Source organism: Sporosarcina sp. USHLN248 (genome assembly GCF_037144575.1).
In the GTDB taxonomy this organism is placed as follows: Bacteria; Bacillota; Bacilli; order Bacillales_A; family Planococcaceae; genus Sporosarcina; species Sporosarcina contaminans.
This window is the reverse complement of record NZ_JBBCZC010000009.1, coordinates 1-57,671: the sequence shown is the minus strand read 5'-3', so window position 1 is coordinate 57,671 and position 57,671 is coordinate 1. Positions and strand designations below refer to the sequence as shown.

Here is a 57,671-nt window from a genome sequence, read left to right as displayed (position 1 = left end):
ATAGAGCATTCCATATTCCTTCCCAAATCCAAAGCATCCCGATGCTGGCATAACTGGATTTTTTAACTGCAATCCAGGCAGATCTACTGATAAACGATTCATATTGATACAACCCCCGCTTCAAATACAGGACCATCTGAGCAAACTTTTACGTAAGGCTTACTAACATTGTCCGAAGTTTCACAAACGCATGCAAAACAAGCTCCAATTCCGCAGCCCATCCGCTGTTCAAAAGATAGAAATCCCTTCTTGCCCGAGTAGGTAGCTTGCACAGCTTTTAACATCGGCATTGGTCCGCAGCTATAATAAGTTGCAAACTCCTCTTCGATCTGACCCATTACATCTGTTACGAATCCCGTCGTTCCTTGAGAGCCATCAACAGTTGCAATATACGTCTCACCTAAGAGTGAAAATTCCTTTTCGTAGAACACCGCCTCAGACGACTGAAATCCTAAGATGTGGATGCATCGAACGCCTTTTTTATTTAGTTGTTTCGATAGCTCATAAAGTGGCGGGACGCCGATTCCTCCTCCGATTAAAACAGCTGTTTCTCCAGAAGCCGTTTCTGTAACAGGAAAACCGTTCCCTAACGGCCCTAATACATCCATCTCATCGCCCGCCCGTTTTTCAGAAAGAATCGTTGTCCCCCGGCCTTCAGCCCGATAGATGATCGTCATTTGTTTTTCTGCTTGATCATATGCAGCGATTGAAATTGGGCGTCTTAATAAAGGTTCAAAGGAATCCGTCACTCGAATGTGGACAAATTGGCCGGGGGACGTAATTTCCCCGACCAAGTCGCCTTTCAATTTCATCTCATAAATCTTATCCGATAGCTTCCTCTGTGATTGCACGATCATACGATCTTTCATCATGAGTGGATCACCTGCTGTTTCGGCATTTCTTCCGTTTGGAATGTCATGGATTCAATGACGCGCAACATTGCATCCGCAGTGTCGACTGATGTTAAGCATGGAATGCCATTTTCGACAGATTCACGTCGAATCCTGAAACCGTCCCTTTCAGGCTGTTTACCTTTCGTCAACGTGTTAATGACGAGCTGAGCATCCCCTTTTTGAATGACATCAATCAAAGTCGGGCCGTGTGAACCGATTTTCCCAACCGTTTTCACTTGTATCGAAGCTTCCTCTAAAACTTTAGCGGTGCCTTCCGTCGCTAAAATACGGTAACCGATATTCGTAAAACGTTTTGCGAGACCGACGATTTCTTCCTTGTCTTTATCGGAAACCGTCATGAGCACAGAGCCATATTCCTTTATTTCCGTTCCTGCAGCGACAAGCCCTTTGTACAAGGCTTTCTCAAGAGTGATATCTTTCCCCATAACTTCACCTGTCGATTTCATTTCAGGCCCTAACGTTATATCGACTCTTCGTAATTTCGCGAATGAGAAGACCGGCACTTTAACGTAAACACCAGCTGGTGCTTCCGCCAAACCTGTTTCATAGCCTTGCTCAATGATTGATTGCCCTAATATAGCTTTCGTAGCGATATTCGCCATCGGCAAGTTCGTAATTTTACTCATGAACGGTACCGTACGGCTTGAACGAGGGTTTACTTCAATGACATACACTTGACCTTCTGAAATGACAAACTGAATGTTGAGCAAGCCTTTTATGCGCAAGCCTAACGCCAGTCGCTTCGTATAATCGACAATCGTTTCGACCATCGAAGCGGACAGATTTTGCGGAGGATATACTGCGATTGAGTCGCCTGAGTGAACGCCCGCACGTTCGATATGCTCCATAATGCCAGGGATGAGCACATTTTCACCGTCACAAATGCCATCAACTTCGATTTCTGTACCTGTTAAGTATCGGTCGATTAATACGGGATGCTCTGGGCTTGCTTCTACTGCATTTTCCATGTAATGAAGAAGCTCTTCTTCACGGTAGACGATTTCCATCGCTCTTCCACCTAATACATAGGATGGTCTCACTAAAACCGGATAGCCGATTTCATTTGCAATGGCAACTGCTTCGGGCACTGAAACCGCCGTTTTACCTAAAGGCTGTGGAATGCCGATTTCATGCAATGCACGCTCGAACTTATCCCGATTTTCCGCCCGATCAATATCTTCAAGTGTTGTTCCTAAAATTTTGACTCCACGCTCTTTTAATCCCGCAGCCAAGTTGATCGCTGTTTGTCCGCCAAATTGAACGATGACGCCTTCCGGCTGCTCCAAGTCGATAATATGCATTACATCTTCCAACGTAAGCGGCTCGAAATATAGTTTATCGGAAATAGAGAAGTCGGTTGATACTGTTTCAGGGTTGTTATTTATGATGATTGCTTCATAGCCAGCCTGTTGAATCGCCCATACTGAGTGGACGGTCGCATAGTCGAACTCAACGCCCTGGCCGATACGAATTGGGCCTGAGCCTAAAACTACGACGCTTTTCTTATCTGTTTTCAACGATTCATTTTCTTCTTCATAGGTTCCATAAAAATATGGTGTTTCGGAATCATATTCGCCCGCACATGTATCGACCTTTTTATATACCGGTATTATGCCATTTTCTTTGCGGAATTCGTAAATTTCACTTTCATTCGCATCCCACAGTTGGGCAATCGTCACATCAGCGAAGCCCATTCGTTTCGCCTCATAAAGTTTTTCTGCATCGAATGGATGCTTCTTTAATATTGCTTCGAATTGAACGATTTTCTCAAATTTGCGAAGGAAAAATAGATCAATTTGACTCCATTCGTGAATTGTTTGAATGGAGACTCCTCGTCGCAAGGCTTCTCCGATGAAAAACAGCCTCTCATCTCCTGCGCGCTTTATCCGTTTTTCGATCCAATCATCGGCCAAATTCTCTGCATGTTTTAGCGACAGTCCAAACTGGCCAGTTTCCAATGAACGAACAGCTTTTAAAATTGATTCTTCGAAAGTGCGGCCGATCGCCATTACTTCTCCTGTTGCTTTCATTTGCGTTCCTAAGTTCCGTTTCGCAGACTCGAATTTATCGAAAGGCCAACGCGGAATTTTTGTGACGACATAGTCGATCGTCGGTTCAAAGCAAGCGTACGTCGTTCCAGTAACTGGATTCATCATTTCATCCAATGTCAATCCGACGGCAATTTTTGCTGCTAACTTCGCAATCGGGTAGCCTGTCGCCTTAGATGCCAAAGCGGAAGAACGGCTGACACGTGGATTTACCTCAATGATGTAATATTTGAAGCTATGTGGATCAAGTGCCAATTGAACGTTGCATCCTCCCTCGATTTTCAAGGCACGAATAATTTTCAACGATACATTTCGAAGCATTTGATGCTCCCGATCCGTTAATGTTTGGCATGGCGCAGTAACGATCGAGTCTCCAGTATGGATGCCAACTGCATCTACGTTCTCCATATTGCAAACGACGATAGCATTATCAGCAGAGTCGCGCATTACTTCATATTCAATTTCTTTGTAACCGGCTATTGATTTTTCAAGCAAACATTGTGTAACTGGGCTATATTTCAATCCACTCGCAACGATTTCTTCAAGGTCGCGTTCATCATAGCAAATCCCTCCGCCCGTTCCTCCTAATGTGAAAGCGGGACGAACGATAACCGGGTAGCCGATTTGTTCAACGAACGCTTTCGCTTCATCCAAATTATGAATGATGTCACTTTCCGGCACAGGTTCGTTCAATTCATTCATTAACGATCTGAACAAATCACGGTCTTCTGCTTGATGGATTGCATCTAATTTTGTTCCTAAAATTTCAATGCCCAATTCGTCTAAAATGCCTGATTCCTGCAATTCGATTGCCATATTCAGTCCGGTTTGCCCTCCTAAAGTCGGGAGAAGCGCGTCTGGACGTTCTTTTCTTATAATGCGGCTGACGAATTCTAACGTGATTGGTTCGATATATACTTTGTCTGCAATTTCTGTATCGGTCATAATTGTTGCAGGGTTTGAATTGATGAGAATAACGCGATATCCTTCCTCTTTCAATGAAAGGCATGCTTGTGTCCCTGCATAGTCGAATTCGGCAGCTTGCCCGATGACAATCGGCCCAGAGCCGATTACTAAAATGGTTTCGATGTCTTGTCTTTTAGGCATTTGTATGCTCCTCTCCATTTGCGTTCATTAGTTGTGCAAAACGGTCGAATAAGTGATTGGCATCTGTCGGTCCAGGGGATGCTTCTGGATGGAATTGCACCGAAAATGCCGCATATTGCTTGCTTCGTATTCCTTCGATAGAGTGATCATTCAACGCTCTATGTGTCACTTCAAGCCCTGTTCCTTCCAATGACTCTTCATCTAGAGCAAAGCCATGGCTTTGGGAAGTGAGCTCGGTGCGGCCAGTTTGCAAGTCTTTTACCGGATAATTTCCTCCATTATGCCCGATGCGCATTTTTTTCACCTTCGCGCCGAATGACAGCGCAAGTAATTGATGCCCTAACCCGATCCCAAAAAGCGGAACTTTGCCGATTAATTCACGAATAGTTTCAGCTGCCCCTTCCACGTGTTCAGGGTTGCCCGGCCCATTCGACAGCAAAATGCCATCCGGCACTAATGATAAAATTTCTTCAGTTGAAGTATTGTAAGGAACAACGATCACGTCATAGTCACGTTTGTTTAATTCACGTAGAAGCCCGTGCTTCAACCCATAGTCAATAACGACTACACGTTTTCCGCGACCTGGACTTGGATAAGGCTTTTTAGTAGAGACAAGTGCCACTTGGTCTATAGGTAATTCGTATTCTTTTAACTCCATAAGAGTGTGTTCTACAGACAAATCTTCACCTGCCGCTGTCAGCTTCCCTTTCAACGGGCCCTTTTCCCGTAGAATCCTAGCCAACTTACGTGTATCAATTCCTTCAATGCCTGGTATTCCTTTCAATTTCAATAGCTCGCTTAAAGTCATCGCACTGCGAAAATTAGACGGTTCTTCGCTCGCTTCCCGGACTACAATACCGTTAATGGATAGCTCGATTGACTCGTAGTCATCTCGGTTAATGCCATAATTGCCAATCAAAGGATATGTCATAACAACGATTTGACCGAAGCCAGAAGGGTTTGAAATTGTTTCCTGATACCCGGTCATCCCTGTCGTGAAAACCGTCTCTCCTAACGATGCCCGTTCAGAACCAAATGCTTTCCCTTCAAATATCGTTCCGTCTTCCAATACAAGATATCTTTTCATAGTTGACCATCCTCCCAGACGATATTGCCGCCGTAAATTGTAATAACCGGCCATCCGACACATACCGCTCCGTCAAATGGCGTATTTTTTCCTTTCGAAACGAACGTTTTCCGATCGATTTCGCGTTCTAACTTCAAATCGATAAGCGTTAAATCAGCCTGTGCTCCAACTTCTATTTTTCCGTAAGGCAAGCCGAATACTTCAGCAGGCTTGATCGTCATCCAATCGATCAACTGTTTCAGCGTCCATTTCCCTTCTTTTACAAAGCTTGTGTAGAGAAGAGGAAATGCTGTTTCAAATCCAGTGATGCCAAATGGTGCTTTTTCAAAACCCGCCGCCTTTTCTTCTGCTGTATGCGGAGCGTGATCTGTTGCGATAAAATCGATTGTCCCGTCTGCCAGTCCTTCTCTCAATGCCTCTCGATCTTCTACCGAACGCAGCGGAGGGTTCATTTTCCAATCAGCATCATTCCTTGGGATATCCTCCTCGCTTAATATCAAATGATGTGGACTCACTTCAGCCGTCACATGGATGCCTGCTTTTTTCGCATCTCGAATGACCCGAACAGATTCTTTCGTGCTTACATGACATACGTGATAATGAGCACCTGCAGCCTCTGCCAGTAAAATATCGCGGGCAATATGAACAGATTCCGCGATGGAAGGGATGCCTGGCAAACAAAGCTCTTTGTTTCGCTTCCCATCATGCATAACTCCGCCATAGATCAGTGTATTATCCTCGCAATGGGCAACGATCGGCATATCGATCTCCGCAGCATCTTTCATTGCTTCGAACATCATACCCGCGGATTGTACTCCGACTCCGTCATCTGTAAATGCGAATGCGCCCTGTTCTTTTAACTCCGATAAGTTCGTCCTTTCCTTTCCAGCCTCCCTGATCGTGATCGATGCATATGGTAGTACGCGGATATGGGCATTTTTTTCAATTAATTCATTAATACGTGCCAAATTTTCTTTCGTATCCGGTACTGGTCGGGTATTCGGCATAGCACAAATTGTTGTATAGCCGCCTTTCGCAGCTGACAGTGTACCAGTTTCAATCGTTTCCTTATGCTCACCGCCCGGCTCCCGTAAATGAACATGCACATCAATAAAACCCGGTGATAAAAAGAGACCTTCCCCTTCAATCACTTCCTTTATGTCACTCTCTAAACCTATGCCAATTTCAGCGATCTTTCCATCCACTATCCGGACATCAGCAGTGATCAATTCACCTGCTTCATTCAACATTTGAACTTCTTTTATCAATTTATCCATGTTATAGCCTCCCGTTCAAAATTGTGTAAAGCACTGCCGCTCGTATGTAAACTCCGTTTTCCACTTGTTTAAAAATCCTTGAACGGTTACATTCGATCAATGAATCCGCAATTTCAACCCCCCGGTTCACCGGAGCCGGATGCATGATGATCGCATCCTTTTTCATTTTCGCTTCTCGTTCAATCGTTAGCCCGTATAACTCGTGATAACGTTCACTCGTGTAAGTTGCTTTCGAATCATGCCGTTCATGCTGTACTCTTAGAAGCATGACGACATCACTCTCTTCGACTACATCATCCCAATTGGATATAGCTTCGAATTCTCCCGCCCATTCAGGTGGACAAAGAAACTTGACATTTGCACCTAACTTGTTCAACGCTTCTGCATTCGAACGTGCTACTCGGCTATGATCGACATCTCCTGCGATTAGAACATTCAAACCTTGGAAAGTGCCAAACTCTTCCCGAATGGTAAATAAGTCTAATAATGATTGTGTTGGATGCTGCCCAGATCCATCACCAGCGTTGATAATAGAGAGCGAGGTTCGATCACATAGCCGTTCATAATAACCGTCTTCCGGATGCCGGATGACGACCGCATCAAGACCGATTGCTTCAAGAGTTTTAATCGTGTCATATAGCGTTTCTCCTTTTAATGTACTTGAGAAACCGGCTTCAAACGGAATGACCTCCAAGCCTAATTTACGCTCCGCCATTTCAAAACTTGTTTTTGTTCTTGTACTAGGCTCGAAGAACAAATTGCTTACCGCTATATTTTGTGAAAGCTTTTGAATGCCATCTTTTTTAAACTGAGAGGTAAGGTTTAAAAACTCAGTAATCTCTTTTTCAGTTATTTGTTTCATTGATAAAAGATTTTTCATGCTGCCGGGTCTCCTCCTAAAAAATAACGGGCCTTTTCCTCATCGGAAAGGCCCGTTATGTATGACAAAGTAAACCATCGTCATAGATGGCTATTTGCCGAACGAACCTTTCCTTGCATCTCTGTACAATATTAAAAGGTTTTTCTATTCAGTTGCGTCTGATAATGTCTCGTCTGTCCTCCCTGGCAGCAACAGATTCAACAGCACACCTACAATTGCCGCGAGTGCCATGCCGCCAACTTGGAAGGTTTCACTTATATGGATCACTGCTCCGCCAATTCCGATAACAAGGATGACCGACGCGATAATCAAATTGCGTTGGTTGCCAAAATCCACTTTATGGTCAACTAACATCCGCAATCCTGATGAAGCAATGATTCCGAACAGTAAAATTGAAATGCCGCCTAAAACTGCTTGTGGAATCGTCTCGATGACCGCCATTAGTTTGCCTATGAAAGCAAACGCGATCGCGAATACGGCCGCACCGATTATGACGTAAACACTATAGACTCTAGTAATCGCCATTACTCCGATATTTTCTCCATATGTCGTTTTCGGAGGACCTCCTAACAGTCCGCTAATTAAAGTACCTAATCCGTCTCCTAACAACGAACGGTTTAGTCCCGGATCTTTAATGAAATCCTTCTCAACAACTTTCCCTAAAACTAACTGATGTCCGATATGCTCTGATATTGTAACGATTGAGATCGGCACCATAATTGCCAATAATGTCGGTGTGATAACAAAATCGTAATCGATACCGGGAATGAGGAACGCCGGCATTTGAATCCAATCCGCTTCCTTTACAGGTGAGAAATCGATAATCCCTATGAAGGCAGAGTAAATGTAACCGACAATAATTCCGATCAGAACCGGCATTAGACTGACGACTCCCCTGAAAAACATAATACAAATAATCGCTGCTGCCAATGTGACAATCGCTGCGGAGAAGTGCAGCAAATTGTACACGTCTTCGCCGCCTACTGAAACCGTACTCGCCATGTTTACAGCCGTCGGCGCGACTGCAAGTCCAATCACCATGATGACCGGTCCGACTACTACAGGCGGGAGTAATTTCATGATCCAATTTGATCCTGTTGTGAAAATCAGCAAGGAAACGAGTGCATATACGAGAGCTACGAACATGCTTCCAATCATTGCGCTTCCGATGCCGCCAGTTGCGGTCGCCACTTGAATCGGCGCTATGAATGCGAATGAGGAGCCAAGGTATGCCGGAACTTTAAATCTTGTAACCGCTACGAATACGATTGTTGCCAGTCCGCTCGTTAACAAAGCGATTGCCGGGCTCAATCCAACCAATGTAGGTACTAATATTGTCGCCCCGAACATTGCGAACATATGCTGTAAGCTCAGTGCCACCCATCTTGGAAATGCCGGTTTTTCATGTACATCCAATACTTTATTGTTCATTTCCCATGTACCCCCGATAGGTGTTATTATTTTTCGTGTATTTTTACGCTATCATCGCCGTCTTGTTCTACGACGTTTACCACTACTTTTTCTTCGCTTGACGTCGGGATATTTTTGCCGACAAAATCGGGTCTGATCGGCAGCTCTCTATGCCCTCTATCAACTAATACTGCCAACTGGATAGAAGCTGGTCTTCCTAAATCCATGACTGCATCCATTGCTGCCCGAACAGTTCTTCCGGTGTATAAAACATCATCTACTAAGATAACTTTTTTCTCTTTTACATCATGTCGAATATCTACTTGGTGAACGAATGGCTCTTGGTTTTCATGACGAATTTGTAAATCGTCACGATAGAGAGTAATATCTAATTCACCCATTAAAATCGGTTTTCCTTCGATTTGTTCGATTTTTTGGGACAGTCTTTTTGCGATTACTGCTCCTCGCGTTTTTATACCGACTAAAATACAGTCATCGATTCCTTTGTTCCGTTCAATGATTTCATGGGCAATGCGAGTGATCGCTCTCGAAATCGCCTGCTCGTCCAAAATATTAGCTTTTTCAGCCATTATGATTGCCTCCTTATACATCTATTAATATTTTTTGCAAGGTTTTTCGGACTATGCACTCCGTTTCACCGTAGCAGGACGCAAAAAAACCTCCTGCCATTCGGCGGGAGGGTATACGTGCAGAAAAAAGCATACAGGTAAATTGCGCGCAGCAATTCTACTGTACATTCCGTGCAACCTTCCCAGCCTCTCTGGACTGACTTTAAAGGTATCGCTATTTGATTCTTTGCCTATTATATAGGCGTTAAATTCATATGTCAATCATTTATTTGTGCGCAATCTCTCCAGCACTTGCAAATAATCATGAGGCAAAGGCGCTGTGAACTCCATATAATCCCCTGTTTTTGGGTGAATGAAGCCAATTGTGCCAGCATGTAAAAGCTGTCCGCCAAAGTCGATCGTTTTCTTCGGTCCATATTTTGGATCACCCGCCAATGGATGGCCGATATATTTCATATGGACACGTATCTGATGTGTCCGGCCTGTTTCCAACCTGCACTCGACTAATGTAAAATCTCCAAACCGTTCCAATACATTAAAGTGGGTGACTGCATGTTTTCCGTTATCGACAACCGCCATGCTTTGACGGTCTTTTTGGTCCCTGCCGATCGGAGCGTCAATTGTCCCTTGGTCATGTGGTATATGGCCATGAACAATTGCAGTATAAACACGGGTTACCGATTTATCGACTAATTGATCGACTAATGAGACATGGGCTTGGTCATTTTTAGCAACCATCAACAACCCAGACGTGTCTTTGTCAATTCGATGGACGATGCCTGGACGCAAGACGCCATTAATGCCCGATAAGTCATTACAATGATGCATGAGTCCATTCACCAATGTGCCAGTCAAATGACCTGGTGCCGGATGGACGACCATGCCGCGAGGTTTATTGACGACGATGACATCAGAATCTTCATAAACAATATCTAATTGAAGATCTTCAGCTATGACATCCAATTCTTCAGCTTCAGGAACATTGACAACTATTTGATCGTCCTTTTTCACTTTATAGTTTTGCTTGACGGCTTTATCATTAACAAGAACTGCGCCGTCTTTTACCCATTGCTGAATTTGAGTGCGAGACCAATCCGGATTGACCGTCGACAAAACCTTGTCAATTCGAGAGTTTTGCAGGTCTTCGTTGATTTCTATTTCAAACGGTTCCATTATGCCACCTTTTTCTTCTTCTTTTTTTCATCTAACACGACATGGATAATAATAAGCGCGACTCCAACTGTCAATGCGGCATCAGCCACATTAAAGATCGGGAAATCATAATCGACAACTGGGATGAGTACGTCAATAAAATCGACAACTTCTTTTCTAAACAACCGATCGATAAAATTGCCGATCGCTCCCCCTAACAAAAACATGAGACTAACACCTAATAACGGGCTTCCTTTCGCTTCCTTATGGAAGAAATAAATGATTCCAGCAACGACAAGCACCGTCACTACGTAGAAAAGCCACATTTGCCCTTCAAGCATCCCCCAGGCAGCACCTTTGTTTCGATGCGATAAAAGGGCCAAATAAGGATCTACAATCGGTATTCTTTCGCCTAAGTTCATATTATGAACAACGAGCCATTTCGTTAATTGATCTAATAAAATTAATAGTAATGCCAAACCATAATAAATGAACAATCCAAAAACCCCCGTCCGACAATATCTGTTTCATTTTACCACAAATCGAAGCAGATTATGATTGATAACTTGAGGGGGAAATAAAAAAGCTGTTCACCCATGGAATTCACCAATGGATGAACAACCTTAACGGTATTATGAATAGTATTTTTCTACAACGTCTGCACAGCGGCTGCAAAGTGTCGGATGTGTTTCACTGGAACCGACTGTTTCGGAAATTGTCCAGCAACGGTCGCATTTTTCGCCATCAGCTTTTTCAACTGCAACGCTTACCGTATCTAACTTCAATGCGTCTTCTGGCAAGTCGCTTTCTTTTCCTTCTTCGAATTTGGAAACGATGAAGAATTGTGCATAGTCAACATCATCTGAAGCAAAAACATCTTTTAGTTGCTCTGGAAGAGCGACAGTCACTTTCGCCTCTAATGACTTGCCAATTACTTTCGCATTACGCGCTTCTTCTAACGCTTTCAATACATCATCTCGAATAAGCATTAACGTGCCAAAACGCTCACGAAGCGATTTTGTATCGCCCAGCTCGACCGGATCAGGCATATCCGTCAATTGAATACTTTCTTCTTCAACGTTCTCCAAATAGCCCCATAATTCGTCCGTCGTATGCGGTAGGATCGGCGTCAATAATTTAAGTAATGCCATTAACGAATCATACATAACTGTCTGCATTGCACGGCGATGTGGGTGATCCGCTCCTTCAATATAAACAACATCTTTCGCAATATCAAGATAGAACGAACTTAAATCACCAGTACAGAACGTATTGACAGCATGGTACACATCAGAGAACTGATAGTGGTCATATGCTGAACGTACATCTTTGATTAAATCTTGTAATTTAATGAAAACATATTGATCGATCGGACGAAGATCTTCGAATGCAACACGATCTGTTTCCGGGTTAAAATCAGCAACATTGCCGTGCAAGAAACGAAGTGTGTTCCGGATTTTGCGGTACACTTCGGAAACTTGTTTGAAATTCGAATCAGACACGCGGACATCCGCAGTATAGTCGACAGATGATACCCATAGCCGCAAAATGTCTGCACCCAATTGGTTCATGATTTTAGAAGGAAGAATGACGTTCCCTAACGACTTACTCATCTTGCGTCCTTCTCCGTCCAATGTAAATCCGTGGCTTAGCAATCCTTTATACGGTGCAATTCCATTAATTGCAACACTTGTTGTAATAGAAGAGTTGAACCAGCCGCGATATTGGTCAGACCCTTCCAAGTAAAGATCAGCAGGATAATTCAGGTCATCCCGCTCCACTAATACGCCTTGATGAGTCGAACCGGAGTCGAACCAGACGTCCATAATGTCTGTCTCTTTCGTAAAGACTCCATTCGGGCTTCCTTCATGTTCAAAACCTTCTGGTAAAAGATCTTTGGCATCTCGTTCAAACCAAATATTTGATCCGTGTTCACGGAACAATTGCGCAACATGTGCGATTGTTTCATCAGTGATAATCGCTTCTCCATTTTCAGCATAAAAGACCGGAATCGGAACGCCCCAAACACGTTGACGGGAAATGCACCAGTCGCCGCGGTCGCGAACCATATTGTACAATCGTGTTTCGCCCCATGATGGAGTGAACTTCGTGTTCCGGATCGCTTCAAGCAGTTCTGTTCTGAACGACTCGATAGAAGCGAACCATTGAGCAGTCGCACGGAAAATAACAGGCTTTTTCGTGCGCCAGTCATGCGGATAGGAGTGAGTGATGAATGAAAGCTTCAGCAATGCGCCTTCTTCTTCCAACTTTTTCGTTACTTCTTTATTCGCATCTTCGTAGAATAAACCTTCAAACATCGGTGCTTCATCCGTCATGACACCGCGATCATTGATCGGCGATAATGCATCGATGCCATATTGCTTCGACACGTAAAAGTCGTCTTCCCCATGGCCAGGCGCTGTATGGACGCAGCCTGTTCCAGCTTCCGCTGTGACGTGCTCTCCTAACATGACGAGTGAATCACGGTCGTATAGTGGATGTTTTGCGATAACGCGTTCCAATTCTGCCCCTTTTAACTCGCGGATCACTTTGTAGTCATCCCAACCAATTTCATTCGCGACGTGTTCCAATAAATCTTTTGCTAATAAGAATTTTTGGCCATCGACTTCAACAATCGCATATGTGAATTCCGGATGAACAGAAATGCCAAGGTTAGCAGGAATCGTCCACGGCGTTGTCGTCCAAATGATGATCCTTACATCTTCTTCTACGACTCCTAAGCCGTCTTTAATTGGAAATGCTACATAGATGGATGGGGACTTTTTATCTTTATATTCAATTTCCGCTTCTGCCAATGCGGATTCACTTGACGGAGACCAGTATACCGGCTTTAATCCTTTATAGATGTACCCCTTTTTCGCCATCTCGCCAAACACTTGAATTTGTCTTGACTCGAATTCCGGTTTCAAAGTGATATAAGGATTTTCCCAATCTCCGCGCACGCCGATCCGCTTAAATGCCGCGCGTTGATTATCGATTTGCCCATAGGCGTATTCTTCACACATTTTACGGAACTCAGCTACCGTCAATTCTTTACGGTTTACCCCTTTATTGACAAGTGCCTGCTCGATTGGCAAACCATGTGTATCCCAGCCTGGAACATACGGCGCATGAAAGCCCGACATCGATTTATAGCGGACAATCATATCTTTCAGCACTTTATTTAACGCATGGCCCATATGAAGATCTCCATTTGCGTACGGTGGTCCGTCATGCAAAACGAAAAATGGACGTCCTTTTGTCCGCTCTTGTACCTTTGCATAAATATCCATTTCATCCCATTTTGCTTGCATTTCAGGTTCCTTGTTCGGCAAATTGCCGCGCATCGGAAAATCCGTTTTCGGCATAAGCAACGTATCTTTGTAATCCATAGTCTTTTCCTCCTTTTATTTCAGTACAACTTGTTAAGCACTCAACGGGATCATTGAAAAACGACTTCAATAGACAAATAAAAAATCCCCGCCCCCCAAAAAAGGGACGAGGATTATTACTCGCGTTACCACCCTAGTTGCAACAAAAAACATATTCGTTGCCTCTCGAACACCATAACGGGGTGTTTCCGGGATTGCTTTTGGCAATCCAGCTCCAGAGTGATTTTCGTCAGCAATCCAATGACCGGGCTTTCACCATCCCCGGCTCGCTATACGTGAATTGAAGAGTACTCTCTCTTTCAATGCCTGTTTTATGTTATATGATCATTATTATATGCGCGTCGAAAATGAAAAGTCAAGCACGCTTATTCAAGATCTGCCGCTGCTTCCAATTGTTCTGTATCCGGTTCGTATTCAAGCAGCTCTTCCCAATCATCAGTCCGAATCATATCAAGTTGAGCTTCGATGAGCATCCGAAATCTGTTTCTAAAAACTTTCGATTGTTTTTTCAAGTCTTCAATTTCCATCGCAATTTTTCTTGCACGCGTCAACGCCTCATTGACGATACGGTCTGCATTTTTTTCGGCTTCTTTTATAATTAGTTTTGACTCTTGTACAGAATTGCGACGGACATCTTCCGCTGCTTCTTGTGCAATAAGAATCGACTTTTGCAATGTCTCTTCAATTGAATTGAAATGGGAAATTTTCTCTTTTGTTTCCTTCAGGTTATTTTTCAAAGCCTTGTTTTCTTCAAGGACGTTTTCATAATCCTTCATGATCTGTTCCAAAAACTCATTCACTTCGTCTTCATCATAACCCCGGAATCCGCGGCTGAATTCTTTATTATGTATATCAAGTGGTGACAATGCCATCGAATGTTTCTCTCCCTTCCTTTATCCAATTCCATTATACATGCCACGCTGAAAGAAAACAGCAGTTTTCAACTGATTATCAGAAAAATCATGACAGTTTTCCTATCATGAGCCGAATCTTGTCTTTTTTTGTCCTCCCTTCGATCGAAACGATTTTAAACCGTCCGCCCCCCCTAACGGAAAGCATGTCCAGTTCATTTAACTCAAAAGATGTCTGCGTACGAACCGCATGATTCACTTTCACTTTTTCATTTTGAATATATGATGCCGCTTTTTGACGAGAACAATTGACAGCTGATGCAACAACTGCATCCAATCGAAGCGAACTAACAATATGTAGCTCTTCAACATATACATCACCACATTCGATCAATCGATCGACGGAATGCACTTCTTCAATGCGCACATTCGACTTGCCGATCGAAGTGAAGTTTGCACGCAAATAATCTTTCATTTCCTCTGCTGCCGCGAATTGCACTACATCGTCTTGTAGCCTAATATCTCCGAACTTAGACCTGTCTATCCCGAGCGACATGAGTGAGCCTAAAACATCTTTATGTTTTAACGTCATGAATTTTGATGGATAATTTACAGAGAAAACCTTCGTTTGGAAGTCTTCTGGTTCCGGCACAAAGTAATCAGGATAAATTAACATCCTTTTACGTTCAGCATCAGCAAATGCACCTGAGCCTGCTATAGAAAGCCTCGCGCTTCTAACAATTGATTCGATAATAAACTGCTGTCGCGGATCTAAAAAGCCTGTTAGCTTGGGAGTATACGAATCCTCCACCTCTCGCACATAGCTGGCCGCCATCTCGATGAAAGGCTGTTCTTCTTTTCTGAAATGCTGCAGTATTGCTTCCATCATGCTGTCTCTCCAATTCAAAATGCCATTCAATTGATAGAAAAAAATCTCACATAAGTGAGATATAAATTAATTTATATACTTCAAAAATCCCTCTTCTGATCAAATATTGCAGAACAAATATTGCAACGATCGGCGAAAGATCAATCATTCCTAAAGGAGGAATGAACTTTCTGAAGAACCCTAAGTATGGTTCGGCGATTTTCCCTAAAAGCTGGCCGAATTTTGTTTCCCTCGATGCAGGAACCCACGACATTAAAATATAAATGATTAACAGTATGGAATAAATGTCAAGGACCTGAACTAAAATATTGTACACCATATTAAGAATAGCTATCATCTTTTAAAGTACACCTCATCCTATGTTCTATCTTTCAAAATAATCCGAGATGGAGCCGGCCACCTCAACATTTTCTGGTACACATAGGAAAATGTCCGTTCCGATCCTCTGGATGTCGCCGCTAAGTGCGTACACCGTTCCGCTTAAAAAGTCGATAATTCGAATGCCTTGGTCTCTTTCAATCCGTTGCAAATTGACGACCACCGCACGTTTATTGAGCAAATGCTCCGAGATGTCTTGTGCTTCCGCATATACTCGAGGTTCGAAAAGAACAACTTTTGACGATTTTTGAATGCTTTGCAAACTAACGACATTTGGTTTTTGCTGCGTTTCCACAATCGGCTGCTGTTTACGCACAGCCGCTTTCTTCGGGTTCTCTTGAACTGCTTGCTGCTGAGCTGCAGGCTGCTCTGTTGTTGCAGCTTCCTCTTCTTCATCTAAATAAAACCATTTTTCGAATCGTTTTTTCATGCTCATACGTCTCCCTCGCTCTCTGTCCCGACTAATGCCGTTCCGATTCTAACATGAGTGGCACCTTCTTCAATTGCAATCACATAATCATTAGACATACCCATCGATAATTGCGTACATGGAGCATGGCCAAATTGCTTAGAGGAGATTTCATCACGCAATTTACGCAATGACCGAAAGACATTACGGATCAAATCCTCATCTTTCGTAAATGGAGCCATTGTCATTAAACCAATGACACGGATTTTATCGTAATTCGACAATTCTTCAATGAATGACAGCAGTTCATCTGGATGAAGGCCGGATTTCGATTCTTCACCAGAAACATTTACTTGCACAAAGCATTGTACGATTTTCTCTGCTCGTTTTTGTATTTCTTTTGCAATGCTCATTCTGTCTAAAGAATGTAAAACGTCAATTTCATTTATAATGTCTTTTACTTTTCTACTTTGAACGTTTCCGATAAAATGCCATTTTACATTGTCATCGCGGATTTCCGATCGCTTTGAAAGTAGGCCATCCGGACGGTTTTCGCCTACATTCTTAATCCCTGCATTTATCGCTTCTTTTGTTCTCTTCGCAGAAACTTGTTTCGTTACAGCTACTATGCTCAGATCTTCTCGTTTCCGGCCAGCTCGTTCACAAGCGGCATGAATATGTTCTTCAATTAGACTTATACGTTGTTGAATCGTATCCAATACCATCACTACTTTTCATATTATATAAAATTGAGAAACCGCATTACCTGTCGCTTCCCGCTTTGACATTGAAAGTGCAAATCGCCAAAAACCATTTGAAAACATAGCTTCGCATTTGTCCACAAAGCCGTTCGGTATAACAGGTCCGCAAAATTGCAGTTTCATAATTATACTTTGCTTTATTGTATCAAGTGATGGATCACTTATCAATTAGAAGTCTTTAATTATCGGACTTCTTTCCCACTAATACAATATCTTTTCCTATTGTCAGCACTTCATGGTATTTAATTTGCTTCATATCTTTCACTTTTGAATCCATAAAAAAGGATCTCTCCGCCCCACCAACATGTATACTTTCTAACTTTCCATTTTTAATGTCTACAGAGGCATCTTGAACGTACCCTAAAAAAGAACCTTTTTTTACTTCAATTACTTCTTTTTTTTGAAACTCCGAAAATCTCATCTCATTTCCCCTTTCCGCTTGTTATGATCAATTCTTTAGCATTCAGTAATAACTTGCAAATCCTACTTTAAGATATGCGAAACTGACGAAAAAAACGCAATGCATATTTTATGCATTGCGCGGGTGCACGTCATCATTTCTTTTCCATATTTTCACGAACAATTTGAATCGCATTTTTTTCAAGCCTTGAAATCTGCGCTTGCGAGATCCCTAATTCCTTAGCGATTTCCGTTTGTGTCTGTCCTAAATAAAAACGTTTTGACAAAATTAATTGTTGGCGATCTGTCATTTTAGATACAGTGTCTTTTACGGAGACATATGTGAGCCAGCGTTCTTCCGAAACCCTCGTATCTTGCAGTTGATCCATTATATAGACAGGATCTCCGCCTTCCCCATTCATTGGCTCGTGGAGTGACATCGGATCTTGGATGGCGTCAAGGGCAAATAATATATCATCTTCCGGAATGCCCGTCACTTCGGCCAAATCCGATATTTTTGGTTCCTTCTGATGTTCATTGACAAATTGTTCCTTAGCGCGGATCGCTTTATAAGCTATATCCCTCAAAGATCTGGACACTCTAATTGCATGGTGGTCTCGTAAATGCCTTTTAATTTCCCCAATGATCATTGGCACCGCATAAGTGGAAAAACGCACATTATGCTTCAAATCGAAATTATCGATTGATTTTAAGAGACCAATACATCCTACTTGAAAAAGGTCGTCCGCTTGTTCCCCCCGATAAGTAAACCTTTGAACAAGACTTAGGACCAATCGCAAGTTCCCGATGACTAACTCTTCCCTTGCCGATTCGTCACCATTTTGAAGCCGGATAAACGTTTCCCTCATCACTTCATTCGACAGTAATGGCAAATTGGACGTATCGATACCGCATATTTCTACTCTTGTACGTATCATTCGCTTTTCCTCCGCATTCTGTAGATGACTGTAGGAAATAGTCTGTCCATGCGTTTTAAGAATATGCGGGAAAACGATTCGCCAATTTCAACCATCAGGCAATCGGGTGATTGAGACGATCACGTAAATCAGAAATAATTTTCTTCTCTAATCGAGAAATATAGGATTGTGAAATGCCCAATAGTTCCGCTACTTCCTTTTGAGTCATTTCGATCTGTCCAGTCAAGCCAAATCGACATTCCATAATATATCGTTCACGCTCATCCAATGTGCTAATCGCTTCAATCATATGTTGCCTTTCCAGTTTTTTCTCTACATCATCAATAATAATATGCTCATCTGTGCCCAATATATCTGAAAGCAATAATTCATTTCCGTCAGCATCAGAATTCAAGGGTTCGTCGAAAGAAATCTCAGACTTCGTGCGATTCGTTTTACGCAAATGCATTAATATTTCATTTTCGATACAACGAGAGGCATATGTAGCCAATTTAATATTTTTATCGCTTTTAAAAGTCTCAATGGCTTTTATAAGCCCGATTGTCCCTATACTGATCAAATCCTCAATATGTGTATTTGTATTATCAAAACGACGGGCAATATAGACGACTAATCTAAGATTTTTTTCAATTAGCGTGTCTCTTGCATCCATATCACCTTCCATGAAAGCACGAATCGCTTTTGCCTCTTCATCTCTCGATAACGGCCGTGGAAGCGACTCATGTCCTCCTATATAATACGTTCCTCCTTTCTTGAAGAAACTTTTTACGACTGCAAACCACTTTTTTAAACTATGCCACATGAACCGTTCCTCCCTCATTCTTTAGTGATTCCAATGCGGATACGTGTAAAATCGCTTCTGCTCCTTCAGGATAGCGCCGATCTTGCTCTGTCAAGACGATATAGCCCGATTGCAGTTTATCGCCACTGTCGATTTTCCAACAATCAAACTTAAAGCCGACTACCCAGGATGACCCAGATACAGTTTGAAGCTTGACTAGCCTCAATTGTTTTTGAGATGTTTCCGGAAAACTTCGCAAATCAGGAATGCCTTTCGGATCGAATGCTTGTAACGGTCCTTTGAGTTCTTCTGGCATATACGGTTCAACTACCCGATAAGATACGAAATGTACTGGATATCCAGTAAGAGGCTCAGTGCAGCTATTCCCTGTATCAATAAAACCCTCTACAGCAAATTCCTGTTGCCAAATCGACAGGGTTGTAGATACACGATACGAGGAAAGATGGCGGGCTTTTCTTACATCAAGCCATTTGACCTTCAAAAATAATAAGGACACATACGCAATGGATGCATAAATGAAAACAGAGAATAGGTCGTCTTGAAACGTCACTTTATTTATAAAGAACGTTAAAAGCCCTCCAGCAAACATAGCACCGATCAATACGATAACTGACGTTTTCTTCCACGTCTCAATTGTTTTTCCGAAAGCAATACCAGTCATCCCGATAAAAGTAAAAAACAAAATAATAAATGACGATGAGAACAAAGTGACCGGTAACGCACCTACAAAAGAAGCGAACAATAATCGTCCGCGGGAAGCCTGTGCATGACAAATCTTATTGGCGAACAATAGGATTGCAAAATTGAAAACCATATTAATGCCCACGATAATTTCCCCATACATCAGGCCGCCCTCCTTGACCAACAGAATAACACTTGGCCAATGAAATGTTTGTCGGAATGAAGATTTATTTTCATAAAAAATTCGACAGAAAATACCGTGAAAAGTAAAAAGCCTTCAAGCTTGTCCGTAATGGACTTGCCTAAAGGCTTAACACTCAATAGTATATATTCAACGTTCAGCAGCTTATCGTCTTTGGCGATTCCGCAAAAATGTCGGAATGTCCAATGCGTCTTCTTGTTGATTGTTCTGCTGCCGAGTCGGTTCCGGTTGCTGGAACTGTGGAGTTTCCTCTCTGCGCGTATGTGTTTGCGGTGCAGATTGTTGAGGTTCTCTTTGACGAATTGAACCAAAATTGGAAGCTTTCGTTGTTTTCCCTTGGCTCAATTGCTCCTCACTAAACCCAGTTGCAATTACTGTTACTAAAATTTCGTCTTTCAAATCATCGTTAATGACGGATCCGAAAATCATATTTACCTCTTCATCCGATGCAGAAGCTACAATATCCGCCGCTTCTTGTACTTCGAAAAGGCTTAAGTTGGAGCCGCCCGTAATATTCATAAGAACACCTTTAGCCCCATCAATCGACGTTTCAAGCAACGGACTGGAAATCGCCTTCTTCGCAGCTTCTGACGCTCGGTTTTCGCCCGTCGACATACCGATCCCCATAAGAGCTGATCCTTTATTGGACATAATTGTCTTGACGTCTGCAAAGTCCAAGTTAATGAGTCCTGGAACTGCGATCAAGTCGGAAATACCTTGTACCCCTTGTCGAAGTACATTGTCCGCTTCCCTGAACGCTTCAAGCATCGGCGTATTTTTATCAACAATTTCTAACAGCTTATCATTCGGAATAACAATTAACGTATCTACAGATTCTTTCATTGCTGCAATGCCGCCGATTGCTTGTGTTGAGCGTTTCCGGCCTTCAAACGTGAATGGACGAGTTACGACACCTACAGTCAATGCACCTAAGTCCTTTGCAACTTGTGCAATTACAGGTGCTGCACCAGTACCCGTGCCGCCTCCCATTCCTGCTGTAACGAAGACCATGTCCGCGCCACGCAAAGCCTCTTCGATTTGCTCTTTACTTTCTTCGGCAGCTTTTTTACCGACTTCCGGATTTGCACCTGCACCTAATCCACGAGTCAACTTTGCACCGATCTGTAATTTCACTTCTGCATTGGATAAATTAAGGGCTTGGGCATCCGTGTTCACTGCAATGAATTCTACACCTTGCACGCCATGCTCAATCATTCTGTTGACCGCGTTATTTCCTCCACCACCAACCCCAATCACCTTAATGACTGCGAGTGAATCAATATTCGTATCAAAATCCAGCATTTTCTCTCCTCCTAATCCCTGTCAGACCATTTTCAATTTGTGTCATTCAAAAAAACCATCAAAGAATCGCTTAGTCCTGCTCATGAAGTTCGGTTTCTTCTCCTTATCCCTAAGGGGAGCTTTCTTTTTCACAGAGGGAGAATACTCCAATTCATCCGGAAGACTCGCAGTTTGTGATTCTGTATCAATACCAAAATACGTATCTTCCATATTAGCATAACGAATGAGGCCAACCGCAGTAGAATACATCGGTTCGCGCACTCCAATATATTCCGGAGTATGAATTCGAACTCTTGTTTTCAATACATAGCGGGATAATTGCAAGATTCCTTCTAACTTCGTTGTACCACCTGTTAAAACTACTCCTCCCGGCAAATCCCGAATACCCATATGGTACAACTCTTCCAATACGAGGTCGAATAATTCTTCTAATCGGACGCCGATAATTTCCGATATGTATCTTTGGCTATATTGGTCTTTAGAATCAGCACCAATGACAGGAACTTCAAATAACTCATCATCCGATGCATCATCGTAAAAAGCATGTCCATACTGATGTTTAATCTTTCTTGCCTGTTCAGTAGGTGTTTTCAATATGATCGATAAATCTTTCGTAATGTGATCGCCACCAACAGGAATAACCGATGTGGAAATGAACCGGTTATCGCCAAATACGGCAATCGTCGTAGAACCTCCGCCAATATCGATGAATGCCGTTCCATGGTTCATCTCATCTTCTGTTAAAGCGAAAGTGCCGGCCGCCAAAGGTTGCAAATATATTTCCCTAATGACGAGTCCTGCACGCTCTACACAGCGCAAGATATTATGAACCAAAGTCTTTGATGTAGTAATCAAAGTGCCGTCCATTTCTAAACGGACTCCGATCATGCCGCGTGGGTCTTTAATTTCATCATAATCGTCAACGATAAATTGTTTTGGAATGATGTTCACAATTTCCTTTTCAGGCGGAACAGACATCACTTGCGCTGATTTTATGACACGATCCAAATCATCGTCTGTTATTTCCCTGTTCTCCGAGTTTACCGCTACAACGCCTTTGACATCTTGCAAATGCACTCCGTTAGCAGGTATTCCTAAAATGACCTCCCGGATTTGCATACCTGTCATCCGTTCAGCCTGATCAACCGCTTTACGAATGGACTGGACAGTCGCATCGATGTCGATGATCGTTCCTTTGCGGATGCCTGCCGATTGAACGTTACCGACCCCGATGACATGGAGGGACCCGCCATCCACTTCGCCGATTAATACTTTGACTGACGAAGATCCTATATCAAGTGAAACGTAAATTGTAGATTGACTCAATTTTGGCACCTCCTATTTCAGCCCTTATCATACATTCTATTGTATTATCGTCCCGTTGTCTAAATATTTTCGCCATCTATCGCTCAATTCCTTTCAATCGGGAAATTTAATCTTAATTAGCAAATACTTTTCACCTTTTTACAGGTAAATCATGAGGATATTAGGAACTTTTCTTCCGCTCTGTCCATTTCATTAAAAGCGTCCTTCGAATGAGTGCTATATTTTGGAACAACCGAACGCCAAATGCAAAGACAGCAGCTAAGTATAAATCAACGCCAAGATTGACTCCTAAAAATGAAAGACCTGCGGCTAATGCTATATTGAAGAAAAATCCCGAAATGAACACTTTATCATCATACACTTGCTGTAAATGTGCCCGAATGCCGCCAAAAAGAGTATCTAAGGCAGCCAACACCGCAATGGATAAGTAGCTGCTATACATTTGCGGAATTTGAATATCGGATAACAGTCCTAATGATACGCCTATTAATAGGCCTAACAAAGGCAACCACATTGTCATTCCCCTTTCGGCAGCTCTTCCAAATATAGATTCTCATACTTTTCAGCCATTCCATGGATCACAACATCTTTGACAGGTTTGCTAATATCTAAAATTAAGTTATCAAGATAAAAATCATCGTGTATTGAAGAAGCTAATAAATAATTATAAAGCTTCTCACTTTCTGAAATGGTTGATGAGACGATTTTTATCTTAAAAGGGGGTGTGGACACGTTTAAGCCGTTTACTGTTGTCCAACCGTTAATTTCACGGATTGAACTCAATATAGAATATCTTTTTCCATCGATTTCCATATCAATACCTTTGAAGCGGTTCACTTCATTGACGAAACGGGTGAGCAAATCCGGTGCAATACTTGTAATCGGAATACCATAAGCAATACTTTCAGGAGAAGGCTTCACATCGATGACAATTCCTGGACCAGTTCTATCGGTAATGCCTGCCCTTTGCCTAAGCTTGTCCACTGTTTCTGACAGTGCTTTTCCTGTATTTTGCTCATTCATTGATTGGTAGGTCGATAATGTACGATCTAACTCCCTAATTTCTGAAAGCAATTCCGAATGGAGTTTCTTTTCCTCAGCCAACTCTTGCCTTATTGCCCAAATATCTCTTGTATCCCGGATTTCAGGTTGTTTCATCGAATTGTATTGGACAGCGACCATAAAACCGATAATGAGGAGGACGATTGTAAATTTATAACTTATCGATTGTTTCATCCTTCCTCCTCCTTATTTCTTCTTGGATACTTTTTTCAGATGGAGAGTGCTGCTTGAAGCTCCACATTACGTCTCTTCACGCAATGCAGGCATTTTGACTTCTTTCAACTGTTCCAAAGAAACAATAATATTATCATGCTCGAGCTCGTCCATCACTCCGCCTTTTAACTTCAACGATTCTGCTAATACATTTGATTCTCCGATCGCTTCTATTACAAAAGGCGCTGGAAATGTTCTCCCGTCAATTTTTATGACAGGGCCGGTACATTTGATGTAAGAGTTTTCGGATATTCTTTGTCCATTGATCGATATTCCTTGTGCTCCAGAAATTTTTAATTCATTAACAACCCGCAAAACATGGCTTTCGTGAACAATATAGTCATTGGGATTCTGCTCAGTCGGATTATAATCCGCATCTGAGAGCGTCACTCGTACCCCTTGTCCAACCGCAGGAACAATGCCCAAAAGGAGCCGTAAATCTTTTGCTTCGCTTACTAATATTGAATGATCCTCTTCCATCGTTGAAAAAGACTTTTCAGCCTCACGTATTTCTTCTTGTTTGGCAAGAATTTCGTCTGCCAATTCCTTATTTCTTTCTTTTTGCTCGATTAAATCGCCACGATACTGTTCCTCTTTTTGGAATCCTTCAGGTAGTGATGCATCGCGATCTACCCCTAACGTTCGGTAAGAAAAAGCGAAAATGAAACCTGCGACTAAAAAAACGAAAGCATATAAAATATGTCTGCTCTTGTTTTGATCATTGTTCATCTTCTTCAACATCCATATCACTTTCCTCTTTTTTACCGTATAATTCGCTAAACGGGGTAAAAAACGTGCCTACTTCCATATCGATAATCCCTTTCTCATATTCATCTAATTGAGAGGTAATCTCGGGATAGTAAGCCATCTTTTCCGCAAACGTTGGAATGACAGCATGCACTTCATATCCATCATCCATATATGCAGTAATCGTATCTGCGTCATCTTCAGAACCCGTATAAATGATTTCCGAAATCAATTGGAAAACCTCTGCATCCATTTTTAACAATTGGGATGTAATCCGCTTTCTTACTTCCTCGTCATCCACCTTGTTCAAAATTGGTACATTCGGGTTTTGAATCGAATCGGGAAACATTTCACCGTTCTCTAAAAGCAATCCGAAATCATCACCATCTTCAATGTAGGCAACCATCTTCCATTCCGAAATGTTGATCTCGACATCACGCATCCATTTTCTAGTGACCTTTACCTCATCGACTCCTGCTATCGCTGACAATTTTTCTTCAACTTCTTGAGCGTCGAATCCCCAGAAAGGACTGTTTTCACCAATTCCGCTTTCCTCCAGATAGAACTGCTGGTCATAAAGGGTTGCCCCTTTTATGTGTATATCCTTCACCTTACTAAGGGGTGACTGAAAATACAAAAGTAGCAGAAGGGCTAACCCGAAGATGAATAACACGAACAAAAACTTCTTATTTGTTTTCCTTCTCCGTTTTTCTCGCATGGACGGAATTCGGTCTTCAATATCTATCACTTTGTCCATGGTATGCCCTCCTGTTAACTTTCACGTAGTCTTTTTATGAAATGCGAAATGCAGTATCGTCCCAGTTGCCATCCAAGTCGTCAGCAAGGAAGATCCTCCATAGCTTATGAACGGCAAAGTTACGCCCGTAACGGGCAGTAGGCCGGACACGACACCAACATTTAGGAACGTTTGAAAAATGATAATGGATGCCATACCTGCAGTCATTAAAAATGACCGAAATTCTTTTGTACGTATTGCAATGCCAAAAGCCGAAACTAACAAAGCTGAAAATAGCAGCAAAACTACTGTCGCACCGATAAATCCGGTCTCCTCCGCAATGATCGAAAAGATGAAATCGTTTTGTGGTTCCGGCAAATATAAATATTTTTGTCGGCTATTTCCATAACCATGCCCAAACAAGCCGCCCGGCGCAATCGCAAACAATGACTGGATACCTTGGAAACCCGCGCCCAATGGATCACTCCATGGATCGATGTATGACTTAATGCGATCTAATCGATAAGGTGCTGCAGCAATTAGCGCAACGAATGCCCCAATGCCAGCAAATCCTATAAGCGAAAAGAAAGTTAAAGGATATCCTGCAAGAAATAAGACGACAAAAGCAGAAACAATCATAATGACCGCCGAGCCAAGATCGGGCTGAAGCATGATTAGCGCAGCAGGCAATAATATGAGCACAAAATGACTCAGCTTGAAAACTTTCTTGCCTTTTGCTTGCTTCATCACGCATGAAAGTTTTCCGATCAAAGCAACTTTCACAAATTCGGCCGGTTGTATGCTAAAGGGACCTAACGCAATCCAACTTTGCGATCCATTCCGTATAGCACCGATGCCCGGAATCATGACCGCTATAAGCAAGACAATCGTTATGTAATAAAAAACGGTCCAAAAGGTCGGATGTGAAGTTAATGGACTTTTCATCATCATAAACGCTATCAAAATCGAGATTGCCATGTAAACGCCTTGCTTAACAATAAAGGGAGATGAATCAGCGTAATGCACTTGCCCCCAATAAGAACCAGCGGAATGGACAAATATCAATCCGACTAATGACAGCGCCACTGCCGAAATAATAAAAGCCCCCTTCAATTTCTGTTCCAGTGAATGCATCCTTCCGTTTGATGTTTAATAATCCTATTTCACAATTTCATTACTTCATCAATAAAAGCATCTCCACGTTGTTCAAAGCTTTTATACTGATCCCAGCTTGCACAAGCAGGAGAAAGGAGGATCGTATCCCCTTCTTCCGATTTTTCATAAGCGACTGCGACCGCATCTCCCATCGTTTGCACTTGAGTGACATCATCTATTCCACAACTGTGTGCAAATTCAGCAAAGCGCTCCGCTGTTTCTCCTATCGCAATAACAGCTTTCACATGCTCCATATAGGGTGCCAATTCTTCAAAAGAATGTCCTCTATCCAATCCTCCAGCGATTAAAAGCACAGGTGTCTGAAAAGAAGAAAGCGCACTTTTCGTAGCAAGCGTATTGGTAGCTTTTGAATCATTGTAAAATGATCTACGCTTCAATTCTTTCACAAACTGCATACGATGGCGAACGCTTGTAAATGAACCAAGCACGTTTTCAATCGCCGTCTTATCGCAATCGACCAAAATGGCGGCAGCTGTCGCAGCTAATACATTTTCTAAATTATGCGCTCCGACTAATTTGATAATTGAACGAGAAACGAAAGGTTCCCCTTGCCAATAAATCATATGGTCATCAGCAGAAATCCCATATGCAGTTCTGCCCTTCAAAGAAAACGGAATTTTCTGTGCTACAGTTTGTTCTGCATACTGCTCTATTTCTGGCTGGTCTGCATTGTAGATGAAAAAGTCCTCTGCAGTTTGGTTCATCGTCACGTTTGCTTTAGACAATGCATAGGACTCCGAAGTTCCATGATAATCTAAATGTGCATCATATAAATTTGTCCAAATCGCAATCTTCGGCCTGAACTGTTCAGTTCCAGCAAGCTGGAATGAAGAAACTTCCATTACAATTAATTGATCAGGTTCCGCTTTTTCAGCAACAGTACAAGCGACAGTTCCTATATTTCCGGCAATAAGCGGTTTTTTTCCTCCGATATTCAGCATGTGAAATAATAGAGTCGTTGTCGTTGTCTTGCCATTTGAACCGGTAATCGCAATGATTGGCGCTTCGCTAATTCTTGAAGCCAACTCCACTTCTGTCCACACAGGAATTTTTTTCAAAATAGCGTTTTTCACTACTTCGTTATGATAAGGAATGCCAGGATTTTTTACAACAAGTTCAAATCCCCGATCCAAAATATCGTTCGGATGACCCCCACAGATGACCGGGATTCCCCTTTCCTTCAAAAGTGCTGCTTCTTCGTTTCCTTCTTCTGGTGATGCATCATTAACGACTACATTTGCCCCCATAGAAGAAAGTAAATTAGCAGCAGCATAACCGCTTTTTGCCAAACCTAACACTAATACATTTTTTCCTGCAAACTCTGTGAGCTCCTTCATTTACATCACCTCCAATAATACAGGGACGATAGCGGCCAATAATGCAATCCCCCAAAAAACAATGACGATTTTCCATTCTGACCATCCCGACAATTCAAAATGGTGATGAATCGGGCTCATTTTGAAAACCCTTTTTCCAGTCAATTTGAAGCTGATTACTTGAATGATGACTGACAAAGTTTCGATAACGAAAACAACACCGATGATAAGTAACAGCAACTCCTGCTTTACCAATACAGATAGCATGGCAAGCGTCCCGCCAAGAGCAAGCGAACCTGTATCTCCCATAAAGACTTTTGCTGGTTTTAAATTGAAGCATAAGAATCCTAACAATGCACCCGACACAACAAACGCGAACATCGCAATATCATATTGCTCATAAATAAGCCCATAAACTCCGAATGCAGCAAAGGCTATCGTAGATGTACCTCCGACAAGACCATCCAATCCATCTGATAAATTAACTGCATTTGAAAATCCAACTAACCAAAAAATTAAAAAGGCTACATAGAAAACACCTAAATCAATCGCAAAGTCTGTGAATGGTATTTGTACAGTTGTATCAAACGGTCCCATTTTCAATAAGAAAAAGGCGATAATAGCTATAATAATTTGCCCAATCAGCTTTTGAATCGAAGTCAATCCAAGATTTCTTTTCATGACGACAATTATGAAATCATCTAAAAAGCCAATTATGCCGAAGCCTGCTAAAACGATCAGTAAAACAATCGTTTGTGTTGTTAATACATCTTCGAATATGTAAGAAAGAGAAAGCATCGTAAGGATTATAGAGCTCAAGAAGATGAGGCCCCCCATTGTAGGGGTGCCTGCTTTCTTCTGATGCGACTCAGGGCCTTCCTCGCGGATGCTTTGCCCAAATTTCATTTTTCTTAGTAGGGGGATAATGAAAAACCCTAAAACTACTGTTACTATAAATGCGACGATAATAGCCGTCGTTGTCGTTCCGAGTGTCATATTATGTTCTCCTTAACTGTTCTGAAACTTTTAGATCAATTGCGCTCGGTATCGTTGTGTCAAGATTTCTATCCGCACGGATTCCATACCTTTTTAATCTATAAGTTCTATCAAAGGACAAACTTGAAATTCACAGCTGTTTGCCCATCATTGATTCTCTCCCTCTTCCGTATAGACGTGTATGACATCGTCTACACTGATAACCGTATCTGGTGCAGGCATTTGATACTTAATGACATCTCCTTCACCGTGCCATTCAATCCGGTACGTATGGAGCTGCCTTGCCACCATCCCTTTCGTCATTCCTGTCAAATCCGGCACTCGATGAGTGATCGGATCTCCCCATCTATATTCTTTTTCAATTTGTCCTTCTCTTTTCGTAATACCTGCCAAAGGAGCAATCTCTTCAATGATTCTGCCAACGATCGGAGCTGCGATAACTCCACCAAATTGGATCGAATTTTTCGGACTATCTACTGCGACGTATACTAACAATTCTGGGTCGTCTGCCGGAGCAAATCCAATAAACGAAACAATATAGTCCCCATCCTTATATGTACCGTCCACAACTTTTTGAGCAGTTCCCGTTTTCCCTCCTACACGTAGACCATCATTGAAAGCATTTCTTCCCGACCCGTTTGCGACGACGGATTCCAGTGCTTCCCTCACTTGCGAAGAAGTCTCTTCACTTATGACGCGTCGCCGCATTTCAGGTTCGAAGGATTGGATCGTTTCACCCTTATCATTCTTTATTTCCTTCACAATATACGGTCTAAATAAATATCCTCCATTAATGGCTGCTGCAACAGCTTGCACTTGCTGTATCGGTGTTACAGAAATACCTTGGCCAAAAGAAGTTGTAGCCTGTTCAACAGGGCCGAATGCTTCTTTTGAAAATAAAATACCTTTTGCTTCTCCAGCAATTCCCGATCCAGTTGATTCGCCAAAACCAAATTTTCGGATATAATCGTCCAGCTTCTCAGCACCTAATCTTTGTCCGATTTCAATAAATCCTGGGTTACAGGAATTCTCTACAACCTCAAGAAATGATTGATGGCCATGTCCTTCCCTTTTCCAGCAACGAAGCCGAGCATTGGCAACCATTGCGTAGCCGGGATCATTAAAATAATCATTATGCAAATCAATTACTTTTTCCTCTAAACCTGCTGCTAATGTAACAATTTTAAATGTGGATCCTGGCTCAAATGTCATCCAAACCGGCAAATTGCGATTATACACTTTAGAATCAATGCTTTGATAATCCGCTGGATGAAATGTTGGCATCGACGCAAGCGAGAGAATTTCTCCCGTTTTTGGATTCATGATAATGCCAAGCGCTTGCGTTGCATCATATTTTTCCATCGCCTGTGATAGCTCGCGCTCCATTATTTTTTGCATTTCAATATCGATTGTCAGTTCAACAGTCGACCCATTTTCACCTGATTGGAAACCGTCATCGACATGAGGCAACGGAATCGTCTTCGCATCGGTATATAATCTAATTTTATCGCCGGTTCCTTTAAGGATTTCATCATAAGCATATTCGATCCCTGCCAATCCTTGATTGTCGTATCCCGTAAATCCGATAAGCCTTGATAATAGTTCACCTTGCGGATAATTCCTCATAAAATCTACGCCAGTATACAATCCTTCGATTTGCAGCTTCGTTATTTCATCCGCTTGCTCTTTCGAAATATTTTTCCCCTCGGGCGCCAACTTTACCATATACCCTTTCTTGCTCATTTTCTCTAACAGTTTCTCCTGCTCAACACCTAAAATTGGAGAAAGGGCGGCGGCTACCTTTTCGGGCTCTTTATTTTGCGAAGGCATATAATATAGAGTGGGAGCCAAGCGATTCCCAACAATCAAATTTCCGTTTCTGTCATGTATCTCTCCACGAACAGCACCGAAAGGAATTTCCCTATCCCAGTTCTCTTCTGCACGCGCTTTCAGCCATTCATGCTTTATAATTTGAACATGAAAGAGCTTTCCAACGACTGCCAAAATGCATATGAGGAAAATAACGAATACTGCACGCAATCTCTTTTTGGATTGCAAATTTACATAGTTACGCAGCAGTCCACACCTTTCGTTTTTCTACCAACCTATGAATACAAAAGGCTCGCTATTCGTCATCCTCCGATTATCGCCTCTTCTTCTTCCTCATTTTCATCCTCTTCCATCACTTTATAGCGTTCCGACGGGACTTGAAGCTGAAGCACGATAGGCTCTGAAGGATTAACAATGGTACCTGCCGATAAACTTTGTTCGGTAACAAAGCCGTCTCCGTTCAATCGAATATCAAGACCTGATAACATTTTAAATGATATCGCCATTTTTTTCGACCACCCGGAAAAATTTGGAAGGACTGTATCGCCTTTAGTTTCTAAAAATACAACAGCTCCTTTATTGAGCTTAATTCCTTTTTGAGGATACTGATGGTCGATATTTCCTCCTTCCCCAATAAGAACTGGATCATATCCCATTTCCATGAGCTCCGACATTGCCTCTCCGGAATCCTTTCCTGTAAAGTCCGGTAATGTAACGGTAGTAACTTCACCAGCGTTTTCTGGGGCGATATTTAAGTATTTCAAACTACTTTCCATAATAGATGTATACAATTCCGCGACAGGATCCGAACCATACTGCCCTAATTTCAGCTTCGGCTGTTGAACAATAACATAGGTCAACAATTGCGGATCTTCAATAGGTGCCATCCCTAAAAATGAGTAAAGATAATTTCCATCGCCTGACAAATATCCACCGCCTGAAGGCTTTGGAATTTCTGCAGTACCAGTCTTCCCTCCGACTGAATAGCCGGATAACGCAAACTTCCTTCCCGTACCCCTTTCAGATGTAACGGTAGATTCAAGAATTTTGCGGACTTCTTTAGCCGTTTCTGCTGATATCGGCGACTTTCTTTCTTCTGGTTGATGGTCCTCAATCACTTCATCAGTATTCGGATCGATAATTTTATCGATCACATATGGCTTCATCATCTTTCCATCATTGGCAATTGCAGTTGCAGCTTGTATCATTTGCACAGGAGTTACGGTAGAACCTTGTCCATAGGATGTTGTCAGCCTTTCACTTGGGTTTACATCCAAAATGATACCGGGCGCTTCATGAGGAAGATCGATGCCCACTCTTTCACCGAATCCAAATCCTTTCAAATACTCGATAAACGTACGATCTCCCATACGTTCTAATAAATAGGCCATAGATACATTGGAAGAGAGTTGGAATCCTTCCAAAAAGCTGATACGTCCCCACCCAGTCTTATTTACATCCCGGATAACCCGGTCATAAATCGTATATTGTCCGGATTGATATTCAGCTAACGGATCCCATTTTCCTTCCTCAATAGCGGCAGCCAAAGTGAACATTTTCATCGTTGATCCAGGTTCAATTGTATTTTCGACGGCATCGTTCAACCAGTTTTCGGTCAGTCCTTCCCTTGTTCCTGGATGGAATGAAGGCCGTTGGCTCATCGCATAAATTTCGCCTGTTTTAGGGTTCGCTACTATGACTAGCATCTTTTTAGGGGAATACTTTTCATTCACTACATTCATTGCATCTTCAACAAAGTTTTGAATCACTTTGTCGATTGTCAGCTGGATCGTTAACCCGTCTTTTGCAGCGACAATATTCTTTTCCGTTTTCGGAAGGACAAATCCCCATCTATCTGTCTTGTAATCTACTTTTCCATTTGTTCCTGTCAGTTCTTCATTATAGGTTTTTTCCAACCCCATTTTACCGACCGTTTTAACATTTCCATTTTCGTCTTCCTCCCTCATCGCAAAACCGATAAGATAAGAGGCGAAATCTCCATTCGGATAAAATCGTTTCTTATCCTCAATGAACTGGATACCCGTAACTCCTTCTTCCTTAGCAGCTTTCTTGATCGCTTCCATCGTTTCATAGCTAATATCCCTGCCTGCTTTTCCGAACTCGATTTGGTAAGTATCTGGCTTCCGCTCTAATGCAGATTGCTGTATTCGGATCATTTCTTCTTTTTCCATTGGAATATATCGGCTAAGCAAATCCGCTGCTTTCTCGAAGTCTACAACATGCCTTGGCTCTTTGGCGCCTTTTTCAGTCGCCTTTTCACTCAAAATAGCGATCAATCGATAGCTCAATGTATCCGAAGCGATCAGCTCACCATCACGGTCAACGATCTTTCCCCGGTCGGCTCTCAATACTGCTTCCTTCGCATATCTTGCCTCCGCCATTGCAGCCATTTGACGTCCTTCCGCTTGACCAGTAATTTGAATGCTCAATAATCTTCCAAACAAAAGAAAAAAGAGCCCTCCGAAAAAAATGAACATCAGAAAGGCTCCCCATTGAAATCGAAACTTCTTTTTCATCGTCCAGGCACGACCTTTACGTTTTTCTCGTTAAGATTCAAGCCGAGCTCCTTCGCTTTATTCCAGATCACTTCGTATGTAGATTTTTCGCTCACTTGGATGGACAGTTCCGTATTCTGTTTTTCAGTCTCATCAATTTTGTTTGTAAGGAGCTGCACTTCCTTATTGGTATCATTAATTTGTGCCTGCGTATGCAAAATCATCGTCGAAAAAACAACAAGGGCCGTTGCAAATAGCGCGAACAAGAATTTTTCCCCTGTGGAAAAGATTTTCCGGGTTCGACGATTCGGCGAATGTTTCTCGGTTGTTTTCGGACTAACAGGTGTTTCAATATCATGAATAGTATCTGTCTGAAACTTTCTTTGTTCCAATGCCATCTAACAACTTCCCCCTTTTATCTTTTCTCTGCAATTCTTAGTTTTGCGGATCTCGATCTCTTATTCTGTTCAATTTCTTCTTCACTAGGCAAAATCGGCTTTCTTGTCACAAGTTTCATCGTCGGCTCCAACTCCGGAGGAATGACAGGCAAATTGGGAGGTAATTCAGGCAATGATGACGCTTCCTTAAAAATCGTTTTGCAAAGTCTGTCCTCTAATGAGTGGAACGTAATTACACAAATGCGCCCTTTTGGGTTAAGCAGCGTCAAGGCATCTTCTATCGATTCCTCTGCCGCACCCAATTCATCATTCACAGCAATCCTGATCGCTTGGAACACTCTTTTAGCAGGATGCCCACCTGTGCGCCGAGCAGCTGCTGGTATACCTTCCTTAATGAGTTCCACAAGCTCCCCTGTTGTTTCAATCGGAGATGCCTTACGTGCTTCTTCGATTCTCCTCGCTATGCTTTTTGAGAATTTCTCTTCTCCGTAGCGGAAGAAAATTCGAACCAAATCTTCATATGACCATTCATTGACTACTTCAAATGCCGATAATGGAGCATCCATATCCATTCGCATATCTAACCTTGCGTCCTGGTGATAGCTGAATCCTCTCTCCGCAGTATCAAGTTGTGGCGAAGATACACCCAAATCATAAAGGATGCCATCGACTGATGAAATGCCAATTCGTTCAAGCTCACCTTTTAAATTTCTGAAATTCGAATGGATGAACGTCACTTTTGATAAATGTTCTTTTAATGTTTCCTTTGCAGCATGGATGGCAGTCATATCTTGATCGAAACAAATTAGCCTGCCGTCGGAAGACAATTGTTTCACAATTTCCAAGCTATGCCCCGCACCACCAAGTGTGCAATCAACGTAAATACCATCTTTTTTTATTGCAAGCCCTTCGACGGCTTCATGCAGTAAAACTGTTGTATGTTGAAAAATTGAAACCGCCTTCTTTCCAAAAGTAAATAAGTGTAATTAAAAATCAAAGTCGATAATATTCTCTGCGATTTCATTGAATGATTGCTCAGATTCATCATAATACGCATCCCAAGAAGTTTTCGACCATATTTCGATCCGACTTGAAACTCCGATGATGACGCAATCTTTTTCCACTTTCGCATAATCAAGGAGCTGTGATGGAATGTTTACACGGCCTTGCTTGTCCAGCTCTACTTCAGTTGCACCGGAAAAGAAGAAACGCGCAAACGCACGGGCATCTTTCTTCGTAACTGGGAGCGCCTTCAGCTTCTCCTCCAACCGTTTCCATTCCTCCATAGGGTAACCGAAGAGGCATTGATCTAGTCCACGGGTCAGCACAAAACCATCCGAAAGATGCTCCCTAAATTTCGAAGGGACGATCAAACGGCCTTTAGTATCGACAGTATGCTGATATTCACCCATGAACATACTCTTCACCCCACTATATAAATTAAATGTACCACATCCCCCCACATTCCTCCACTCATTTTCATATGAACAATAAAAATATGTCAATAGTATCAAAAGTGGCAGGAGACGGCTAACTGTGATAGGCGTTGGAAGACTAAATACTCATGTCGAGCGGAAATGTCGGAACTTGTACGACCTTGTACTTCGGAAGACTAGAAATAATGGAGCTTTTTGCCTTTTGAAGTAAAGGCAGTCTAAATATGCCTCGGCCTGAGGAAACGTGGCACGAATACATCCTAAATATTATAGAGCTTGTGCACTCATAGCATAGATTTGTGCGTAAAAGTGTTTTCACACACAAAAACACCTTTCCAGATCATCCGGAAAGGTGTTTTTCAAAATTATAAATAAACGATTTGATGCTTGCCATTCATTTCAAACGGCAGTTGCAATAAATTTTTTATTAAATCTGGCCCATACGTATTCATGAATGAGTATGGAGTGTAAATTCGTTCTTGCAATGAACCGTCGACATATAATTGCCCATCTAAAAGCTGATATTTGCGAAGCGCTGTTTCATGCTTACGGAGCAGTTCATCTTCTGCCTTATTCCGTAAAAACTCGAACTGTTTTTTATGATAATCAAGATTCTTTTCAACAATCGGCAGCAAGCCATCGCTCACTTCACTCGTCAATATTTTATATTGTTCTTCTAAATCTTTTTCCATTTTTTGAACCATCTTATCGAACCGCTCGTTTTTCAATGTTTCAATAAAACGATCTCGCTCTTCCGCCACTCGCCCTTGCAATACATCCTCCACTGTCAATGAAACATCTGACAAAGCCTGAGTTGCTTTGGAAGTTATTAGAGTAATCGACATTCTTGGAGTAATGATTGGCATTTTTATGTCAAAATGATGAAATGCTTCTTTTAGCAAAGCCCAATAAGCGATTTCTCCAGGCCCTCCTACAAACGAAAGGACAGGGAAAATCAAGTCTTGCATAATCGGACGTGTTGCCACATTATTACTTAACAGCCACGGTTCATTTTGTGCAATCTCAAGCATTTCCTTTTCCGTCTTTCGGAAGCCTATCTGTTCATTGACAAACTTTCCGTCTTTTATCGACAAGAGAACTCTACCCGTTTCATGGACGTAAAATAAATTAGCTGCCGCTTCTTCAGCATAAAGAGGTTGACTAAATCCAAAGTTGCAATATTCCTCTTCCTTCTGAACGATTGAACTTGAGATCGCAGCAGCACCTTCGATCATCTGCCGGAAGTATGGCGACTCTATTTGACGCAGCGTCTTATAGGCAGAGTCAATGAATAACAGCCCTTCTTCTTGGAAAAATCCGTTCATTAGCCGGACAAAAAATTGAGTGAATGTCTTTTCTTGTTGCGCAGCAAATAACACGTCTTGCAATAAGTCCTTCGTATATTCAGTCTCACCGAATTTTTTAAACACCTCTTGCAAATAGGTGGTCATCTGTTGTTGATCGTACTCCGCATCAGAAGCCATCCATTTCAACACAAATTTTTCTTCGTATTGCTGCTTAATCGCTTTTCCATTTAATTCGGTATAGACGTGGTTAATCTCAGCTAAATCATGGTCTTCACCAGCAACCCAAAAGACAGGGATAACAGGAACACCTAATTCTTTTCTTTTCTGTTTAGCCAATAAAATAACTGTAATCGCCTTATGGACGGAATAAAGTGGACCGGTCAAAATCCCGGCTTGTTGACCGCCTATAACAACAACACCGTTTTCCTTCATTTCAGTGAGATGGACCTCCGCTTGCTCAGAAATCCCAAACGGTTCCATGAACGATCGGATAGTCGCTGAGAGTTTCTCCCGTTGAAATGACCTCATTTTTAGTTCTTTCAACCGTTCTTTATAAGACGTTTCATTGTTTTCATAATCAAAAAAAGTATGTATGAATTGCTGATCCTCAAAATATGACTGTAAAACTTTATTACCTTTCAAAGCAATTGATTCGATTTCCATCATTCAAGCCCCTTTTTCCTTCTGTATGAACAGAGTATAGCATTCAATCTCACTTGAATGAAAACATACGCTTACTAACTTTATTCTTTTAAAAATTGACGTTATTTCGTATAAGAAATGACATTCAGAATTACACCAGCAGCCATTAATACGACATAAGCCGCTGTGAGCAAAAGGAAATAAAGCCTCCATGTTTTTTGGAGCAAACGTAGTATCTTATATTCTTTGACGCGAAAACGTTCTAATATCGCGTAAATCATCCCAATTAACATTGCAATCCCAGCTAAATATATTCCTGTTCCCCGTCCAAAAACGGCCACGGATAAAGCGTATACCGATAAAAAAAGAAAGGGAGTCGTCACGTCAGCAGCTCGTCCAATATATGTAGCAGGCGCTCTTCCGAACTTCCTCACGACAATTAAGAATACGAGTGCAATAAGAAATGGACAAAGTACGAGAATTCCTGCAAAGAACGAAAGTATAGAGCCCAAAATCCGTCACCCTCTTCCATTTATAGCATGAAGCATTTGCTCTAATAAAGCGAGTGTCGGAAGCGTCTTGCCATTGTTTTTCGCTAATCTTAAGATCGGAGTGACGATCGTATCAATTTCCATCACATTGCCATTCATTCGATCTTTAAGCATTGAGGAATGGTTCATCCTTGTTTTTTCGCAAACTGTCAACAAATCTTCCAAAGGCAAAATATCCGGCATTTCAGCGATTCCATTGTTCATTTCCTCATACAATTGCAATAAAATAGTTTTGCAATGTGGATTTTCAAGCAACTCACCGTTTCTCACTTGCAACATAGCAGTTAGGGGATTAATCATGCAATTGATCAGTGTCTTGCGCAAAATAATTTCATCGGCGCTATGGTGATAATCAATGGGGAAATTTGGAGAAGCCGCCTGTTCCATAAAATCAAAGCCTATACCACCATTTTTTGATGCTGCTATTTTCAGCTGCCCAACTCCGTTATGCGAGCACGTCCTCACATCGAGCCGCTCCGCTCCATGTTCAACAGTTGCAAAGTACAATTCAGGCAAACCGCTTTTTCTTGCATCTTCGACATGCGCCATGCCATTTTGCACGAACAGAATAGGATGCACCATTTCTTTTTCCATCAGCAATTTCAAAATCGGTTTAATGCCCGCATATTTGACAGCGACAATCCAAGGAACATTATACGGCAACTTATTCGGGTCAGAAAAGGCTTCAACATTGAAAGTCCCCGTTTTCCCATTTACGATGCGCTGTATTCCATTTTCACGAATTTGCCTCGCAGCTTCTTCTTTTCTAACAAGAAAACCGACCTTCATGCCAGCCTCACATAAATAACTCCCAATCAGCATGCCGATCGCCCCTGCACCGGCTATGACAATATCCATCCTCTTTCCCCCTTTTCAACAGGGCTTCCAAAGCGGAAACTCTCAACTCGTTTAACAAACGCTCACATACTGGAAATCGAACAACGTAGCGTTCAATATGCCGTATTTCTAAGCCCTTTGCAGAAATAAACGAACTCCCGACATTACGAATTTAAGCTGCCTTCTACATGGCAAGCGTTATGAAGCTAAGCTGAGAACATCCCTTCCTTATAACGAAAACCCTAAAACGCCTGTAGCTAAAGTGAAAATATACTTATCTACAGTCTGAGGGCCTCCATAACGGAAGCCCTCTCATTTTGCTTAATTCAATTATACAGGATAAACCGGATGTTTTTTAGGTGGTAACGGAATATCTTTTGAAGAATAAAATCTGAATCGATCCGATAGGACAGAGCGTAAATCCGATGGCGCGATAATCTCGTCAACGATGAGTTCCGAAGCCATCTTATATATATCAATTTCAGCTTTATATTCTTTATGCTTTTCTTGTACGAAGGCTATCCGCTCTTTCGGATCTTCGATTGCTTCGATTTTATTCGAATAAACAGCATTGACTGCGGCCTCTGGACCCATGACAGCTATTTGAGCGGTTGGCAGCGCGATGCAAACGTCCGGCTCGAATGCAGGACCCGCCATCGCATATAGGCCAGCACCATACGCTTTGCGTACTATGACAGAGATTTTCGGCACAGTCGCAGAACTCATTGCCATAATTAACTTAGCTCCATGGCGAATGATGCCGTCCCGCTCCACTTTCGTTCCAATCATGAAGCCCGGTACATCAGCTAAGAAAAGCAACGGAACCGAAAATGCATCGCAAAGGTTTATGAATTTCGCCGCTTTGTCTGCAGAATCGACAAATAATACACCACCCTTTACTTTGGGCTGGTTAGCGATAATGCCGACTGGCTGGCCATCAATGCGTGCAAGCCCTGTAATAATTTCAGGGGCAAACAATTTCTTCACTTCGAAAAAACTATTTTCATCAATAATCGCATCAATCGCTTCGTACATATCAAAAGGCGCGTTTTGGTTTTCAGGGATAATCTCTTCCAATGAACGGCCTTCTTTCGCAGAAATCGACCCTCGAACGGGAGGCATTGCAGTAAAATTAGAAGGGAAGAAATCAAGATAACGGCGTGCCTCTTCGATGGCCTGTTCCTCACTCGTGCACAAGACATCACCACAGCCACTAACGGAACAATGCATTTTAGCGCCGCCCATTTCTTCCAATGTCACTTTTTCACCGATTACTTTTTCCGCCATTCGCGGAGATCCTAAATACATAGATGCATTGCCTTCCACCATTATGACAAGGTCACAAAATGCAGGTATATACGCCCCACCTGCCGCCGATGGACCAAACAGCAAACATATTTGTGGGATGAAACCTGATAGCCTCACTTGATTATGAAAAATCCTGCCCGCACCACGCCGATTCGGGAACATATCAAGCTGATCCGTAATACGTGCCCCAGCAGAATCGACAAGGTATAACAGCGGCACTTTATTCTTTTCCGCCACTTCTTGAATTCGAATTATCTTTTCGACAGTCCGGGCTCCCCACGACCCCGCTTTGACAGTCGAATCATTCGCCATGACGCATACAGTTTGGCCGTTCACTTTCCCCATTGCTGTGACAACACCGTCAGCTGGCAAATCATTCGCTTCACAATTTGCAAATTTACCATCTTCAAAATATGTGCCATCATCAAATAACAGCCGTAACCGTTCTCTTACAAACAACTTATTCTGTTCTTTCAGCTTCTCATGATATTTCGGATGTCCTCCAGATTCTATTTCTCTTACCCTTTTTTCCAATTGCTCATTATAACTTGTTTGCTCTTTCATATTCGTCATCACACTACCCCTCCTGATCGAACATCTATCGGCAACTATTCAGACTTTTTTTATGCCTCAATTACCGCTAAAACATCTCCTTCATTGACGAAGTCTCCCACTTGGACATTTATGGCGGAAACTTTTCCGGCACTTTCAGCTTCGACCGGGATTTCCATCTTCATAGATTCGAGGACGATTACCGTTTGGCCGGCTTGAACCTCTTCTCCTACCGCGACATTCACCGTAAATACTGTACCAGCCATTGCAGCTTTCAATTCACCCATTTTGAACTTCCTCCTTTTTGTCTGCCAACCACTCCGAAACAACATTTGTATTATATTTTCCTGAAATAAAATCTTCGGCGTTTAAAAATTCTTTAAAGAATGGAAGATTTGTTCGCAATCCGTCAATAGAAGCATCTTTAAAAAATGCGGAGGATTTGCGAAGCGCCTCTTCTCGATTAGCCGCATGAATGATTACCTTAGCAATCATCGGATCATAATACGGCGTTACCATTTGGCTTTCTTCATATCCTTCGTCAATCCGGATACCATCTCCTTCTTCCCAAGTAATTTTTTCAATTTTCCCTGGAGAAGGCATGAATGTTTCAGGATTTTCTGCGTAAATTCGATATTCAATCGCATGTCCTGAACTCTTTAATGCTTCTTGATCTTTAATAGGCAATTCCTTTCCGCGAGCCACCTCGATTTGCCATTCCACTAAATCTAAACCAGTCACTTTCTCTGTCACTGGATGCTCTACTTGCAATCTAGTATTCATTTCAAGGAAATAAAAATCGTCATTTCCCGTTAAAATGAATTCGACTGTTCCTGCGTTTTTATAGCCTATCGCTTTTGCGGCATCAATCGCAGCTGCAAATATATTGTTTCGGGTCATTTCACTCAACTGTGGTGATGGAGATTCTTCGATCACCTTTTGATTTCTTCTTTGGACTGAACAGTTCCGTTCAAATAAATGAACGACATTTCCATACGCATCACCAAAAATTTGAATCTCGATATGACGGGCATCTTGTATAAACTTCTCAAGAAATACGACATCATCGCCGAAGTATGCTTTAGCACGATTTTTAACCGTTTGAAATTGTTGACTGAGCGCTTGCTCATTTTCACAGCGAACCATACCAATGCCTCCGCCGCCTGCACTCGCCTTCAACATAATGGGATAGCCGATGTCTTTTGCAGCAGCCATTGCTTCTTCCAGAGATGCTACACCTTCATCCGTTCCAGGCACAACAGGGACATTTGCCTGCTGCATTGCCTTGCGTGATGCAATTTTATCGCCCATCATTTCAATCGTGTCTGCATCTGGTCCGATGAATACGATTCCTGCATCTGTAGTTTTACGTGCAAAATCCGCATTCTCAGATAATAAGCCGTACCCCGGATGAATGGCATCCGCATTCGTTTTTTTCGCAATTTCAATAATCTTGTCGACTTGTAAATAAGATTGTTGAACAGGACTTGGCCCAATCTCATACGCTTCGTCAGCTTCCTTAACGAAAGGGAGTTGCCTGTCAGCTTCCGAATGGACAGCGACCGTAGCAACTCCGAGCCGTTTGCAAGTTCTAATGATTCTGAGAGCGATTTCCCCACGATTCGCTATCAAGACTTTTTGCATATCAATACCCCCAAGCTGTTTAAAGTGAACTCCCACCCACTTATAGTGTATACGATATATGAAACCGTTTTCAACTATTTATCTGAATTACTTTAATAGTCGTTGTAGTACTATCTATTTTTTTTAGATAGAAATGAAGCGACAGCTTGATGATGCGCTTCGCTCTCCCAAAGAATCGCGCATTGTTCAGCTTCCTCCATCATTCTGCTTTTTAAATCCGTGATTTCATAGCTCCGGATCGCAACTTTTTTATATGCCCTATGAACCGATGGATGAATGTGCTTCATGTCGGCAAGGAAATGCTGCAGCCCGTCTTGTATATCCCCTTCATAGATGTGCGTCGCCCAACCGATCAACTCAAGCTCTTGAGCATTATATATTTTCGCCTCAGATAAAAATCGCATGAAAACATCTTGTCTCCCCATTTTCTCTAATAGCAGTGTACTACCACCCCAACCACTCGTAATATTCAACGTTCCTTGAATGAAACCTGCACGAGCGGTAGAAGAAACGACACGGTAATCACAAGCTGTTGCAATTTCACAGCCCCCTCCGACTGCTGTCCCGTTCAAAAGAGCGATAACAGGCATTGGAAGCGTTGCAATACGATATAAAAGACCCGTCATCCTACTTAGCATCGGCAATGCCTCTTGAGCAGTCATGAAACTATGAAACTCCGATAAATCTCCGCCAGAACAAAATGCTTTATTCCCTGTTCCAGTAATGACAGCAAATGCAACTTCTTTGTCATGTTCGATTTGATCCAAAAATGACTCTAAGCCTTCCATGACCTCATTATTAATCGCATTTCTCATTTCTGGCCGATCAATTGTGAAAATAGCAATCTGGTGTTTAATTTCAATTTTATATACCATAATAACCCCTCCCCAACGGATTGTATGTAAAAAAGACCACCAGAGCCATGGTCTCTAAGTGGTCTTCATTTATAGCCGAATCTTGATTATTCGCCTACAACGTCTTTTCCTTTGTAATGACCGCAAGATTTGCAAACGCGGTGTGCCAATTTCATTTCGCCGCAGTTTTCACAAGTTGTCATACCAGGTACTTGTAATTTAAAATGCGTACGGCGAAGTCTTTTTGATGTTTTAGAAGTTCTTCTTTTTGGTACTGCCATTTGGGGCACCTCCTTATAATTACCTATTCCTTGTCAGAATCAAAAAAGTTCGCTAACTTTGAAAGCCGCGGATCCACTTTCAGACCCTTCTCTTGCTGCTGTGCATTATATTCCTCATCAGTCGTGTAGGACCAGCCCTTACCTTCTGCCTTAGTCATTTCTTTCGCTTTTTCGCTAAAAACTTGCAAAGGCACTTCTAAAAGAATAAGTTCTTCAAAAACAGGCGTTGGATCTACGACTTCCCCAATGACAGGATGAATCGTATCATCCGCCGATAGGATTGTCTCGTCCCAACTGAATTGCTCATCGGTTTCAATTACAAAAGGATAGTCGACGTCTTCCCATGTCCTTGAACACGGTAATACCATCTTCCCTTCCAATCGAAAATGACAAGTCAATTTTTTGGAGCCAATGACACAACTGCCAGTAACATGAACAGGCTGAATATCCCGGATTTCCGGATTCCGTTTTTTAACGGCGGCAAGGTCGACCACTTCGTCAAGCGGCATCGCACCTTGTCTGTATTTCTGTAATTGATGAATGGACCATTTCATGTCTACATCACCTCAAGACAACACTGTTGATTATATAATGGTTAAAAAGGGATGTCAAGATATTTTCTTGTCACCCAAACGGTGCTAACTTATAATTAAACTACATTATAACGAAGGGGTGATGAAATTGAAAGCTACAGGGATCATTGTCGAATATAACCCTTTACATAACGGCCACGTATATCATGCTGAACAGGCAAAAATTACAACCGAAGCCGATCTTGTCATCGCCGTAATGAGCGGCAATTTCCTACAAAGGGGAGAACCTGCATTTGTCGATAAATGGGCAAGGGCGCAAATGGCATTGTCTTCAAATGTCGATATCGTTTTTGAATTGCCTTATCGGTTTGCGACAGCTCATGCCCCTTTATTCGCCAAAGGAGCTGTCCAATTGCTGCAAGCTGCGGGTTGCGATGCATTTTGCTTCGGCAGCGAAGAAGGAAGCATCGATGCATTTACGAACAGCCTGACGTTGCTATCAGAAACCGAAGAACAATACGAAGCAGCAGTAAAACAAGCGGTAGCTGCAGGCATAAGCTATCCAAAAGCCTTAAACGAAGCTTATGCAGCTGTGAGCAATGATACAAAAGCGAATGTGAAACTTGCCGATTTATCGAAGCCGAATAATATTTTAGGCTTTCACTACATGAAAGCTGCCGAAGACATTCGTTCTAATATGAAAGCTGTGACAATTAAAAGAATGGGAGCCAATTACCACGATGACGCTGAAGAAGGCAAACGCATCGCAAGCGCAACTGGCATCCGGAAATCATTTTTTGAAACAGCAGCACTAAGTAAGGTTACAGGCTTCATCCCCCCCATTACAAATAACCTATTGGAGCGTTGGCAAACGACAGGAAAATCATTTGGTAGCTGGCAAACCTTCTATCCGCAGCTGCGCTTCATCATTCTAAGAGATGGCCCTGAACGTTTGCGTTCAATCGCAGATGTGACCGAAGGAATTGAAAACTTGTTTTTTAAGGCTGCACAAAAAAGCGATACGTTTGAGGATTTCATGTCAACAGTAAAATCAAAACGATATACGTGGACACGCATACAACGAATGCTGGTCCACATTTTAAACGGATTCACATATGAAATGAGAGAGCAAATGGAGATGCCATCTTATTTACGCCTTTTAGGTATGAGCCAAAAAGGGCGTTCTTATTTACATGAGCAAAAAAAGAATTTTTCTTTGCCAGTCGTTAGTAAAGTCGCAGCTATAAAAGACCCTTCTCTTCAAATGGACTGCACTGCTTCTGATATTTATGCAATTGGCACAGCTAACAACAAAGGTCATATAGAAATCGGAAAGGACTATTCATCCCCTCCGATCATAGCTAAATAAATTATTTTTCTTCCAATTGACGTAAATAATTCAGCGCATCATCCACTGTCTTCACTGGCACGATTTTCATCTTCGTGCCTATTTTCTCTCCCGCCTTTACCGCTTCTTCATAGTTGCTCATAATGCCTGGATTCAATTTTTTAATTTCATCTGTTAATTCATCATCCGGCGCGAAAAAGATTTCAATCCCTTGCTTATCAGCAGCCATCACTTTGAAATCCGCTCCACCGATACGACCAACCGTTCCGTCTGGCAACATTTCGCCAGTACCAGCTATGTTATAGCCTCTCGTCAAATCTTCATCTAAAAGCTGATCCATAATTTCAAGCGTAAACATGAGTCCCGCAGAAGGACCTCCGATTTCGGCAGTTTGGAATTTCACTTCCGGGTCGGTCTTTAACTCGCGATCTTCCTGAAATTCAATACCTAACCCTGGCCTGCCATTTGAGTTCGGCAGTTCAGCTAATTGAATAGGGACTTCAATCGTGTCTCCTTCTCTTTCAACTGTTAAATCAACGATATCGCCAATATTTTTGGTTGCAATGAGTGAAGCGAATTGCCCTTGCTCATTGAGGGGAGACCCGTCTATCTTCCTAATTTTATCGCCCGCTTCCAACTTTCCATCTGCCGCTCCTTCTGGAAGCACTCTTACGACAAATACTCCATCATATCGAACATCTACTGGAATGCCCGCTTTTTCAAAAGCGACTGTAATCGCGTTGAATTGAGAATCGGACATCATCTTTAATTGACGGATATTATATTCTTTCTCATTCTCACCTTCCCTCCGCACTTTATTGATCGGTAAAACTTTCATCCGATCGGAAAATTTGGATAGCGCATAAGAGAAAGGTGTTGCTTTTGTAATCGCTATCGTCATTAAGCTGAATGTTCCTTCATCGTCTTGATCTCCACCAACAACTTCTACAATTGGCGCTAAATCGTATGCTCCGCCAGGTTTTGATATGTAGTAATTTAGCGGATAAAGAAATAAAAAAGATGCGATGACAAGCATAGCAACAATGAGTCCAAGTCTTTTCATTTTCATTTTCATACACCTCCATTAATAGCCTGTACTGTCTGAACATATATATAAGTGGGCAATAGAAAAGCGGAGGCGTAAAGATCGATTGACCGATCGCAGCATACCATTGATGTGCCAAATATGTGCTTTTCCACAATTAACCTAATCACTTTTAATAGTGTACCATCAGAAAAAAATGTAATAAAGGATTTTCCTGTTATCGAAACAATTGTTGAAGGGAGTCTATGCATGAATACCTTAGCAGCCTTCATGCTTGTGAAAGTTCCATGGTCAATTTAATCATTATTTGGGGCATGATCATATTATTCATATTACAGCCTGGCGTTGCACATGATGGAGCTGAAGCTGGTGCCTATTTATTTTTACATGCGTTATTGCCATATTTGCTACCATATATCATTCTGACCCAATGGCTACTGAAAATGCCTGTAAGAAATCCAACGGCAAAAAGATGGAAACGCTATTCAAAAGCCTATGTATTGGGCTCTTTCGGCGGTTTTCCAGTCGGAGCAGTTACCATTACGGAAATGGTGAAAAACGGTGAATTATCTCGCCGGGAAAGCGGCCTTCTTTTAGCGGCTTGTCATGCTCCCGGGCCTATGTTTATCTTAGGATTCGTCGGTACTGAATTGTTTGACAATCCGTTATCAGGCTGGAAATTGCTACTCGCCATCCATATTGCAAACTTGCTATTCTTTTGCCTCACTCTATTGTTATTAAAAAACAATAAAGGAAAACGCGATCAAAAAAACATTGACTTGGAAAAGAAAACGAAAAGTGCCCCTTTGTTAGAAGCAATTAAAGAAAGTTCCGGCGTCATTATTTTAGTAGCTACGACTGTCATATTTTTTTCATCCTTAGGAAATGTACTAACAACCGCTGCTTCAACTGCATTCACCGTCGACTTAGGAATCGCAAAAACAATTGTTCTCTCCATTTTCGAAATGACTTCAGGAGTCCAATCGGCAACGGATCATTTTTACAATTACCCGATATTCCCTTATCTTATCGCTTCTATTATCTCTCTGAACGGATTAAGTATTCATTTGCAAGTATTTGTTATTGCTAAATCCGTAAATACGCCGCTCATGCCTTATGTCTTCAGCCGGATATGGAGCGTAGTCGCCGTTCCTGCTATTCTTTATCTGTTCATGTAAAAAGGCTATCAGGAATATTACAGCTTTTCCGGACAGCCTTCTACTTTTTATTTTTTGTTGAATTTGTCATTTAAAGCATGCTGTACGACAGGAGGAACAAGCGCTGAAATATCTCCTCCGTATTGAGCAACTTCTTTTACAATGCTTGAACTTAAAAAAGAATATTGATTGTTCGTCATGACGAAAAATGTTTCAATGCTCTCGTCTAACATACGGTTCATTGATGTGATTTGCATCTCATATTCAAAATCAGAAACAGCCCTTAGCCCACGAACAATAGCTGACGCACCTACTTTATGGGCATAATCCATTAACAAACCGGATGATGATTCAACTTGCACATTTCCGAACTTTGCGGTCACCTCTCGGATTAGCTCAATTCGCTCTTCTACAGTAAATAATGGATTCTTGGATGAATTGTTCATAACCGCCACACGAACTTCAGTAAACACTTTAGCCGCCCTTTCGATAATATCGAGATGGCCATTCGTAATTGGATCAAAACTTCCTGGTACTACTGCAATTTTAGACATATTGCAACCTCATTTCATATAGATGGATATTGCACTGCTCCCGTAAACTGGGTTCTTTTCTTTTATGAACGGTCCATAACTTTCCGGCAAGGTTAATTGCTTATCATGCTCACAGACAATGATTGCATTGTCATTCAACAATCCGGCTTCGTACATTTCCATAACAAAGTTGTAGTATTCCGTTTTTGCATATGGCGGATCAACGAAAAGCAAATCAATCGCAACGGACGATGCTTGCAATGTTTTCACGGCATGCTTTGCGTCATTCCGAAAAATATGTACAAATTCTGTAAATCTGCATTTCTCGATGTTTTCTTTAATAATGGCACATGCCTTATTGTTTTTTTCAAAAATATAAGCAGTATCCATACCGCGAGATAAAGCTTCGATTGAGAGGGAGCCGCTACCGCCAAATAATTCTACGACAACTCCCCCATCGAAATAAGGGCCGATCATATTGAAAATCGATTCTTTCACTTTATCCGATGTAGGTCTCGTCGAATTGCCTGTCAACGATTTTAACTGTGTACCTTTCCGGCTTCCTGAAACAACTCTCAAAAATTCCCACTCCTTAGATCACTGTTTGTTCAATGACGATCGAATCCTGTTTTTCTTGCACGATTAAATGGAATATGCGCCTTAAAGCATTTTCTTCAAAATAATAGCGTCCGCCGATTTTTTCGTAAGGCATTGAAGTGACTGTATGTTTTTTATCTTCATGAACATAAAATGGGTCTCGTAATGAAAACCGATACATTTCATCGTCGTTTTGCACGTATAATGACCTGTCATTGGACGTTACGTCATATCCGAATTGTGCAAAGAGCTCCTTCGCTGGATAGTATTTCTTTCCATCTTTTAGAATGGAAGCAATATTATCTTTCGGCTCTCCGCCGACAATTATCTGGCGAGGATCTTCAAATAGAAATGGAAATGACCCTTGTAAATTGTTGCGGATAAAAGATGTGTTCATATCAGCTACTTTACCGATTGCTTCATCTAACATTGCGGCATGTAAGCGAGCGCCCATCGGTTTGCTTTGCAATGACTCACGTAACGAGACCATTTCTTCATCCGTCATTCCGGCAGTTAAATCGGTAAACAGTTTCTTTGTTTTTTCAGTGCCTACAGGAGAACCGTTAAGAATGGAAGCTGCGATTTCTCCAGTAAGTATTTCATTTTCAGGTATTGTATAGCGGAAACGGATCGCTTTTTTCAGCAAAGGTGTTTCATTCTCCTGAGGTGGCTGTCCTGTAATAACAAATCGATCCGAGTGCAAATCCTTTGCTCTATTTCTTTGAACAACAGTTAAATTCGGGACGTTGAAAGAAGTGAGCAGTTGGTCGATGCCTTCATAACTTTCTCCGTCAAGGTTTTGTCCATAGACAGTTAACGCATTGCCTTTATAAGCAATTGGCAATACTTCTTTTTGCCAATAAAGATCGGTTATTTGTCCATCTCCCTTGTATAATGAGTACTCAATCATTTCCATCTGCTTAGTGCCGATCCAATTTAATCCGCTAATCCAAATGCCGCCAGAGTTTGTTTCATCTGTCAAGTGCATTGTTGTCGTTTCAGGCAGTGCATTCCGAATCGCTGCAAATGGCTCTTGAAAAAACATCGTATCCTTGTTCGCTGCTTTTTTCGGGATTTCGTATGTAATAGATTGAGTCTCCTCTTCCCCTTTGGAAAAAGCGATTAAACTTTCATTCAGCCTTGAACAGGAAGCATAATTCTCTGTATCGCATTTACGGTTCACACTATCTTTTGGCCAAATGATTTCTGCCCGCTCCGGGCCTAAATTTTCAAATGTATGCCGAACGACCAAAGAGTGTTCTCGATTGATTACTTCTATCTCTTGGCTATATACTTCATGCTCCTTACTCTCCTGAGCATCCCACGCATCTGCCATTTGGATATATTGCATATATACTAATACGACATTGATTACTAATAAAAGGACGATTGTCCTTATTGCAAATTTCATTTTCTGCACCTCGATGCGCTTTGATAGATGATAGTTATTATGTACAATGGTATGATTCCTATAACAAACGCTTTCTATTGAACAAAAAGCGTGATGATTGCGTTATCGCATTCAACTTTTAAAAATACGAAAGGCAGTGTATCCATGCTACAGCAAACTTTTATTGAATTAGGCGGAGGATATGGAGACGTCTATGAATTAATTGAACTAATTACTACAAATCAACCGCGTTTACATCGCACGTTCATCTTCACTCATGAAAACGAAAGCGGGCAGTTCCTCTCATTGGCAGCCGCTTTCCGTCCCGCTGGAGAAAGTAAATTTATGCCCATTTATATTTGCAGAGAAGGCATCCAACAAAAAGGGGATGCTGTGCCGGCTCGGAGACGGCTGTTTGAAGAAGCCGCTCTTCATTGCGGATCAAACCCGGTTATCATCCCATTGAAACACTCAACAGAGTTTGCGGATGTTAAATTATTTTATCAATACATCATCGGCATACTTCGCCTGAATCATTTGCTCCCTCCGCTGCAATGATCGCTGAATAATTTACAGACCGATTTTATAGTCGTATTCTTTCGCTTTATCCGGCTTAGCATTCTCATATTCCGTTTTCACAAATGGACGGTATGAAGGCACAACTTTTTTTACAGAAGGCAGACGCTCGATTTTACGCATCACTTCTTCCACTTCTGCCTGATCGCAATAAAGGACTACATATTTCATCTTTCTTGAAATATAGTGGACATGCCCAAATTTACGTAATGATTTGGCCTGCTTTAAATGATGGAGATAAACGATTATCCCTTGTCGATCAATCATGTTCTTCGCCTCTTTTCCTACCCCATACAATACCATAGGTAGGAAAAGAGTCGCAACCGAACATTGCTGACAGCGCTATCTTTTTCACCTATAATGAGGTTAGATTCGAACGAATGATAGAATAGGAGGATCCGGAAATGGGAAGGAAAACAAAGGTGGCTCTTACGGTAGGCGCAGCTGGTGTTGCCGCATGGGCCGCATCCAAAGTTGTCGCAAAGCCGAAACCGCGACCCGATAAAACCGCCTTGCAATTTAGCCAGCCAATTATTTTGGCGAAGCGCGGAGGAACAGAAGGAGCGCCCGAACACACAATGGCAGCTTTCAAAAAATCTGCCGAATTAGGGGTGCATGGGTTCGTAGTAGATATTCGATTGACAAAAGATGAAGAGATCATTATCTTCCACGATGAAACGGCGGATCGGACAACTGATTTCTCCGGAAAAATTTCGGATTACACATTGGATGAACTGCGAAAAGCGGATGCGGGTTACATGTATATGAATGAAGAAGGAGATTATCCATTTCGAGGAAAAGGGGAAAAGATTGTAACATTGCAAGAACTAGTCAATGCCTTCCCCCAGCTGTTAATCGCAGTAAACTTGAAAGATTCACCGGATACGTATGAAGGGAGTTTAATGCCTTCCAAATTGTGGCGGTTGATCGAAGAAACGAACACGCAAGATCGTGTCATCGTCATGAGCACATTCGATGAGCAGACGGATCGCTTTAATTTATACGCACAAAACAAAGTAGCGATCGGTGCCGGGAACGATGAAGTAAAAAAAGCATATGCCGCTTTTACAAGCAAGTTTGGACATTTGTACAATCCAAAGGCAGACGTTTTCAATGTGTCTGAAAAGATGGGGATATTCCCTCTTAATACGGAAGGATTCATTAACTTCCTCCATAACGTCAATATTCCAATTTATTATGAGGATGTCAATCAGGAAGACAAAATAGAAAAACTGTTAAAGGCCGGGGCAGCAGGTTTTATTTCCGAAACACCATCAGTAGCCTTAACGATTATTCAGCATCAAGCAGAAAATTGAATACCGCCCCGCATACATATTGTTGCGGGATGCATAGCCAAAAGAAAACCGATTGAAAGGAGATGCCTTCAATCGGTTTTTGTACGTTATAGAAGTATAACGCTTAAGCAGAACAAGAACAGCTGCCCCCGGATCCACAGCCGCCACCACAAGATGAATCTGCGAAGAAACCATTGCTATTCGGGACTTTTACGGATTCCGAAACGGAACGGGCAATAATGGCACTGATTTCCGTAAGTAAATCTTGCACATCATTTTCCGCTAACCGCAATGCGGCCACTTGTTCGATCATATCGATCTCCCTTTTTAGAAGTCGGATCGATTTCATAACTGTATTATAATCGGGATGATATCTCCCGAAGCGTTGTACTTCCTCATAGCGCTCTTTCATGTTATTAAATTCGGAGATTTTGTTTGCCAATTCTTTATCGGCATAGACAGCATGATTCGCCCTTCTATAATCGGCCACAATTTCCGAAGAAAGTAACATATCGGAGAGCGCTTCCGCTTCCTCAATGATGGATATCCATTCATCCGTCATCATCATAGGGCTTTCCCTCCATTCATTCTTATCATAACAAATAAATCGGAAGGTGCGCACCCATTCTGTATCATTCAATTGGTTGAATTTTATTTTTGTCAAGCAAAGCATCCATTGCAACTCTATAATCCGAGAAAGAAGTAATTCCGAATGCAGTTTGCTGCGTCTCCTCATGACCTTTCCCCGCTATTAGAATAACATCTCCTTCTCGAGCCTGAAAAATCGCCTTCCGAATCGCCTCTTTCCGGTCAGGTTCCATTTCAATTTGTACTCCACGGGCCGAATCAATGCCTAATTGTATTTCATCCATTATGTCAAGAGGATCTTCTGATCGTGGGTTATCGGAGGTAATAATGACCGATGAAGAATACTTTCCAGCTATTTGCCCCATTTTCGGCCTTTTCCCCCGATCTCGATCTCCTCCGCATCCAAATACAGTGATCAGCCCTCCTTTCCATTCTGTCCGCAATGCTTCAAGCACAGCTTCAAGAGCGTCTGGCGTATGAGCATAATCAATATAAACTGCGGTCCCTCCAATTTCCATTCTTTGAAGCCGTCCAGCCGGCAAAACGAGCGTTTGACAGAAAGGTAGTAATTCGGATAATGAATAGCCCATTAACCGCACAACACTAATAGCCGCCATCGCATTCATCTTATTATGCCGACCTAATACAGCCCCTGAAAACTGAATATCTGGAACCCACTCATTTGCCACCATAAACTCATTAAAGTAGTATATTTCCGCAGTTGCATCATTTACCATCGCTATACAATTGCTATCGTCCATATTGACGACTAATTGATCAGCCATGGTGGATAATTTTTTCTTCGCCATAAAATAAGCCAATTTCCCACCATGCTCTTCGTAATGATCGATTCCTAAATTTAAAAACACTCCAATATCGATGTCGCAATGCTCTAAACGTAATGTCGAAAGCCCCAATGAAGATGCTTCCATTACAATATGAGTTATTCCCTCATCTTCACATCTTTTCAATAAAGGATGGAGATACTCAGGCGGCAATGTCGTCATTTCTGGCACATCTATTTTCCACTTTACACCATTAACGAAAATACCTGTAGTGCCGAGAACTGCTACTCTCACTCCTAATGCTAATAATAATTGACCAATAAAATGCGTTACAGTTGTCTTGCCATTCGTGCCTGTCACTGCAATGACAGTCAACCGCTTTGAAGGATTGCCTGCCATTTTTGCACAAGCATAGGATAAAAACCTTCTACTATCAGGCACTAAGACGAATGGAACTTCCTCCCGCTGGCCTGCACAATACGCATATCGATCTGTAACAATCGCAGCAGCACCTCTTTCAAGCGCTTCTTGTATATGCAATAAACCATCATCTTTTTTCCCTTTTCTCGCAACAAATAAATATCCTTCCTTGACGTTCGAAGAGTGCTCCGTAATCCCTTTGATCGAAACCCCGATATTCCCATTCACCGTACAGGGCCAGTCTTTAACGATCTCTGCCAATAACAGATGCCCCATCTCCTTCCCGAACAATTTTCACAAAATGCGAATATATTGAGAGCGAACCATACTTTATCGTATGAAAAGGATGAAACGAACGTCACGAAGAAAGTTGGGAGTTATGATGATTGTTCAAAAATTTGGTGGCGTGGCCATGAAAGATAAACAAAGCAGAAAATTATGCATTGAACACATTAAAAACGGTTTGAAAGAACATCAAAATGTTATCGTTGTCGTTTCTGCAATTGGGAGGGGCAGTGATCCTTACTCCACTGACAGCCTGTTACAATTGACCGATGCTTTTTCTTCGTCAAAAGCAGCGAGCGATCTTGCTGCATCATGTGGAGAATTGATTGCAGCCGCTGTGATTTCCGCGGAGTTGGAGCAAGAGGGTGTACCGAATCGTGTTTTGCACGGTATCCAAGCAGGCATTTGGACAGCTGGGAATTTCGGAGACGGTACGATCGTCGATATCGATCCAGCAATGATTACCGATTCACTGTCCCAAACCGGATGCGTTGTCATTCCTGGCTTTCAAGGAATTAATGAAAATGGCCAAGTGATGACAATCGGTCGAGGAGGCAGCGATTTGACCGCTATTGCTCTTGGTGCCGCTTTGCGGGTTTCTCATGTTGAGTTTTTCAAAGATGTTCCTGGTGTCATGACGGGAGACCCCCGAACAAATGAGAATACAACTAAATTATCTGACATGGCTATCAATGAACTGCTGCCTCTACTTGAAACAGATCGACCGATCATTCAAAAAAGAGCAGCTTTGTATGCGATGCAAAAAGCGATTCCCCTTTATATAAGAGGAATCGCAACACTTGAAGAGGGTACTTGGATTTATCCAGCAGTAACAGATCGCAAAAGTAACAAGAATTCAATCCATTAATACGTATAGGTAAAGATGTTTTATCTTCAACTTTCTTGATTAAACTGATTTTGCTCTTCTTTATTGGCACGTATGAGCACTTGTGTATAAAACTTTCCGTATGCACCTGTTCCGATATGAGTAAAACTTTCTTCTAATAATACATCTCGGTGAGCCGGGGAATTTAGCCATCCATGTACTGCTTCAATTGCATCGACATACTCGGACGCTATATTTTCCCCCGCTTTCTTATGCTCAATTTTCGCCTCTTTCAATCGCTCAGACAAATTTCCTGCGGATGGTGATTCATGGGAAAAATAGTTTTCAAGAGCCATGTCTTTACTATGGTTTTGTGCAACTGATGTAAGCCAATAATCCGTTTGCAGCTTGCTGATTTCATGATGTTCGCGATACTCATTTGTCAGCTCAACAATTTGTCTTTCCATACTTCGATCTACTTCCATTTGCAATGTAGACGAAGGCTGCTGTATAGGAATCATTTCTCCTGTATACTCCATTGCATACGGCTGATGGACTACAAGTGTTTCAGCGTCTAAAAACCGTATGCCCTCAATGATCTGATCTTTGCCATCAACATATATTTGGGCATATAGATCTTCGTACTTAATTAATATCCGATTCATCATATCTTCACTATTCAAACTGAATGAATAACTATTTTCTCCGATTGGGACATTCACTTCCGATTCAATAATTGAAAAGCGGAAAATCTCCTCAACGTTTTGTCCTATTTTAAAGGGAGACATATCAGAATGTTCACTTGAGCTATATACTTGATTGATTATTCCGTCCTGAACTCCGATTAATAGATAACCATTACTTGAATATTGCCACCAATCGTATCCATAAGCGGAAGGCTCAATCCGATCAGGCTCTCCTAAATCTGCAATGACCGACTCAGATTTTTTCCCTACATATGTCGAGAGTCCTTTTTCAGGCCGCACAGGAGCTGTTGTTTGAAAATCGTCTTTAAGTTCTGAAGGAATTGCTGTCCCCTGTTTGACTGGAGATTCAAGCGGCTCATTTTCCTTCACCCTACTATCCATCAAATAAAACAAAAATAGAAGGATCACTACTAAGACAACGATTTTCCATAATACTTTCATAATGTCCTGACCACCTTCCCCTCTTAAATCTACATATCCACCTTACATAAAGTAAAGACAAAAAGTCATCTTTTATACTTACTTCGTCTATATATTCCATTTTTAAATAGCGAACCCTAAAGATCACGAAATTGTTGACACAATGTTGTCATTGCAACTATCCTCAATTTGTTCTATTATAAGGAAGTATAGCCACACGACTGGATGAAACATGAAGGAGGACGTTGTCTTATGTATATTGAGAATACAGGCATTGAAGAAGTAGTCGCTGACTTGTCTTTGCTAAAAGAAATCATGTCAAAACATGATCTCATACTTGCCGGACAATGGGATTACGAAAGAGTAACATTTGATAAGAAATACGTTATCAAGGATGGTACATACTACTTGCGTGTATTCGGATACACTCCGGATGGAGATGTAGGTGCACGAGATGCAATTATCCATCTTAAAAAACCTGTAATCGGCAAACATTATTATCCGCACGGCGTTGAGTATGGTGAAGATGAAAACTTCCCAGAAAGCCTTGTAAAAGATTGCGAAAAGACGCTTCAAGCTGTCATGGAAGATCTGAAACCATATCTTTCAAACCAATAAATACGATTGACCAATGGTAGGCAGCTAAATATTTCCTTACTGCCTATGATTCATGTAGAGGAGAAGGCCGGAGAGCGAAACGCTTTCCGGTTTTTCTATTCAATTCTTCCTAATTTGGTTATAATGAAATTAATGAAAATATTGGAGGAATTTATCTTGTCAAGATGGCTTACAAAACGGAATTTTTTAATCTTTATTAGCATCCTCATTATTCTATTCATTCTGATCTTCATATTGCCAGTTTCCATCCCTATCATTTTAGCTTTATTGACTGCAATGCTAATTGAACCTCTTGTTAAATTGACAGAAACGAAATTCAAATGGAAGCGCAAACTTTCCGTCATTGTGGTCTTCATTTTTGTGCTTGCCGTCGTGGCGGTTTCAATATACTATATAACGACATCACTGATCGGTAAACTAATCCAATTTACGAAAGATGCTCCAAACTATTTAAACAAGCTATCAGGCGTTTGGATTGATATACAAAGTAAAATGTTTCATTTCACATCAGGCATGCCGGAAGACGTTGAAAAAACGATAAAAAAAGAAATCGATGGCGTATTAAATTCCTTGAAAGAATCGTTAATTGATCTATTGGATTATAATAAAATACTATCGTTAGCTGCTGAAATTCCAAATTTTTTAGTTAGTTTAATCGTTTTTTTAATTGCACTATTTTTATTTATGTTAGAACTGCCAGAGCTCAAAAAAATGGTCTATAGACATTTGACGGAGAAAACAGCCGAAAGAGTACGCTTTATGACGACGAGATTGAACTCTGTCCTTTTCGGTTTCATGAAAGCACAATTGTTAGTCAGCTTCATTATTTTAGCTGTCTCTTTCGTTGGATTGCTGTTTATCGCACCGAAATACGCAGTCATCATGTCATTTGTCATATGGGTTATAGACGTTATACCAATTTTAGGGTCCATCATCATTTTAGCTCCATGGTCTCTTTACCAATTTATTAGCGGCGACATTGCTATGGGAACAAAATTAGCCATTTTAGCAGCAATTCTTTTAATTATTCGCCGAACAGTAGAACCGAAAGTAATGGGCAACCAAATTGGTCTGTCCCCTTTGCCTACACTTATCGGCATGTTTATCGGGTTAAAGCTATTTGGAGTATTAGGTTTTTTCATTGGCCCATTAATTGTAATCCTGTTCAATACAGCACGTGAAGCAGGCATTATTAAAATGGATTTTAAAATATGATTAAAGGGGCTGTCCAATAAGTCCCTAAAATAGAACAGGTGGCGAAAAACGAATCGTTTTTCGCCACCTGTTCTTGTATTTTTCTCATTCAATACTGAAAGTAGCTCGCGGATGCCGGCCACTTTCAGTAGATTGT

58 protein-coding genes and 1 other annotated feature (1 of these 59 running past the window's edge) are annotated in these 57,671 nt (G+C 41.8%); of the genes, 7 read left to right on the top strand and 51 right to left on the bottom strand.

All coding sequences use genetic code 11. The annotated features are described in order from the left end of the window. From WFH04_RS05455 to WFH04_RS05245, 43 genes are all read right to left on the bottom strand, one after another. Positions 1 to 102 carry the 5' portion of a dihydroorotate dehydrogenase gene (locus tag WFH04_RS05455; RefSeq protein WP_336823055.1) on the bottom strand. Its footprint begins 813 nt before the window's first position, so the window shows 102 of its 915 coding nt (coding positions 1–102); its start codon is at positions 100 to 102; the stop codon falls past the left edge of the window. Further along, a complete protein-coding gene (locus tag WFH04_RS05450; protein WP_336823054.1) occupies positions 99 to 872 on the bottom strand; it encodes a dihydroorotate dehydrogenase electron transfer subunit in 774 nt (257 codons plus the stop codon). Before WFH04_RS05450 ends, WFH04_RS05455 begins: the two co-directional genes overlap by 4 nt. Then, complete coding sequence (gene carB, locus WFH04_RS05445) at positions 869 to 4,069, bottom strand: carbamoyl-phosphate synthase large subunit (protein WP_336823053.1); 3,201 nt, start codon at positions 4,067 to 4,069, stop codon at positions 869 to 871. The genes WFH04_RS05450 and carB overlap by 4 nt, the downstream gene beginning before the upstream one ends. Continuing rightward, positions 4,062 to 5,156 carry a carbamoyl phosphate synthase small subunit gene (locus WFH04_RS05440; protein ID WP_336823052.1) on the bottom strand — a complete coding sequence of 365 codons (1,095 nt, stop codon included), beginning with the start codon at positions 5,154 to 5,156 and terminating at the stop codon, positions 4,062 to 4,064. The genes carB and WFH04_RS05440 overlap by 8 nt, the downstream gene beginning before the upstream one ends. After that, entirely contained in the window at positions 5,153 to 6,433 is a 1,281-nt protein-coding gene (locus tag WFH04_RS05435; protein WP_336823051.1) for a dihydroorotase, read from the bottom strand. Before WFH04_RS05435 ends, WFH04_RS05440 begins: the two co-directional genes overlap by 4 nt. 1 nt (position 6,434) lies before the next feature. After that, the gene (locus WFH04_RS05430; protein ID WP_336823050.1) at positions 6,435 to 7,313 is read right to left on the bottom strand and encodes an aspartate carbamoyltransferase catalytic subunit; all 879 of its coding nucleotides are present in this window, start codon (positions 7,311 to 7,313) and stop codon (positions 6,435 to 6,437) included. Between the two features lie 144 nt (positions 7,314 to 7,457). Beyond that, the gene (locus WFH04_RS05425; RefSeq protein WP_336823049.1) at positions 7,458 to 8,744 is read right to left on the bottom strand and encodes a uracil-xanthine permease family protein; all 1,287 of its coding nucleotides are present in this window, start codon (positions 8,742 to 8,744) and stop codon (positions 7,458 to 7,460) included. A 26-nt stretch (positions 8,745 to 8,770) separates the two neighbouring features. Then, complete coding sequence (gene pyrR, locus WFH04_RS05420) at positions 8,771 to 9,313, bottom strand: bifunctional pyr operon transcriptional regulator/uracil phosphoribosyltransferase PyrR (RefSeq protein ID WP_336823048.1); 543 nt, start codon at positions 9,311 to 9,313, stop codon at positions 8,771 to 8,773. Between the two features lie 261 nt (positions 9,314 to 9,574). Beyond that, positions 9,575 to 10,486 (bottom strand): RluA family pseudouridine synthase, encoded by a 912-nt coding sequence (locus WFH04_RS05415; RefSeq protein ID WP_336823047.1) that lies wholly within the window; start codon positions 10,484 to 10,486, stop codon positions 9,575 to 9,577. Continuing rightward, the gene (gene lspA / locus WFH04_RS05410) at positions 10,486 to 10,962 is read right to left on the bottom strand and encodes a signal peptidase II (RefSeq protein WP_336823046.1); all 477 of its coding nucleotides are present in this window, start codon (positions 10,960 to 10,962) and stop codon (positions 10,486 to 10,488) included. Before lspA ends, WFH04_RS05415 begins: the two co-directional genes overlap by 1 nt. Before the next feature lie 135 nt (positions 10,963 to 11,097). Continuing rightward, positions 11,098 to 13,857: an isoleucine--tRNA ligase gene (ileS, locus tag WFH04_RS05405; protein ID WP_336823045.1), complete on the bottom strand. Its 2,760-nt coding sequence runs from the start codon at positions 13,855 to 13,857 to the stop codon at positions 11,098 to 11,100. A 99-nt stretch (positions 13,858 to 13,956) separates the two neighbouring features. Then, positions 13,957 to 14,169: a binding site (T-box leader), on the bottom strand. 53 nt (positions 14,170 to 14,222) lie between these two features. After that, the gene (locus tag WFH04_RS05400) at positions 14,223 to 14,729 is read right to left on the bottom strand and encodes a DivIVA domain-containing protein (protein ID WP_336823044.1); all 507 of its coding nucleotides are present in this window, start codon (positions 14,727 to 14,729) and stop codon (positions 14,223 to 14,225) included. Positions 14,730 to 14,817: 88 nt separating this feature from the next. Beyond that, positions 14,818 to 15,594, bottom strand: a complete 777-nt coding sequence (locus WFH04_RS05395) for a YlmH family RNA-binding protein (RefSeq protein WP_336823086.1) — start codon at positions 15,592 to 15,594, stop codon at positions 14,818 to 14,820. A 49-nt stretch (positions 15,595 to 15,643) separates the two neighbouring features. Beyond that, on the bottom strand, positions 15,644 to 15,934 hold the full coding sequence (locus WFH04_RS05390) for a YggT family protein (RefSeq protein ID WP_336823043.1): 291 nt from the start codon (positions 15,932 to 15,934) through the stop codon (positions 15,644 to 15,646). A 27-nt stretch (positions 15,935 to 15,961) separates the two neighbouring features. After that, positions 15,962 to 16,411: a cell division protein SepF gene (locus tag WFH04_RS05385; protein ID WP_336823042.1), complete on the bottom strand. Its 450-nt coding sequence runs from the start codon at positions 16,409 to 16,411 to the stop codon at positions 15,962 to 15,964. Further along, positions 16,408 to 17,109: a YggS family pyridoxal phosphate-dependent enzyme gene (locus tag WFH04_RS05380; RefSeq protein ID WP_336823041.1), complete on the bottom strand. Its 702-nt coding sequence runs from the start codon at positions 17,107 to 17,109 to the stop codon at positions 16,408 to 16,410. Before WFH04_RS05380 ends, WFH04_RS05385 begins: the two co-directional genes overlap by 4 nt. Before the next feature lie 214 nt (positions 17,110 to 17,323). Then, a complete protein-coding gene (locus WFH04_RS05375; protein WP_336823040.1) occupies positions 17,324 to 17,566 on the bottom strand; it encodes a PRC-barrel domain-containing protein in 243 nt (80 codons plus the stop codon). A gap of 133 nt (positions 17,567 to 17,699) precedes the next feature. After that, a complete protein-coding gene (gene sigG / locus WFH04_RS05370; RefSeq protein WP_336823039.1) occupies positions 17,700 to 18,482 on the bottom strand; it encodes an RNA polymerase sporulation sigma factor SigG in 783 nt (260 codons plus the stop codon). Positions 18,483 to 18,576: 94 nt separating this feature from the next. Further along, positions 18,577 to 19,284, bottom strand: a complete 708-nt coding sequence (sigE, locus tag WFH04_RS05365) for an RNA polymerase sporulation sigma factor SigE (protein WP_336823038.1) — start codon at positions 19,282 to 19,284, stop codon at positions 18,577 to 18,579. After that, on the bottom strand, positions 19,274 to 20,128 hold the full coding sequence (locus WFH04_RS05360) for a sigma-E processing peptidase SpoIIGA (RefSeq protein WP_336823037.1): 855 nt from the start codon (positions 20,126 to 20,128) through the stop codon (positions 19,274 to 19,276). The genes sigE and WFH04_RS05360 overlap by 11 nt, the downstream gene beginning before the upstream one ends. A 183-nt stretch (positions 20,129 to 20,311) precedes the next feature. Then, positions 20,312 to 21,469, bottom strand: a complete 1,158-nt coding sequence (gene ftsZ, locus WFH04_RS05355; protein ID WP_336823036.1) for a cell division protein FtsZ — start codon at positions 21,467 to 21,469, stop codon at positions 20,312 to 20,314. A gap of 42 nt (positions 21,470 to 21,511) precedes the next feature. Then, positions 21,512 to 22,795: a cell division protein FtsA gene (ftsA, locus tag WFH04_RS05350; RefSeq protein WP_336823035.1), complete on the bottom strand. Its 1,284-nt coding sequence runs from the start codon at positions 22,793 to 22,795 to the stop codon at positions 21,512 to 21,514. Positions 22,796 to 22,955: 160 nt separating this feature from the next. Then, positions 22,956 to 23,309 (bottom strand): small basic family protein, encoded by a 354-nt coding sequence (locus tag WFH04_RS05345; RefSeq protein ID WP_336823034.1) that lies wholly within the window; start codon positions 23,307 to 23,309, stop codon positions 22,956 to 22,958. A gap of 2 nt (positions 23,310 to 23,311) precedes the next feature. After that, positions 23,312 to 24,031, bottom strand: a complete 720-nt coding sequence (locus WFH04_RS05340) for a DUF881 domain-containing protein (RefSeq protein ID WP_336823033.1) — start codon at positions 24,029 to 24,031, stop codon at positions 23,312 to 23,314. A gap of 66 nt (positions 24,032 to 24,097) precedes the next feature. Further along, positions 24,098 to 24,799: a DUF881 domain-containing protein gene (locus WFH04_RS05335; RefSeq protein ID WP_336823032.1), complete on the bottom strand. Its 702-nt coding sequence runs from the start codon at positions 24,797 to 24,799 to the stop codon at positions 24,098 to 24,100. Further along, positions 24,789 to 25,574 (bottom strand): cell division protein FtsQ/DivIB, encoded by a 786-nt coding sequence (locus tag WFH04_RS05330; protein WP_336823031.1) that lies wholly within the window; start codon positions 25,572 to 25,574, stop codon positions 24,789 to 24,791. Before WFH04_RS05330 ends, WFH04_RS05335 begins: the two co-directional genes overlap by 11 nt. Before the next feature lie 21 nt (positions 25,575 to 25,595). Beyond that, the gene (gene ftsW / locus WFH04_RS05325; protein WP_336823030.1) at positions 25,596 to 26,687 is read right to left on the bottom strand and encodes a putative lipid II flippase FtsW; all 1,092 of its coding nucleotides are present in this window, start codon (positions 26,685 to 26,687) and stop codon (positions 25,596 to 25,598) included. A gap of 29 nt (positions 26,688 to 26,716) precedes the next feature. Then, entirely contained in the window at positions 26,717 to 28,066 is a 1,350-nt protein-coding gene (gene murD, locus WFH04_RS05320; RefSeq protein ID WP_336823029.1) for a UDP-N-acetylmuramoyl-L-alanine--D-glutamate ligase, read from the bottom strand. After that, positions 28,067 to 29,041, bottom strand: coding sequence for a phospho-N-acetylmuramoyl-pentapeptide-transferase (gene mraY, locus WFH04_RS05315; protein ID WP_336823028.1), 975 nt, complete (start codon positions 29,039 to 29,041; stop codon positions 28,067 to 28,069). A gap of 147 nt (positions 29,042 to 29,188) precedes the next feature. Next, positions 29,189 to 31,117 carry a penicillin-binding transpeptidase domain-containing protein gene (locus WFH04_RS05310; protein ID WP_486377084.1) on the bottom strand — a complete coding sequence of 643 codons (1,929 nt, stop codon included), beginning with the start codon at positions 31,115 to 31,117 and terminating at the stop codon, positions 29,189 to 29,191. A 56-nt stretch (positions 31,118 to 31,173) separates the two neighbouring features. After that, the gene (locus WFH04_RS05305; RefSeq protein WP_336823026.1) at positions 31,174 to 33,369 is read right to left on the bottom strand and encodes a penicillin-binding protein; all 2,196 of its coding nucleotides are present in this window, start codon (positions 33,367 to 33,369) and stop codon (positions 31,174 to 31,176) included. Positions 33,370 to 33,404: 35 nt separating this feature from the next. Then, positions 33,405 to 33,785, bottom strand: coding sequence for a cell division protein FtsL (gene ftsL, locus WFH04_RS05300; protein WP_336823025.1), 381 nt, complete (start codon positions 33,783 to 33,785; stop codon positions 33,405 to 33,407). A gap of 17 nt (positions 33,786 to 33,802) precedes the next feature. Then, complete coding sequence (rsmH, locus tag WFH04_RS05295; protein WP_336823085.1) at positions 33,803 to 34,735, bottom strand: 16S rRNA (cytosine(1402)-N(4))-methyltransferase RsmH; 933 nt, start codon at positions 34,733 to 34,735, stop codon at positions 33,803 to 33,805. A 36-nt stretch (positions 34,736 to 34,771) separates the two neighbouring features. After that, positions 34,772 to 35,203, bottom strand: coding sequence for a division/cell wall cluster transcriptional repressor MraZ (mraZ, locus tag WFH04_RS05290; RefSeq protein ID WP_336823024.1), 432 nt, complete (start codon positions 35,201 to 35,203; stop codon positions 34,772 to 34,774). Between the two features lie 383 nt (positions 35,204 to 35,586). Further along, positions 35,587 to 37,191 (bottom strand): bacillithiol biosynthesis cysteine-adding enzyme BshC, encoded by a 1,605-nt coding sequence (gene bshC / locus WFH04_RS05285; protein WP_336823023.1) that lies wholly within the window; start codon positions 37,189 to 37,191, stop codon positions 35,587 to 35,589. A gap of 101 nt (positions 37,192 to 37,292) precedes the next feature. Continuing rightward, on the bottom strand, positions 37,293 to 37,682 hold the full coding sequence (locus tag WFH04_RS05280) for a DUF3397 family protein (protein ID WP_336823022.1): 390 nt from the start codon (positions 37,680 to 37,682) through the stop codon (positions 37,293 to 37,295). A gap of 6 nt (positions 37,683 to 37,688) precedes the next feature. Continuing rightward, a complete protein-coding gene (locus WFH04_RS05275; protein WP_336823021.1) occupies positions 37,689 to 38,579 on the bottom strand; it encodes a ketopantoate reductase family protein in 891 nt (296 codons plus the stop codon). A gap of 309 nt (positions 38,580 to 38,888) precedes the next feature. Continuing rightward, positions 38,889 to 40,430: an acyl-CoA carboxylase subunit beta gene (locus WFH04_RS05270; protein ID WP_336823084.1), complete on the bottom strand. Its 1,542-nt coding sequence runs from the start codon at positions 40,428 to 40,430 to the stop codon at positions 38,889 to 38,891. A 59-nt stretch (positions 40,431 to 40,489) separates the two neighbouring features. Beyond that, positions 40,490 to 40,705, bottom strand: coding sequence for an acetyl-CoA carboxylase biotin carboxyl carrier protein subunit (locus tag WFH04_RS05265; protein ID WP_336823020.1), 216 nt, complete (start codon positions 40,703 to 40,705; stop codon positions 40,490 to 40,492). Next, positions 40,698 to 42,062 (bottom strand): acetyl-CoA carboxylase biotin carboxylase subunit, encoded by a 1,365-nt coding sequence (locus WFH04_RS05260; protein ID WP_336823019.1) that lies wholly within the window; start codon positions 42,060 to 42,062, stop codon positions 40,698 to 40,700. The genes WFH04_RS05265 and WFH04_RS05260 overlap by 8 nt, the downstream gene beginning before the upstream one ends. A gap of 110 nt (positions 42,063 to 42,172) precedes the next feature. Next, on the bottom strand, positions 42,173 to 42,937 hold the full coding sequence (locus WFH04_RS05255) for an enoyl-CoA hydratase/isomerase family protein (RefSeq protein ID WP_336823018.1): 765 nt from the start codon (positions 42,935 to 42,937) through the stop codon (positions 42,173 to 42,175). 86 nt (positions 42,938 to 43,023) lie between these two features. Beyond that, a complete protein-coding gene (gene rpmF, locus WFH04_RS05250; protein ID WP_336823017.1) occupies positions 43,024 to 43,197 on the bottom strand; it encodes a 50S ribosomal protein L32 in 174 nt (57 codons plus the stop codon). Between the two features lie 23 nt (positions 43,198 to 43,220). Beyond that, complete coding sequence (locus WFH04_RS05245; RefSeq protein ID WP_336823016.1) at positions 43,221 to 43,751, bottom strand: YceD family protein; 531 nt, start codon at positions 43,749 to 43,751, stop codon at positions 43,221 to 43,223. Positions 43,752 to 43,872: 121 nt separating this feature from the next. Here WFH04_RS05245 and WFH04_RS05240 point away from each other — a divergent pair, with 121 nt between their 5' ends. Next, the gene (locus WFH04_RS05240) at positions 43,873 to 45,099 is read left to right on the top strand and encodes a nucleotidyltransferase (protein ID WP_336823015.1); all 1,227 of its coding nucleotides are present in this window, start codon (positions 43,873 to 43,875) and stop codon (positions 45,097 to 45,099) included. A gap of 1 nt (position 45,100) precedes the next feature. On the opposite strand, the gene WFH04_RS05235 is transcribed toward WFH04_RS05240, so the two are convergent. Further along, the gene (locus tag WFH04_RS05235) at positions 45,101 to 46,147 is read right to left on the bottom strand and encodes a SepM family pheromone-processing serine protease (RefSeq protein WP_336823014.1); all 1,047 of its coding nucleotides are present in this window, start codon (positions 46,145 to 46,147) and stop codon (positions 45,101 to 45,103) included. A gap of 221 nt (positions 46,148 to 46,368) precedes the next feature. On the opposite strand from WFH04_RS05235, the gene WFH04_RS05230 reads away from it, so the two are divergent. Further along, positions 46,369 to 47,301, top strand: a complete 933-nt coding sequence (locus WFH04_RS05230; RefSeq protein ID WP_336823013.1) for a hypothetical protein — start codon at positions 46,369 to 46,371, stop codon at positions 47,299 to 47,301. A 47-nt stretch (positions 47,302 to 47,348) separates the two neighbouring features. Here the strand turns inward: WFH04_RS05230 and coaD are convergent, their stop codons facing one another. Genes coaD through WFH04_RS05215 form a run of 3 tightly spaced genes read right to left on the bottom strand, consistent with a single transcriptional unit; the run spans position 47,349 to position 49,821 of the window. After that, complete coding sequence (gene coaD, locus WFH04_RS05225) at positions 47,349 to 47,834, bottom strand: pantetheine-phosphate adenylyltransferase (protein WP_336823012.1); 486 nt, start codon at positions 47,832 to 47,834, stop codon at positions 47,349 to 47,351. 9 nt (positions 47,835 to 47,843) lie between these two features. Beyond that, positions 47,844 to 48,392 carry a 16S rRNA (guanine(966)-N(2))-methyltransferase RsmD gene (gene rsmD, locus WFH04_RS05220; protein WP_336823011.1) on the bottom strand — a complete coding sequence of 183 codons (549 nt, stop codon included), beginning with the start codon at positions 48,390 to 48,392 and terminating at the stop codon, positions 47,844 to 47,846. Between the two features lie 13 nt (positions 48,393 to 48,405). Further along, positions 48,406 to 49,821, bottom strand: coding sequence for a hypothetical protein (locus WFH04_RS05215; RefSeq protein ID WP_336823010.1), 1,416 nt, complete (start codon positions 49,819 to 49,821; stop codon positions 48,406 to 48,408). 144 nt (positions 49,822 to 49,965) lie between these two features. Here WFH04_RS05215 and WFH04_RS05210 point away from each other — a divergent pair, with 144 nt between their 5' ends. Further along, positions 49,966 to 50,358 (top strand): DUF7147 family protein, encoded by a 393-nt coding sequence (locus WFH04_RS05210; protein WP_336823009.1) that lies wholly within the window; start codon positions 49,966 to 49,968, stop codon positions 50,356 to 50,358. 12 nt (positions 50,359 to 50,370) lie between these two features. On the opposite strand, the gene WFH04_RS05205 is transcribed toward WFH04_RS05210, so the two are convergent. Further along, positions 50,371 to 50,643, bottom strand: coding sequence for a YlbG family protein (locus tag WFH04_RS05205; RefSeq protein ID WP_336823008.1), 273 nt, complete (start codon positions 50,641 to 50,643; stop codon positions 50,371 to 50,373). 137 nt (positions 50,644 to 50,780) lie between these two features. On the opposite strand from WFH04_RS05205, the gene WFH04_RS05200 reads away from it, so the two are divergent. Continuing rightward, positions 50,781 to 51,692 carry a glycerophosphodiester phosphodiesterase family protein gene (locus tag WFH04_RS05200; RefSeq protein ID WP_336823007.1) on the top strand — a complete coding sequence of 304 codons (912 nt, stop codon included), beginning with the start codon at positions 50,781 to 50,783 and terminating at the stop codon, positions 51,690 to 51,692. Between the two features lie 103 nt (positions 51,693 to 51,795). Here the strand turns inward: WFH04_RS05200 and WFH04_RS05195 are convergent, their stop codons facing one another. Then, positions 51,796 to 52,239: a YlbF/YmcA family competence regulator gene (locus WFH04_RS05195; RefSeq protein ID WP_336823083.1), complete on the bottom strand. Its 444-nt coding sequence runs from the start codon at positions 52,237 to 52,239 to the stop codon at positions 51,796 to 51,798. 64 nt (positions 52,240 to 52,303) lie between these two features. Beyond that, on the bottom strand, positions 52,304 to 53,725 hold the full coding sequence (locus WFH04_RS05190; protein WP_336823006.1) for a UDP-N-acetylmuramoyl-L-alanyl-D-glutamate--2,6-diaminopimelate ligase: 1,422 nt from the start codon (positions 53,723 to 53,725) through the stop codon (positions 52,304 to 52,306). A gap of 76 nt (positions 53,726 to 53,801) precedes the next feature. Between WFH04_RS05190 and WFH04_RS05185 the strand changes: the two genes are divergently transcribed. Then, a complete protein-coding gene (locus WFH04_RS05185) occupies positions 53,802 to 54,617 on the top strand; it encodes an amino acid kinase family protein (protein ID WP_336823005.1) in 816 nt (271 codons plus the stop codon). A 26-nt stretch (positions 54,618 to 54,643) separates the two neighbouring features. Here the strand turns inward: WFH04_RS05185 and WFH04_RS05180 are convergent, their stop codons facing one another. Next, positions 54,644 to 55,723: a CAP domain-containing protein gene (locus WFH04_RS05180; RefSeq protein WP_336823004.1), complete on the bottom strand. Its 1,080-nt coding sequence runs from the start codon at positions 55,721 to 55,723 to the stop codon at positions 54,644 to 54,646. A gap of 231 nt (positions 55,724 to 55,954) precedes the next feature. On the opposite strand from WFH04_RS05180, the gene WFH04_RS05175 reads away from it, so the two are divergent. After that, a complete protein-coding gene (locus tag WFH04_RS05175; protein ID WP_336823003.1) occupies positions 55,955 to 56,320 on the top strand; it encodes a YugN family protein in 366 nt (121 codons plus the stop codon). Between the two features lie 156 nt (positions 56,321 to 56,476). Beyond that, positions 56,477 to 57,535, top strand: coding sequence for a sporulation integral membrane protein YtvI (ytvI, locus tag WFH04_RS05170; protein WP_336823002.1), 1,059 nt, complete (start codon positions 56,477 to 56,479; stop codon positions 57,533 to 57,535). Positions 57,536 to 57,671 lie beyond the last annotated feature (136 nt).

Bases quoted from the DNA above. Each gene is read 5' to 3' on its own strand.
- WFH04_RS05450 (WP_336823054.1), bottom strand. From the start codon at position 872: ATGATGAAAGATCGTATGATCGTGCAATCACAGAGGAAGCTATCGGAT.
- carB (WP_336823053.1), bottom strand. From the start codon at position 4,069: ATGCCTAAAAGACAAGACATCGAAACCATTTTAGTAATCGGCTCTGGG.
- WFH04_RS05440 (WP_336823052.1), bottom strand. From the start codon at position 5,156: ATGAAAAGATATCTTGTATTGGAAGACGGAACGATATTTGAAGGGAAA.
- WFH04_RS05435 (WP_336823051.1), bottom strand. From the start codon at position 6,433: ATGGATAAATTGATAAAAGAAGTTCAAATGTTGAATGAAGCAGGTGAA.
- WFH04_RS05430 (WP_336823050.1), bottom strand. From the start codon at position 7,313: ATGAAAAATCTTTTATCAATGAAACAAATAACTGAAAAAGAGATTACT.
- WFH04_RS05425 (WP_336823049.1), bottom strand. From the start codon at position 8,744: ATGAACAATAAAGTATTGGATGTACATGAAAAACCGGCATTTCCAAGA.
- pyrR (WP_336823048.1), bottom strand. From the start codon at position 9,313: ATGGCTGAAAAAGCTAATATTTTGGACGAGCAGGCGATTTCGAGAGCG.
- WFH04_RS05415 (WP_336823047.1), bottom strand. From the start codon at position 10,486: ATGGAACCGTTTGAAATAGAAATCAACGAAGACCTGCAAAACTCTCGA.
- ileS (WP_336823045.1), bottom strand. From the start codon at position 13,857: ATGGATTACAAAGATACGTTGCTTATGCCGAAAACGGATTTTCCGATG.
- WFH04_RS05400 (WP_336823044.1), bottom strand. From the start codon at position 14,729: ATGGCATTGTCACCACTTGATATACATAATAAAGAATTCAGCCGCGGA.
- WFH04_RS05395 (WP_336823086.1), bottom strand. From the start codon at position 15,594: ATGGAAGCAATACTGCAGCATTTCAGAAAAGAAGAACAGCCTTTCATC.
- WFH04_RS05390 (WP_336823043.1), bottom strand. From the start codon at position 15,934: ATGATAGCTATTCTTAATATGGTGTACAATATTTTAGTTCAGGTCCTT.
- WFH04_RS05385 (WP_336823042.1), bottom strand. From the start codon at position 16,411: ATGAGCATGAAAAAACGATTCGAAAAATGGTTTTATTTAGATGAAGAA.
- WFH04_RS05380 (WP_336823041.1), bottom strand. From the start codon at position 17,109: ATGGTATTGGATACGATTCAACAACGTATAAGTCTAATTGAAGAACAT.
- WFH04_RS05375 (WP_336823040.1), bottom strand. From the start codon at position 17,566: ATGAGATTTTCGGAGTTTCAAAAAAAAGAAGTAATTGAAGTAAAAAAA.
- sigG (WP_336823039.1), bottom strand. From the start codon at position 18,482: ATGATACGTACAAGAGTAGAAATATGCGGTATCGATACGTCCAATTTG.
- sigE (WP_336823038.1), bottom strand. From the start codon at position 19,284: ATGTGGCATAGTTTAAAAAAGTGGTTTGCAGTCGTAAAAAGTTTCTTC.
- WFH04_RS05360 (WP_336823037.1), bottom strand. From the start codon at position 20,128: ATGTATGGGGAAATTATCGTGGGCATTAATATGGTTTTCAATTTTGCA.
- ftsZ (WP_336823036.1), bottom strand. From the start codon at position 21,469: ATGCTGGATTTTGATACGAATATTGATTCACTCGCAGTCATTAAGGTG.
- WFH04_RS05345 (WP_336823034.1), bottom strand. From the start codon at position 23,309: ATGTGGTTGCCTTTGTTAGGCCTATTAATAGGCGTATCATTAGGACTG.
- WFH04_RS05340 (WP_336823033.1), bottom strand. From the start codon at position 24,031: ATGAAACAATCGATAAGTTATAAATTTACAATCGTCCTCCTCATTATC.
- WFH04_RS05335 (WP_336823032.1), bottom strand. From the start codon at position 24,799: ATGAACAATGATCAAAACAAGAGCAGACATATTTTATATGCTTTCGTT.
- WFH04_RS05330 (WP_336823031.1), bottom strand. From the start codon at position 25,574: ATGGACAAAGTGATAGATATTGAAGACCGAATTCCGTCCATGCGAGAA.
- ftsW (WP_336823030.1), bottom strand. From the start codon at position 26,687: ATGCATTCACTGGAACAGAAATTGAAGGGGGCTTTTATTATTTCGGCA.
- murD (WP_336823029.1), bottom strand. From the start codon at position 28,066: ATGAAGGAGCTCACAGAGTTTGCAGGAAAAAATGTATTAGTGTTAGGT.
- mraY (WP_336823028.1), bottom strand. From the start codon at position 29,041: ATGACACTCGGAACGACAACGACGGCTATTATCGTCGCATTTATAGTA.
- WFH04_RS05305 (WP_336823026.1), bottom strand. From the start codon at position 33,369: ATGTTCATTTTTTTCGGAGGGCTCTTTTTTCTTTTGTTTGGAAGATTA.
- ftsL (WP_336823025.1), bottom strand. From the start codon at position 33,785: ATGGCATTGGAACAAAGAAAGTTTCAGACAGATACTATTCATGATATT.
- mraZ (WP_336823024.1), bottom strand. From the start codon at position 35,203: ATGTTCATGGGTGAATATCAGCATACTGTCGATACTAAAGGCCGTTTG.
- bshC (WP_336823023.1), bottom strand. From the start codon at position 37,191: ATGGAAATCGAATCAATTGCTTTGAAAGGTAATAAAGTTTTACAGTCA.
- WFH04_RS05275 (WP_336823021.1), bottom strand. From the start codon at position 38,579: ATGGATATTGTCATAGCCGGTGCAGGGGCGATCGGCATGCTGATTGGG.
- WFH04_RS05270 (WP_336823084.1), bottom strand. From the start codon at position 40,430: ATGAAAGAGCAAACAAGTTATAATGAGCAATTGGAAAAAAGGGTAAGA.
- WFH04_RS05265 (WP_336823020.1), bottom strand. From the start codon at position 40,705: ATGGGTGAATTGAAAGCTGCAATGGCTGGTACAGTATTTACGGTGAAT.
- WFH04_RS05260 (WP_336823019.1), bottom strand. From the start codon at position 42,062: ATGCAAAAAGTCTTGATAGCGAATCGTGGGGAAATCGCTCTCAGAATC.
- WFH04_RS05255 (WP_336823018.1), bottom strand. From the start codon at position 42,937: ATGGTATATAAAATTGAAATTAAACACCAGATTGCTATTTTCACAATT.
- rpmF (WP_336823017.1), bottom strand. From the start codon at position 43,197: ATGGCAGTACCAAAAAGAAGAACTTCTAAAACATCAAAAAGACTTCGC.
- WFH04_RS05245 (WP_336823016.1), bottom strand. From the start codon at position 43,751: ATGAAATGGTCCATTCATCAATTACAGAAATACAGACAAGGTGCGATG.
- WFH04_RS05240 (WP_336823015.1), top strand. From the start codon at position 43,873: ATGAAATTGAAAGCTACAGGGATCATTGTCGAATATAACCCTTTACAT.
- WFH04_RS05235 (WP_336823014.1), bottom strand. From the start codon at position 46,147: ATGAAAATGAAAAGACTTGGACTCATTGTTGCTATGCTTGTCATCGCA.
- WFH04_RS05230 (WP_336823013.1), top strand. From the start codon at position 46,369: ATGCATGAATACCTTAGCAGCCTTCATGCTTGTGAAAGTTCCATGGTC.
- coaD (WP_336823012.1), bottom strand. From the start codon at position 47,834: ATGTCTAAAATTGCAGTAGTACCAGGAAGTTTTGATCCAATTACGAAT.
- WFH04_RS05215 (WP_336823010.1), bottom strand. From the start codon at position 49,821: ATGAAATTTGCAATAAGGACAATCGTCCTTTTATTAGTAATCAATGTC.
- WFH04_RS05210 (WP_336823009.1), top strand. From the start codon at position 49,966: ATGCTACAGCAAACTTTTATTGAATTAGGCGGAGGATATGGAGACGTC.
- WFH04_RS05205 (WP_336823008.1), bottom strand. From the start codon at position 50,643: ATGATTGATCGACAAGGGATAATCGTTTATCTCCATCATTTAAAGCAG.
- WFH04_RS05200 (WP_336823007.1), top strand. From the start codon at position 50,781: ATGGGAAGGAAAACAAAGGTGGCTCTTACGGTAGGCGCAGCTGGTGTT.
- WFH04_RS05195 (WP_336823083.1), bottom strand. From the start codon at position 52,239: ATGATGATGACGGATGAATGGATATCCATCATTGAGGAAGCGGAAGCG.
- WFH04_RS05185 (WP_336823005.1), top strand. From the start codon at position 53,802: ATGAAAAGGATGAAACGAACGTCACGAAGAAAGTTGGGAGTTATGATG.
- WFH04_RS05180 (WP_336823004.1), bottom strand. From the start codon at position 55,723: ATGAAAGTATTATGGAAAATCGTTGTCTTAGTAGTGATCCTTCTATTT.
- WFH04_RS05175 (WP_336823003.1), top strand. From the start codon at position 55,955: ATGTATATTGAGAATACAGGCATTGAAGAAGTAGTCGCTGACTTGTCT.